Annotated in this window: 50 protein-coding genes and 1 tRNA gene (2 of these 51 running past the window's edge); 33 read left to right on the plus strand and 18 right to left on the minus strand. The window is 72.4% G+C overall.

Annotated features, from left to right (window positions below; all coding sequences use genetic code 11):
• The 4 genes in view from BMZ30_RS01535 to rarD are tightly spaced (at most 53 nt apart) and all read right to left on the minus strand, a layout consistent with a single transcriptional unit that may run on beyond the window.
• Positions 1 to 532 carry the 5' end (the start) of a hypothetical protein gene (locus BMZ30_RS01535; protein WP_093374424.1) on the minus strand. The gene continues 1331 nt to the left of window position 1, outside the view, so the window shows 532 of its 1863 coding nt (coding positions 1–532); its start codon is at positions 530 to 532; its stop codon lies beyond the left edge, outside the window.
• A gap of 53 nt (positions 533 to 585) precedes the next feature.
• Positions 586 to 1407: an HAD family hydrolase gene (locus tag BMZ30_RS01540; protein WP_093374426.1), complete on the minus strand. Its 822-nt coding sequence runs from the start codon at positions 1405 to 1407 to the stop codon at positions 586 to 588.
• A 1-nt stretch (position 1408) separates the two neighbouring features.
• A complete protein-coding gene (locus tag BMZ30_RS01545; protein WP_093374428.1) occupies positions 1409 to 1906 on the minus strand; it encodes a YajQ family cyclic di-GMP-binding protein in 498 nt (165 codons plus the stop codon).
• A gap of 42 nt (positions 1907 to 1948) precedes the next feature.
• Entirely contained in the window at positions 1949 to 2908 is a 960-nt protein-coding gene (gene rarD / locus BMZ30_RS01550) for an EamA family transporter RarD (RefSeq protein WP_229828328.1), read from the minus strand.
• Positions 2909 to 3064: 156 nt separating this feature from the next.
• Here rarD and BMZ30_RS01555 point away from each other — a divergent pair.
• The 17 genes from BMZ30_RS01555 (at position 3065) to narI (ending at position 20726) form a co-directional block, all read left to right on the plus strand.
• Positions 3065 to 3149: transfer RNA gene (locus tag BMZ30_RS01555), tRNA-Tyr, on the plus strand.
• A 408-nt stretch (positions 3150 to 3557) separates the two neighbouring features.
• Entirely contained in the window at positions 3558 to 4793 is a 1236-nt protein-coding gene (locus BMZ30_RS01560; protein ID WP_177191243.1) for a CAP domain-containing protein, read from the plus strand.
• 69 nt (positions 4794 to 4862) lie between these two features.
• The gene (locus BMZ30_RS01565; protein WP_093374434.1) at positions 4863 to 5819 is read left to right on the plus strand and encodes a PfkB family carbohydrate kinase; all 957 of its coding nucleotides are present in this window, start codon (positions 4863 to 4865) and stop codon (positions 5817 to 5819) included.
• A 64-nt stretch (positions 5820 to 5883) separates the two neighbouring features.
• Entirely contained in the window at positions 5884 to 6153 is a 270-nt protein-coding gene (locus BMZ30_RS01570; protein ID WP_093374436.1) for a GlsB/YeaQ/YmgE family stress response membrane protein, read from the plus strand.
• A gap of 81 nt (positions 6154 to 6234) precedes the next feature.
• Positions 6235 to 6915 (plus strand): DUF2238 domain-containing protein, encoded by a 681-nt coding sequence (locus BMZ30_RS13460; protein WP_143073100.1) that lies wholly within the window; start codon positions 6235 to 6237, stop codon positions 6913 to 6915.
• Positions 6797 to 7420 (plus strand): tryptophan-rich sensory protein, encoded by a 624-nt coding sequence (locus BMZ30_RS01575; RefSeq protein ID WP_093374438.1) that lies wholly within the window; start codon positions 6797 to 6799, stop codon positions 7418 to 7420. Before BMZ30_RS13460 ends, BMZ30_RS01575 begins: the two co-directional genes overlap by 119 nt.
• Before the next feature lie 76 nt (positions 7421 to 7496).
• A complete protein-coding gene (moaA, locus tag BMZ30_RS01580) occupies positions 7497 to 8612 on the plus strand; it encodes a GTP 3',8-cyclase MoaA (protein ID WP_093374440.1) in 1116 nt (371 codons plus the stop codon).
• Position 8613: 1 nt separating this feature from the next.
• Positions 8614 to 8907, plus strand: coding sequence for a MoaD/ThiS family protein (locus BMZ30_RS01585; protein WP_093374442.1), 294 nt, complete (start codon positions 8614 to 8616; stop codon positions 8905 to 8907).
• Position 8908: 1 nt separating this feature from the next.
• Positions 8909 to 10102 (plus strand): molybdopterin-synthase adenylyltransferase MoeB, encoded by a 1194-nt coding sequence (gene moeB, locus BMZ30_RS01590; protein WP_093374444.1) that lies wholly within the window; start codon positions 8909 to 8911, stop codon positions 10100 to 10102.
• Positions 10103 to 10139: 37 nt separating this feature from the next.
• Complete coding sequence (locus tag BMZ30_RS01595; protein WP_093374446.1) at positions 10140 to 11402, plus strand: molybdopterin molybdotransferase MoeA; 1263 nt, start codon at positions 10140 to 10142, stop codon at positions 11400 to 11402.
• Complete coding sequence (gene moaC / locus BMZ30_RS01600; RefSeq protein ID WP_219810164.1) at positions 11399 to 11899, plus strand: cyclic pyranopterin monophosphate synthase MoaC; 501 nt, start codon at positions 11399 to 11401, stop codon at positions 11897 to 11899. The genes BMZ30_RS01595 and moaC overlap by 4 nt, the downstream gene beginning before the upstream one ends.
• Positions 11896 to 12513, plus strand: coding sequence for a molybdenum cofactor guanylyltransferase (gene mobA / locus BMZ30_RS01605; protein WP_219810165.1), 618 nt, complete (start codon positions 11896 to 11898; stop codon positions 12511 to 12513). The genes moaC and mobA overlap by 4 nt, the downstream gene beginning before the upstream one ends.
• 132 nt (positions 12514 to 12645) lie before the next feature.
• A complete protein-coding gene (locus BMZ30_RS01610) occupies positions 12646 to 13884 on the plus strand; it encodes an MFS transporter (protein WP_229828326.1) in 1239 nt (412 codons plus the stop codon).
• Between the two features lie 53 nt (positions 13885 to 13937).
• A complete protein-coding gene (locus tag BMZ30_RS01615; RefSeq protein ID WP_093374452.1) occupies positions 13938 to 17666 on the plus strand; it encodes a nitrate reductase subunit alpha in 3729 nt (1242 codons plus the stop codon).
• Entirely contained in the window at positions 17666 to 19327 is a 1662-nt protein-coding gene (narH, locus tag BMZ30_RS01620; RefSeq protein ID WP_093374454.1) for a nitrate reductase subunit beta, read from the plus strand. Before BMZ30_RS01615 ends, narH begins: the two co-directional genes overlap by 1 nt.
• Complete coding sequence (gene narJ / locus BMZ30_RS01625) at positions 19324 to 19977, plus strand: nitrate reductase molybdenum cofactor assembly chaperone (RefSeq protein WP_229828325.1); 654 nt, start codon at positions 19324 to 19326, stop codon at positions 19975 to 19977. The genes narH and narJ overlap by 4 nt, the downstream gene beginning before the upstream one ends.
• Before the next feature lie 2 nt (positions 19978 to 19979).
• Complete coding sequence (gene narI / locus BMZ30_RS01630) at positions 19980 to 20726, plus strand: respiratory nitrate reductase subunit gamma (RefSeq protein WP_219810166.1); 747 nt, start codon at positions 19980 to 19982, stop codon at positions 20724 to 20726.
• A gap of 85 nt (positions 20727 to 20811) precedes the next feature.
• Here the strand turns inward: narI and BMZ30_RS01635 are convergent, their stop codons facing one another.
• From BMZ30_RS01635 to BMZ30_RS01650, 4 genes are read right to left on the minus strand one after another with little or no spacing between them, the layout of a single operon-like run.
• Positions 20812 to 21978 carry a putative sulfate/molybdate transporter gene (locus tag BMZ30_RS01635; RefSeq protein WP_093374458.1) on the minus strand — a complete coding sequence of 389 codons (1167 nt, stop codon included), beginning with the start codon at positions 21976 to 21978 and terminating at the stop codon, positions 20812 to 20814.
• Positions 21979 to 21981: 3 nt separating this feature from the next.
• Positions 21982 to 22404: a molybdenum cofactor biosynthesis protein MoaE gene (locus BMZ30_RS01640; RefSeq protein ID WP_093375638.1), complete on the minus strand. Its 423-nt coding sequence runs from the start codon at positions 22402 to 22404 to the stop codon at positions 21982 to 21984.
• A complete protein-coding gene (locus BMZ30_RS13645) occupies positions 22401 to 22700 on the minus strand; it encodes a DUF6457 domain-containing protein (protein ID WP_177191244.1) in 300 nt (99 codons plus the stop codon). Before BMZ30_RS13645 ends, BMZ30_RS01640 begins: the two co-directional genes overlap by 4 nt.
• 24 nt (positions 22701 to 22724) lie before the next feature.
• A complete protein-coding gene (locus tag BMZ30_RS01650) occupies positions 22725 to 23246 on the minus strand; it encodes a MogA/MoaB family molybdenum cofactor biosynthesis protein (protein ID WP_229828323.1) in 522 nt (173 codons plus the stop codon).
• Positions 23247 to 23389: 143 nt separating this feature from the next.
• Between BMZ30_RS01650 and BMZ30_RS01655 the strand changes: the two genes are divergently transcribed.
• Positions 23390 to 24610: a cytochrome P450 gene (locus BMZ30_RS01655; RefSeq protein ID WP_229828321.1), complete on the plus strand. Its 1221-nt coding sequence runs from the start codon at positions 23390 to 23392 to the stop codon at positions 24608 to 24610.
• 150 nt (positions 24611 to 24760) lie between these two features.
• On the opposite strand, the gene BMZ30_RS01660 is transcribed toward BMZ30_RS01655, so the two are convergent.
• Positions 24761 to 26290, minus strand: coding sequence for a SulP family inorganic anion transporter (locus BMZ30_RS01660; protein ID WP_373296833.1), 1530 nt, complete (start codon positions 26288 to 26290; stop codon positions 24761 to 24763).
• Positions 26291 to 26410: 120 nt separating this feature from the next.
• Here BMZ30_RS01660 and BMZ30_RS01665 point away from each other — a divergent pair, with 120 nt between their 5' ends.
• Positions 26411 to 27130 carry an SDR family oxidoreductase gene (locus tag BMZ30_RS01665; RefSeq protein WP_093374464.1) on the plus strand — a complete coding sequence of 240 codons (720 nt, stop codon included), beginning with the start codon at positions 26411 to 26413 and terminating at the stop codon, positions 27128 to 27130.
• A 6-nt stretch (positions 27131 to 27136) separates the two neighbouring features.
• Here the strand turns inward: BMZ30_RS01665 and BMZ30_RS01670 are convergent, their stop codons facing one another.
• A complete protein-coding gene (locus BMZ30_RS01670; RefSeq protein WP_143073101.1) occupies positions 27137 to 28789 on the minus strand; it encodes an outer membrane protein assembly factor BamB family protein in 1653 nt (550 codons plus the stop codon).
• A 102-nt stretch (positions 28790 to 28891) separates the two neighbouring features.
• Between BMZ30_RS01670 and recQ the strand changes: the two genes are divergently transcribed.
• Both recQ and BMZ30_RS01685 read left to right on the plus strand, forming a co-directional pair.
• Positions 28892 to 30907 (plus strand): DNA helicase RecQ, encoded by a 2016-nt coding sequence (gene recQ, locus BMZ30_RS01680; RefSeq protein WP_373296811.1) that lies wholly within the window; start codon positions 28892 to 28894, stop codon positions 30905 to 30907.
• A 51-nt stretch (positions 30908 to 30958) separates the two neighbouring features.
• Positions 30959 to 33196, plus strand: coding sequence for a SpoIIE family protein phosphatase (locus BMZ30_RS01685; protein ID WP_093374470.1), 2238 nt, complete (start codon positions 30959 to 30961; stop codon positions 33194 to 33196).
• A 10-nt stretch (positions 33197 to 33206) separates the two neighbouring features.
• On the opposite strand, the gene BMZ30_RS01690 is transcribed toward BMZ30_RS01685, so the two are convergent.
• Positions 33207 to 34865 (minus strand): FAD-binding dehydrogenase, encoded by a 1659-nt coding sequence (locus BMZ30_RS01690; protein WP_093374472.1) that lies wholly within the window; start codon positions 34863 to 34865, stop codon positions 33207 to 33209.
• A gap of 71 nt (positions 34866 to 34936) precedes the next feature.
• On the opposite strand from BMZ30_RS01690, the gene BMZ30_RS01695 reads away from it, so the two are divergent.
• The 6 genes from BMZ30_RS01695 (at position 34937) to BMZ30_RS01720 (ending at position 40557) form a co-directional block, all read left to right on the plus strand.
• Positions 34937 to 35413, plus strand: coding sequence for a MarR family winged helix-turn-helix transcriptional regulator (locus BMZ30_RS01695; RefSeq protein WP_219810168.1), 477 nt, complete (start codon positions 34937 to 34939; stop codon positions 35411 to 35413).
• The gene (locus tag BMZ30_RS01700; RefSeq protein WP_093374476.1) at positions 35410 to 35832 is read left to right on the plus strand and encodes an organic hydroperoxide resistance protein; all 423 of its coding nucleotides are present in this window, start codon (positions 35410 to 35412) and stop codon (positions 35830 to 35832) included. The genes BMZ30_RS01695 and BMZ30_RS01700 overlap by 4 nt, the downstream gene beginning before the upstream one ends.
• A 42-nt stretch (positions 35833 to 35874) precedes the next feature.
• A complete protein-coding gene (locus BMZ30_RS01705; protein WP_093374478.1) occupies positions 35875 to 36477 on the plus strand; it encodes a thymidine kinase in 603 nt (200 codons plus the stop codon).
• On the plus strand, positions 36474 to 38012 hold the full coding sequence (locus BMZ30_RS01710; RefSeq protein WP_093375645.1) for a gluconokinase: 1539 nt from the start codon (positions 36474 to 36476) through the stop codon (positions 38010 to 38012). Before BMZ30_RS01705 ends, BMZ30_RS01710 begins: the two co-directional genes overlap by 4 nt.
• Before the next feature lie 104 nt (positions 38013 to 38116).
• The gene (locus BMZ30_RS01715) at positions 38117 to 38782 is read left to right on the plus strand and encodes an ANTAR domain-containing protein (RefSeq protein WP_093374480.1); all 666 of its coding nucleotides are present in this window, start codon (positions 38117 to 38119) and stop codon (positions 38780 to 38782) included.
• An 89-nt stretch (positions 38783 to 38871) separates the two neighbouring features.
• Positions 38872 to 40557, plus strand: a complete 1686-nt coding sequence (locus BMZ30_RS01720) for an ABC-F family ATP-binding cassette domain-containing protein (RefSeq protein ID WP_093374482.1) — start codon at positions 38872 to 38874, stop codon at positions 40555 to 40557.
• 138 nt (positions 40558 to 40695) lie between these two features.
• Here BMZ30_RS01720 and BMZ30_RS13885 read toward each other — a convergent pair whose 3' ends face one another.
• The 6 genes from BMZ30_RS13885 to BMZ30_RS01750 all read right to left on the minus strand — a co-directional run bounded on the left by BMZ30_RS13885 (position 40696) and on the right by BMZ30_RS01750 (position 48284).
• Positions 40696 to 41061: a GntR family transcriptional regulator gene (locus BMZ30_RS13885; RefSeq protein ID WP_093374484.1), complete on the minus strand. Its 366-nt coding sequence runs from the start codon at positions 41059 to 41061 to the stop codon at positions 40696 to 40698.
• Entirely contained in the window at positions 41058 to 41993 is a 936-nt protein-coding gene (locus BMZ30_RS01730; RefSeq protein ID WP_093374486.1) for a hypothetical protein, read from the minus strand. Before BMZ30_RS01730 ends, BMZ30_RS13885 begins: the two co-directional genes overlap by 4 nt.
• Before the next feature lie 44 nt (positions 41994 to 42037).
• Positions 42038 to 43657, minus strand: a complete 1620-nt coding sequence (locus BMZ30_RS01735) for an SIR2 family NAD-dependent protein deacylase (protein ID WP_093374488.1) — start codon at positions 43655 to 43657, stop codon at positions 42038 to 42040.
• 117 nt (positions 43658 to 43774) lie between these two features.
• Entirely contained in the window at positions 43775 to 45964 is a 2190-nt protein-coding gene (locus tag BMZ30_RS01740; RefSeq protein WP_093374490.1) for an Hsp70 family protein, read from the minus strand.
• Between the two features lie 9 nt (positions 45965 to 45973).
• Positions 45974 to 46813, minus strand: coding sequence for a hypothetical protein (locus BMZ30_RS13465; RefSeq protein WP_143073102.1), 840 nt, complete (start codon positions 46811 to 46813; stop codon positions 45974 to 45976).
• Positions 46806 to 48284 carry a hypothetical protein gene (locus BMZ30_RS01750; RefSeq protein ID WP_143073103.1) on the minus strand — a complete coding sequence of 493 codons (1479 nt, stop codon included), beginning with the start codon at positions 48282 to 48284 and terminating at the stop codon, positions 46806 to 46808. The genes BMZ30_RS13465 and BMZ30_RS01750 overlap by 8 nt, the downstream gene beginning before the upstream one ends.
• 12 nt (positions 48285 to 48296) lie before the next feature.
• Between BMZ30_RS01750 and BMZ30_RS13650 the strand changes: the two genes are divergently transcribed.
• A complete protein-coding gene (locus BMZ30_RS13650; RefSeq protein WP_177191245.1) occupies positions 48297 to 48467 on the plus strand; it encodes a hypothetical protein in 171 nt (56 codons plus the stop codon).
• A 144-nt stretch (positions 48468 to 48611) separates the two neighbouring features.
• Here the strand turns inward: BMZ30_RS13650 and BMZ30_RS01760 are convergent, their stop codons facing one another.
• Positions 48612 to 49187 (minus strand): hypothetical protein, encoded by a 576-nt coding sequence (locus BMZ30_RS01760; RefSeq protein WP_143073104.1) that lies wholly within the window; start codon positions 49185 to 49187, stop codon positions 48612 to 48614.
• Positions 49188 to 49509: 322 nt separating this feature from the next.
• On the opposite strand from BMZ30_RS01760, the gene BMZ30_RS01765 reads away from it, so the two are divergent.
• The 5 genes from BMZ30_RS01765 to BMZ30_RS01785 form a co-directional block, all read left to right on the plus strand.
• Entirely contained in the window at positions 49510 to 51546 is a 2037-nt protein-coding gene (locus BMZ30_RS01765) for a hypothetical protein (RefSeq protein ID WP_143073105.1), read from the plus strand.
• Positions 51547 to 51548: 2 nt separating this feature from the next.
• Positions 51549 to 53174 carry a class I SAM-dependent DNA methyltransferase gene (locus BMZ30_RS01770; protein ID WP_093374502.1) on the plus strand — a complete coding sequence of 542 codons (1626 nt, stop codon included), beginning with the start codon at positions 51549 to 51551 and terminating at the stop codon, positions 53172 to 53174.
• Positions 53167 to 54318, plus strand: a complete 1152-nt coding sequence (locus BMZ30_RS01775; protein ID WP_093374504.1) for a restriction endonuclease subunit S — start codon at positions 53167 to 53169, stop codon at positions 54316 to 54318. The genes BMZ30_RS01770 and BMZ30_RS01775 overlap by 8 nt, the downstream gene beginning before the upstream one ends.
• Complete coding sequence (locus tag BMZ30_RS01780) at positions 54315 to 54857, plus strand: hypothetical protein (protein WP_093374506.1); 543 nt, start codon at positions 54315 to 54317, stop codon at positions 54855 to 54857. Before BMZ30_RS01775 ends, BMZ30_RS01780 begins: the two co-directional genes overlap by 4 nt.
• Before the next feature lie 183 nt (positions 54858 to 55040).
• Positions 55041 to 57516, plus strand: the 5' portion of a protein-coding gene (locus tag BMZ30_RS01785; RefSeq protein ID WP_093374508.1) for a type I restriction endonuclease subunit R. 713 nt of this gene lie beyond the right edge of the window; only the first 2476 of its 3189 coding nucleotides appear in the window; the start codon lies at positions 55041 to 55043; its stop codon lies off the right edge, out of view.

The raw sequence follows: 57516 nt of genomic DNA on the forward strand, positions 1-57516 counted from the left end.
GGAACTCGGAGACCTCCCGGACGTCGTGCGCCGTCCAGAGGAGCCCGAGGACGACGAGCGCCACGCCGCCCAGGCTCAGCGCGAGCATGCGGGCGTCGCGCCACGCCGAGGTCGGCAGCGCTGCCGCCACGTCCGCAGGCGGGCCGGTCACCGCCCGGCGAGGCCAGGTCGCGAGGGCCCGGCGTACGACGCTGGCCCGCAGCTGCAGGCACAGCGCTCCCGCCGCGCCGATCACGACCCCCGGCAGGACCCACGACGGCAGGTCGTACGGCAGCAGGGCGAAGCCGGCGACGACAGCCAACCAGGCGGCGGCTACGGGCGCCTGGGGCGCAAGGAGGACCGCGCCGACCTGGACGGCCAGCAGGACCGCGAACAGGACCGAGGAGAAGGTCATGACGGCCGGCGCGGGCCCGGGGACCGGCGCGACGAGCGTGCTCATCATGCCGCCCATGACCACGGTGGCGCCGACGCCCACGGGGACCACCCACCCCACGGCGCGCGGCAGGTGGCGAGGGAGGGAGCGTGGGGGCATGGCGAGGAGCGTAGCGTCCTGGAACGCCCGCCCGCCGGGACGCGCGGGACGCGTTAGAGCAGCTGCTCGAGGTGGCGCGCCACGCCGTCGTCGACGTTCGACGCCGTGCGGGCGTCCGCGGCCGCGAGCGCCTCGGGGTGGGCGTTCGCGACGGCGACGCCGTGCCCGGCCCACCGGAGCATGGGGACGTCGTTGGGCATGTCCCCGAACGCCCACACCTCGTGGGGTGCGACGCCGTGGGTCGCGCACCAGCGTTCGAGCCCGGCGGCCTTGGTCACGCCGGGCGCGGAGAGCTCGGCCAGGCCGTGGGCGCCGGAGAACGCGAGCAGCGCCCGCTCGCCCACAGCCTCGGCCACGCGGGCGTACAGGTCGTCGTGGCCTGCGCCGTCGAGCAGGGCCAGGAGCTTCCCGACGACGGCGCCCACGTCCCCGGGACGCTCGGGCGCGAGGGCGGTGGCGACGTCGACGCGACGCAGGTCGGCGGGGACGGGGTGCTCGCTCGCGAACGACGGGTCGTACACGGGGCCGTCGATGCGTTCCAGGGCCAGGGCGATGCCCGGCACCGCGGCGCGGAGGTCGGTGATGATCGCGGCGAGCTCGTCCGGGTCGAACCCGTGCACCTCGCTCAGCGCGCCGGTCGCGAACTCGTACACCGCCGCGCCGTTGAGCACCACGGCCGTCCCGTGCTGCCCGGCGAGGTCGGCGAGCATCGGCAGCCACCGCGGCGGACGCGCGGTGACGAACACGACGCGGACGCCGTCGTCGTCGAGCCGGCGCAGGACGTCCCGGGTGCGTGCCGAGACAGAACCGTCCGGGCGCAGCAGGGTGCCGTCGAGGTCGGTCGCGACGACGCGCGGGGCGCCCGGAGCCGGCACGTCAGCGGTAGTTGGTGAACTGCACCGCGAAGTCGAGGTCGGCGCCCTTGAGGAGCGCCTGGACCGCCTGGAGGTCGTCGCGGGACTTGCTGGTGGCGCGGACCTCGTCGCCGGTAATCTGCGTCTTGACGGCCTTGGGGCCCTCGTCGCGGATCAGCTTGGTGACCTTCTTGGCGTTCTCGCCCGCGAGGCCCTCCTTGAGGACGCCCTCGAGCCGGTACTCCTTGCCGGACAGCTGCGGCTCCTTGTCCTCGGTGTCGAAGGACTTCAGCGAGACGCCGCGCTTGATCAGCTTGGTCTGGAAGACGTCGAGGATCGCCATCACGCGGTCCTCCGAGTTGGCGATCATGACGATCTTCTCGGTGCCGCTCCAGGCGATCGAGGCGCCGACGTTCTTGAAGTCGTAGCGCTGGTTGATCTCCTTGACGGCCTGGTTGAGGGCGTTGTCGACCTCCTGGCGGTCGACCTTGCTGACGATGTCCATCGAGGCGTCGGCCATGGTGCACACTCCTGCGTCGTCGGGGGTGGGTCTCGTCCCAGCCTAGGCCGTGACCGGCGCCCGCAGCAGCGCGCGGCGCCGCAGGTTGCGCACGGCATCGACGCTCAGCACGCCGATCGCGATCCACACGAGGACGAACCCGGCCCAGCGGGCGGGCGCCATGTGCTCGCCGAACACCAGCACCCCGACGAGGAACTGCATGAGCGGGGTGATGTACTGCATCAGCCCGACGACGCTCAGCGGCAGGCTGCGGGCGGCCGCGGAGAACAGCAGGAGCGGCAGGGCGGTGACGACGCCCGTGGACACCAGCAGCGCCGCGTAGCCCGGTCCCGAGCCGAGCATCGTGCCGTCCGGGCCCAGCCACACGAGGTAGGCGATGCCGACGGGCGTGAGCACCATGGTCTCGACGGCCAGGCCGGGCAGGGCGCCGACGGTCCGGCCGACGCGGTTCTTGACGAGGCCGTACAGCCCGAACGACCCGGCGAGCCCGAGTGCGAGCCACGGCACGCCCCCGGCGGCGACGGTCAGGACCCCGACGGCGGCGCCGGCGATGGCGACGGCCATCCACTGCCCGCGGCTGAGGCGCTCGCGCAGGACGAGCACGGCGATGACGACGGTGACGATCGGGTTGATGAAGTACCCGAGCGACGCCTCGACGACGTGCCCGTTGGTCACGCCCCACACGAACAGCACCCAGTTCACCGCGACGAGCATCGCCGACAGCGCGAGGGCCCCGACGGCGCGGCGGTTGCGGAGCACGGTGAGCAGGCTCGGCAGCTGGCGCAGGGCGACCAGCAGCAGGAGGCAGAACAGCAGGCTCCACACGGCGCGGTGCGCGACGACCTCGATGGGGCTGCTGCGCTCGAGGAGCTTGAAGAACAGGGGGAGGGTGCCCCACATCAGGTAGCCGGAGAGCCCGAGGCCGAGGCCGCGAGGGTCGAGCGCCGCCGGCGCTGTCGTGACGGTCGTGGCCGACGGCGGAGCCTCGGACGTGATGATCACCCTCTTCAGGCGGTGGTGGCGATGGTCGCGGCGCGGTGGCGGCACCCGGGCGGGGCGGCCGATTTCCCCCCGCTGGTGGGAACTAGTATTGTGGCACCGCTCCTCCACGAGCCCGTGCGTCTCATCCGAGGCTCGGGGTCTGGACGTGCGAAGCCTGGCAGCTTGCCCGAGTGGCCAAAGGGAGCTGACTGTAAATCAGCCGCGTCATGCTACGGGGGTTCGAATCCCTCAGCTGCCACCAGCGTCACCACGAAGCGGCCCCACCCGATCCGGGTGGGGCCGCTTCGTCGTCGGGTGCGGGCGTCGTGCCTGGCCTCGGAAAACAGAATGCGCCCCGTCCGCGGGGGCAGGACGGGGCGCTTCGCAAGGGAGCGGAGCCTAGGGCACCGACAAGCCCCCACAGGCGGCACGGCAGAGGTGCACCCGGGGGGTGTCGCGCCATCTGCCATAGGTGCCGCTGGGGCATTCCTACCCGAAGTCGAATCGATACGCCAGCCCCCGACCTGCGAGTTCCGCTCAGCGGGCGGTCATTCACCCGGGCGCGGGATGAGGGCCGCGTGGCACGGCCGTGAGACCTCTCTCACCCTCGCCCACCACGTGGCGGTGTGGTCCTAGCGTGTGGGGCGTCACCGATCTGAAGGAGATGACGATGCACTCGAACGCGAAGAAGGCGGGATTCCTGCTGACCGGCGCGCTCGTGGCCGGCGGCCTCGCCGTGCCCGCGGTCCAGGCTGCGCCGACGACCGACCCCGATGCCTATGACCAGCAGATGCTCGATCTGCTCAACGCGGAGCGCGCCGCCGCGGGCGTCGCCCCGCTCACGTTCTCTGCCGGCCTCCAGGCTGGCGCCCGCACGTGGTCGCAGTCGATGCACGACGCCGGTGAGCTCGCACACGCGTCCGTCGGGACCGTGCAGGCCGACGCGAACGCGGCCGGCTGCTCGCCCACGGTCGCCGAGAACATCTTCACGAGCACCAGGAGCGAGGCGGACCCCGAGGCCGCTGTTGCCGCCTACATGGCCTCGGCCGGGCACCGCGCGAACATCCTCAACCCGGACTACACCTTCGCCGCGACGGGCACGGTGATCATCGACGACGTCGTGTACAACACCCAGCGCTTCAACGCGGACTGCGAGGAGACGTCGGAGCCGGCGCCGGAGCCCACGCAGGAGCCGACGGCCGAGCCGACCGAGGGGCCGACGATTGAGCCCACCGAGGAGCCCACGGCCGAGCCGGAGCCCTCGCAGGAGCCGACCGAGGAGCCCGCGCCCGAGCCCGAGGAGCCGACCCTCGCCGAGTCCGTGATCCGCGGCTGGCGGACCGAGCAGAAGGTCAAGGTCGGCAAGGCGACCCAGGACGCCGTCGTCGTCGCGGGCGGCGGACGTGAGCTGACGCTGCAGCGCAACGTCGACGGGACGTGGACCGACGTCGCGAGCTACACCTCGCGCGACCTGCCGGGCAAGCGCCTGGGGTGGAACAAGAAGGACCGCGGGGCGGCGGCTGCGGCGAAGTCCCTCGCGTCCGGCGCCACCTATGGCGCGGTCAAGATCGCGCTCCCGGCCCACGACGAGGCGGGCACGGTGCAGTACCGGGTGACGGTCGCCGCGACCGACACCCACGCGGCCGTGACGTCCGAGGTCAAGACGCTCGAGGTCGTCGAGCGCAAGGGGCGGACGTCGCACGAGCGCCCCGAGGCTCGCGGCAAGGCGCGCGGGCACCAGGACGGTCACGGCAAGGACCGCCGCGAGGCACGGGACCGCAAAGAGCCGGGCCACGAGGCCGCCCTCGAGCAGGCGCGCAAGGACGTGTTGCTCGACCGCGGGCACAGGGACGAGCGCGGCTCCGAGCGCGGCCAGGACTCACGCGCCAAGCACGGCGGGCGCTGACCCCCGCGCACGGCGCCGGCCCGGGCACACCGGGTCGGCGCCGTGCGCATGGACTGCTACAACAGTCCGATGACTGACTCTCCGCGCGTCCTTGCCGTCGGCCTGGCGACCCTCGACGTCGTCCAGGTGGTCGAGCGGCTCCCCGGGCCGGACGAGAAGCTCGTCGCCCGGTCCGTCGACGTCGATGCGGGCGGTCCCGCGCTCAACGCCGCGCGCACGGCCGCCCTGCTCGGCTGCGACGTCACACTGGTGACAGTGGTGGGCGCGGGCGCGATCGGCGAGGCCGTGCGCGCCGGGCTCGGCGCAGTCCGGCTGGACGACCGCGCGACCGGGGCTGCGGGCGCCGCCGTGTCGACGGTCCTCGTCACCGCGGGCACGGGGGAGCGCGCCGTCGTGTCCACCAACGCCACCGGCGTCGTCGTCCAGGCGGAGGCGCCAGATCTCACCGGTGTGTGCGCCGTGCTCGTCGACGGGCATCACCTGGACCTCGCTCTCGCGACGGCGGCCGAGGCCCGGCGCCTCGGCATCCCGGTCCTGCTCGACGGCGGCTCGTGGAAACCGGGGCTCGAGGCACTGCTGGCGCACGTCGACGTCGCGCTGCTCTCCGCGGACTTCCGCCTGCCCGCCGACCTCGCGCTCCCGGCAGCAGGAGCGGCCCTCTCCAGCGGGTCCCTGCTGGCCGACGTCGCCCGGCTGGGCCCGACCGTCGTCGCGCAGTCCCATGGCGCTGGCGCCATCGAGGTGCTCGCGCACAGCCGCGCCGCGACGGTCCCGGTACCGCGCGCGGGGCGCGTCGTCGACACGCTCGGCGCCGGGGACGTGCTGCACGGAGCGCTGCTCGCGTGCCTCGCGGCGGGACCGCGCGCCCTGGGTGCGGTCGTCGTCGACGCCCTCGCGGTGGCCGCCGAGGTGGCGAGCGCCTCGGTCGCGGCGCCGGGGGCACTGGGCTGGGCGCGCGACGGAGCGAATGCCGGGCAGCTGCGGTGTGACGCGGCCCGGTTCCGTTCAAAGTGCGAGGTCCCGTGATCGCTGCCATCGTTCAGACGTAAGCAGACGTAGCCGCACACGTGGCGCAAGTCAAGGAGGAATCATGGGCGAGCTCATCGGTCTCATCATCTTCGGCGCCGTGATCGGCGCCCTGGCCCGGCTGTTCATGAAGGGCGACCAGAACATCGGTGTCCTGTGGACGATCATCCTGGGCGCGCTGGGCGCCCTCGCGGGCTACTACGTGGCCGACCTCTTCGGTGTGAAGGACACGGACGGGATCGACTGGCTCCGCTGGATCATCTCGATCGTCATGGCCGTCATCTTCATTTCCATCTACATGGCGGTCCGCGGCAAGAGCGCCACCAAGCGTTGAGCCGAGGCTGACCGCAGGGGCGATCCCGTGCATGCAGCAAGAACCCGAGGGCCCGTCGCGACCGCGGCGGGCCCTCGCGGCATGCCCGGTCTGCTGGCGGTCCGCCTGGCGGCGCCCGCCAGCGTCGTCCTTGCCGCTGTCTTCGCCGACGCGGTCGGCGTCGCGATCATGGCGCTCGTGTGCCTCGGCACCGTGCTCGCGTGGCGTGCGCCCCTGGGTGCACGTGCGGAGGTCGCGACGAACGGGGTCTTGCTGCTCGCCGCGTGGAGCTCCGTCTGGCGGCTCTACGAGCGCTGGGGCGTGTGGGACCTCGTCGTGCACCTCCTGGCGACCGCCGTCCTCGCGCACCTCGCCGGCGTGCTGCTGACCCGCCGGCCGACCGTCCGGCTCGGACGCTGGCCCTACGTCGTCGTCGTCACCGCGCTCGGGACGAGCCTCGCCGTCGTCTGGGAGTACCTCGAGCTCGTGGGCAACGCGCTCGTCGACCCCACCGTGAACGTCGGGTACACCGACACCGTGAGCGACATCGCCGCGGGCAACGTGGGTGCGCTCCTGGCTGGGCTGCTGGGAGCCTCGGCAGCGGTGGCCGATCCCGCGCGCGCTCGTAGGGTGGACACGGACGACCCGACGAGAGGACTGCGCGATGAGCTTCGCCAAGAACCTGTTCACGACGAGCGCGCTGACGGGCGCGGCAGCGGCGGCGGGGTCCGCGGCGTCGTCCGGGGTGCGCAGCCGCTGGTACCGGAGCATCGAGAAGCCTGACATCCAGCCTCCCGCGCAGGTGTTCCCGATCGTGTGGACGGCGCTGTACGCGGCGATCGCCGGCGCCTCCGCGGGCGTGCTGACCCGCCAGGACGAGCAGGTCGAGGCCGCGTCGGTCCGCGCGTTCGCGCTCGGCCAGGGCGCTCTGCCGACCGCGTCGCGGCCGGTCGTGCTCACCCCGGACCACGTGGTCGTCCCGACGCCCGCGGCCGACCGCGAGGCCGCGGCCCGCCAGGAGAAGGCCGCCCGCCGCGAGCGCTCGGGCTACCGTCGCGCACTGCGCCTGAACCTGCTGCTCAACGCCGCGTGGACCTGGACGTTCTTCCAGGGCAAGAACCCACCTCTGGCGACCGCGAACGCCGCGGCCCTCGCGCTCAGCAGCGCGGGGCTGGCCCGCCGGGCCGGCAGGCAGCGTCGCCGGTACGGCTTCGCGCTGGCGCTCTACGCAGCCTGGTGCACGTTCGCGACCGTGCTGTCCTGGCGGATCTGGAAGCTCAACGACTGACCCGCGGCGCACCGGGGTCACCCGGACCGTGAGACGCCAGCAGCCGCGCGGCACCGGAGGTGGCTAGGGTGAAGCGATGCCCGTCGAGCTAGGAATGCCACGACCGCGTGCGGAACCCGCACCAGCGCCGGCCCCTGCCCCCGCGGCGGGCGCGGTCGCGGACCGGCCCGCGACGCCCGCGCTCGTGGATCGCTATGGCCGCGTGGCGCGAGACCTGCGGGTCTCCCTGACCGACCGGTGCAACCTGCGGTGCGAGTACTGCATGCCCCCCGAGGGCTTCGAGTGGCTGCCGGGCGCCGACGCGCTGAGCGACGACGAGGTCATCCGGCTCGTGCGGGTCGCGGTCGAGCGCCTCGGTATCCGCGAGATCCGCTTCACCGGCGGGGAGCCCCTGCTGCGCAAGGGCCTCGAGCGCATCATCGCCGCGACGTCGGCGTTGCGCACCGCCGACGGCGCAGCACCCGAGACCTCGCTGACGACGAACGGGCTGGGGCTCGAGCGGCGCGTCGACGGACTCGTCGCGGCAGGGCTCACCCGCATCAACGTGTCCCTGGACTCGCTCGACCGCGAGACCTACGCCGCCATGGCCCGGCGCGACCGGCTCGCCGACGTCCTCGTGGCCCTCGACGCCGCGCACGCGGCCGGGCTGCGCCCCGTGAAGATCAACGCCGTCCTGATGCGCGGCCGCAACGAGCACGAGGCCCCCGACCTCCTGGACTTCGCGCTGCGCAAGGGCTTCGAGCTGCGCTTCATCGAGCAGATGCCGCTCGGCCCGCCGGACTCCTGGGCGCGGGGCGGCATGGTCACCGCCGCCGAGATCCTCGCGTCGCTCACCGCGCGCTTCACGCTCGCCGAGACCGACGCGCGCGAGCGCGGCTCGGCGCCGGCCCAGCGGTGGGACGTGGCCGCGGACGGCGACCGGCCCGGTGGCTCGGTCGGCGTGATCGCGTCCGTGACCCAGCCCTTCTGCGGCGCGTGCGACCGGACGCGCCTGACGGCCGACGGGCAGGTCCGCACCTGCCTGTTCTCCCGCACCGAGACGGACCTGCGCGGGATGCTCCGCTCCGGCGCCGACGACGCGGCGGTCGCCGAGGCGTGGCGCACGGCCATGTGGGGCAAGCTGCCCGGTCACGGCATCGACGACCCCGGCTTCCTGCAGCCCGAGCGCCCCATGAGCGCGATCGGAGGATGACATGACATCGAGCTCGACGACGGCGCCGACCATCGGGGTGCAGGTCCGGTTCTTCGCGGCGGCGGCCGAGGCCGCCGGGACCTCGCACGAGCAGGTCGCCCTGCCCGACGGAGGCACGGGCGCCGACCTCGTCGCCGCGCTCGGCGCAGCCCACGGCGAGGCCCTGGCGCGGGTGCTCGCGATCTCGAGCCTGCTGGTCGAGGGCGTGGTCGCCGAGGACCTCGCGGCCCCGCTCGCCGCGCCGGGCACGGCGTCCCTGCGCGTCGACGTGCTGCCCCCGTTCGCCGGAGGCTGACGTGCCCCTGCCGCCGCGCGTCCAGCCCGGCCCCCCGCTCACCGCCGCGCAGAAGCAGCGCTACTCGCGCCACCTCCTGCTCGACGGGCTGGGGGAGGAGGGGCAGCGCCGTCTGCTCGCGTCCCGGGTGCTCGTCGTCGGTGCGGGCGGGCTCGGTTCGCCGGCCCTGCTGTACCTCGCCGCCGCGGGCGTCGGCACGATCGGGATCGTGGACGACGACGTCGTGGACGTCTCCAACCTGCAGCGCCAGGTGGTCCACGCGACGGCCGACGTCGGGCGTCCCAAGGTGGACTCCGCGGCCGAGCGCGTCCAGGCGCTCAACCCCGACGTCGTCGTCGAGCGGCACCGGGTGCGCCTGACGCAGGACAACGCCCGCGAGCTGCTGCGCGGCTATGACGTCGTGCTCGACGGCACGGACAACTTCCCCACGCGCTACCTGGTCGACGACACGTGCGCCGTGCTCGGCATGCCGTTGGTCTGGGGGTCGATCCTGCGGTTCGACGCCCAGGTGGCGGTCTTCTGGTCACGCCCGCCCGGGACGGTGCCCGGCGTGACGCTGCGCGACCTGTTCCCTGCGCCTCCGCCCCCGGGGACGACGCCGTCGTGCGGCGAGGCCGGCGTGCTGGGGGCGATGTGCGGACAGGTCGGGTCACTGATGGCCGCCGAGGCCGTCAAGCTCCTGACCGGGATGGGCGAGACGCTGCTCGGCCGCGTCGCGGTGCTCGACGTGCTCGGTGCCCGGTGGAGCGAGATCCCGCTCGCGCCGCGGCCGGCCGCGCGCGCCGCCGCCGCGGGGACCGGAGCCGCTGCGGTGCCCGCCCCGCAGCGGGACGTCAGCCCGGCCCCGGCGGCGCTGATCACCGCGGCCGGTCTCGCGCGGCGGCTCGCCGACCGGGAGGGGGGCCGGGACACGCTGGTCGTGCTCGACGTCCGGGAGGCTGCGGAACGGACGATCGTCACGATCCCCGGGACCGCGCACATCCCGCTCGGCGAGGTGCTGGCCGATCCTGAGGCCGCGCTGCGACGCGTGCGCGCCGGGGACGAGGCGTGCGACGTCGTCGTGCACTGCCGCAGCGGCCAGCGCTCGGCGCAGGCGGCGCACGCCCTCGCCGCGACGGGGGCGTCCGTCCTCGACCTCGACGGCGGGGTGCTGGCGTGGGTGCGTGACGTCGACCCGTCCCTGCCGACGTACTGATCCTGCCTGACCCCCCCCGACGAACGGAGCAGCCCTGGTGATCACCGTCGAGCAGCACCTCGCGCACGTGCTCGGTGCCCTCGCGCCGCTGCCCGCCCGGACCGTGCCGCTGGCGGACGCGTACGGCTGCGTGCTCGCGGAGGACGTCGTCGCGCGGCTCGCCGTGCCCCCCTTCGACAACTCGGCCATGGACGGGTACGCCGTGAGGTCCGACGACGTCGCTGCCGCCTCCGCCGAGCAACCGGTGCGGCTGCGCGTCGTCGGCGACGTGCCCGCCGGGTCGACCGCTCGACCGGTCGTCGAGCCGGGCGCCGCGGTGCGGATCATGACCGGCGCGCCGGTCCCGCCCGGGGCCGACGCCGTCGTCCCCGTCGAGGACACGGACCAGCCGCCCGGTCCGGGGGCCGGCAAGGCGCTGCCCGCCGTGGTGCTGATCGCGCGCGGCCCCGCTGCGGGGCGTCACGTCCGGCACGCCCAGGAGGACGTCGCCCCGGGTGACCTCGTGCTGGCCGGGGGCACGGTGCTCGGGGCGCGGCACCTGTCGGCGGCCGCGTCCGTGGGCTACGGCTCCCTGCGGGTACGCCCGCGCCCGCGCGTCGGCGTGCTCGCCACGGGCGCCGAGCTCGTGGCGCCGGGGGAGCCGCTGCGGCACGGGCAGATCCCCGACTCGAACTCGACGCTCATGCACGGCCTGGTGCAGGAGTCAGGGGTCGAGGCCGTGGACCTCGGCGCCGTGGACGACACCCCTGACGCGCTCCGCCGGGTCCTCGACCAGGCGCTCGGACGCGTGGACGCGATCGTGACGAGCGGCGGCGTGAGCGCGGGTGCCTACGACGTCATCAAGGAGGTGCTCGAGCCGCTCGGTGCCGTCCGGTTCGTCAAGGTCGCGATGCAGCCCGGCAAGCCGCAGGGCTTCGGGCTGCTCGAGGCGCCCGGTGCGGCGCCTGCCGTCCCGCTGTTCGCGCTGCCGGGCAACCCGGTGTCGGTGTTCGTCAGCTTCCACGTCCTCGTGCGCCCGGCGCTCGCGAAGATCCGTGGGGGCGGCTCGGCCGTCCCGCTGCGCGACGCCGTCGCCGCCGTCGGGTGGACCTCGCCCCCGGGCCGCCAGCAGTACGTGCCCGTGGTCCTCGACGCGGAGCCGGACGCGTCCGGGCGCGTTCGCGTCCGGCCCGCCACCTCCGGCGGCTCCGGCTCCCACCTGGTCGCTTCGCTCGCGCTCGCGGACGCGCTCGCGGTCGTGGAGCCGCAGACCGACCGGGTCGACGCGGGGGACGCCGTACGCGTCATGATGATCTCGTGAGCAACTCTGAGCCGTCCTTCACCCACCTCGACGCCGCAGGCCACGCCCGCATGGTCGACGTCACCGCCAAGACGCCCACCGTGCGCGAGGCCGTCGCCACCGGCGAGGTGCGCTGCAGCGCCGAGGTCCTGACGGCGCTGCGCGACGGCACCGTCCCCAAGGGCGACGTCCTGGCCGTCGCGCGCATCGCCGGCATCGCCGCGGCCAAGAAGACCCCCGACCTGCTGCCGCTCGCGCACGTGATCGGTGTGCACGGCGTCGTGCTCGACCTCGAGCTGCGCGAGGATCACGTGGCTATCCGCGCCGCCGTGCGCACGGCCGACCGGACGGGCGTCGAGATGGAGGCGCTCACCGCGGTGTCGGTGGCCGCGCTCGCCGTCGTCGACATGGTCAAGGGCGTCGACCGCTCGGCGGAGATCACGGCGGTGCGGGTGGTGGCGAAGTCCGGCGGGCGCTCGGGCGACTGGCACCGACCGGAGGCGGCCGGACCGCGGTGAGCGCGCCGACCTTCGACGCCGTCGTCCTGGCGGGAGGCACGGGGCGCCGCCTCGGTGGTGCCTCCAAGCCGGACGTCCAGCTCGAGGGTCGACGCCTGCTCGACCACGCGCTCGACGCGACCCGCGGAGCTGCGGCGGTCGTCGTCGTCGCGCCCGAGACCGTGGCGGTGCCGCCGGAGGTCCGGCGCACGCTCGAGTCTCCGCCCCTCGGCGGGCCGGCTGCCGGGATCGCCGCCGGCCTCGCGGCGCTGGGGGTGGCCCGCGAGCCAGCGCCCCTCGTCCTCGTCCTGGCCTGCGACGTGCCGCGCGCGGCGTCGGCGGTCCCGGCGCTGGTGACCGCGACGGTCGGCAGCATGGCGGACGGCGCCTGCCTCGTGGACCCCGCGGGGCGGCGCCAGTGGCTCGTCGGTGTCTACCGCCGTGCGGCGCTCGAGCGACGGTTCGCCGCCGCCCCCGACGGCGCGGGCGGCCTCGGCGTCGGGCGTCTTCTCGAGGGCCTGACCCTGCTCGCCGTCCCGGCCGTCGGCACGCAGGCGCTCGACGTCGACACGTGGGGCGACCTCGCGCGCCTCGGGGGCGAGGGGGCCGGCTCCGGTATCGACCCGGTGTCCTGACCTGTGGAGATGACACCTCTTGGTTGATCTGTCATCGACCGCCGCATTCGCTGGCCTTGCCCGGCGGACCCCGTTACGGTGACGTGAGACACGTTCCTCGGGACGTGGGTTCCCGATGACGGAGGTCAGACCGTGACGGACGCAGCATCGACGCAGCGACCAACGACCGCCCCGCCCGAGCGAGCCCCCGACGCGCCCGCAGGGCCGGCCACCTTGATGCTCGTCCTCGCGACCCTCGGCTTTCTCGTGAACTTCTGGGCGTGGGCCCTGATCGGCCCCCTGGGCAGCACGTACCGCGACGCCCTGGACCTCACCGCCTTCCAGGTCTCGCTCGCGGTCGCCGTGCCGGTCGTCGTCGGCTCGCTCGGACGCATCCCGGTCGGCGCGATGACCGACCGCTACGGAGCCCGGACCATGTTCCCGGCGGTGAGCATCCTGACCATCGTGCCGACGCTCTTCGTCGGGCTCCTGGCCGACAGCTTCGTGCTGCTGCTGATCGGCGGCTTCTTCCTCGGGCTCGGCGGCACGGCCTTCGCGATCGGTGTCCCGTTCGTCAACAGCTGGTACCCCCCCGAGCGGCGCGGTACCGCCCTCGGGCTCTTCGGCCTGGGCATGGGCGGCACGGCCATCGCGGCGTTCACGACCGTCGCGATCGCGGACCGGTTCGGCCGGCCCGCGCCGTTCATCCTCGTGAGCGTCGTCCTCGCCGTCTACGCCGTCGCGTCCCGGCTCCTGCTGCGCGACCCCGGCGCACGGCCGGTGCAGCAGGGCTCGGTGCTCGCCCGGACCTGGGCCACGTTCCAGCTGCGCGCCACGCGCCAGCTCTCGCTCATCTACGCCATCGGGTTCGGGGGGTTCGTGGCGTTCAGCGTCTACCTGCCGACGTACCTCGTGAACGCGTACGGCCTGACGACGTCCGACGCCGCGCTGCGCACCGCGGGCTTCGTGGTGCTCGCCGTGGTCGCCCGGCCCGTCGGCGGGATCCTCTCCGACCGCTGGCATGCCGTCCCCGTCCTGGTCGCCTGCTTCGTCGTGGCTGCCGCGATGGCGGCGCTCGCCGCCACGAAGGTCGAGCTCTTGCCTGCCGGCACCGTCGCCTTCCTCGGGCTCGCCGCCACGCTCGGGGCGGCATCGGGCGCATGCTTCGCGCTCGTGGCCGAGCTTGCCCCCGCAGGGACCGTCGGTGCGGTGACCGGCATCGTCGGCGCGGCCGGAGGTCTCGGTGGGTTCTTCCCGCCCCTGGTGATGGGCGCCGTCTACGGAGCGACCGAGGAGTACACGTGGGGCCTGGTGCTCCTCGCGCTGGCCGCGATCGGCGTCGCCGCGTTCACGTGGGGCCCGGTCCGCCGCGCGTCGCGAGGTGGCGGCTGAGGAGATCTCGTACGAGCGTCCGCACGACCCGCGTCCAGCGAAGGGACACCCGCATGACCGCCGACCCGGCCCAGAAGAAGCGACCGACCTCCGAGCGCCCGGAGGCGCCGTCGAGCACGGACGGGCCGGTGATCGACGCGCTCCTGCGCACCCGGCGCTTCCTCAAGCCGACTGAGGTCTCCGCAGACCTGCGCACGCTCTACCAGATCGGCAAGCGCGACGCGGACACCTTCTACCGTGACCGCTGGAGCCACGACAAGGTGGTGCGGTCGACGCACGGCGTCAACTGCACCGGCTCCTGCTCGTGGAAGGTGTACGTCAAGGACGGCATCATCACCTGGGAGTCCCAGCAGACCGACTACCCGAGCGTGGGCCCCGACCGCCCGGAGTACGAGCCGCGCGGCTGCCCGCGCGGGGCTGCCTTCTCCTGGTACACCTACTCGCCGACGCGCGTGCGCTACCCGTACGTCCGCGGCGTCCTGCTCGAGATGTACCGCGAGGCCAAGGCGCGCCTCGGTGACCCGGTGCTGGCGTGGGCGGACATCGTCTCCGACCCCGAGCGCTCCCGCCGTTACAAGGCGAACCGCGGCAAGGGCGGCCTGGTGCGCGCGACGTGGGACGAGGCGACCGAGATGGTCGCGGCGGCGCACGTGCACACGATCAAGGCGTACGGCCCCGACCGCGTCGCGGGGTTCTCGCCGATCCCGGCGATGTCGATGGTCTCCCACGCCGCCGGCTCGCGGTTCTACTCGCTGATCGGCGCCCCGATGCTGTCGTTCTACGACTGGTACGCGGACCTCCCGGTCGCCTCGCCCCAGGTGTTCGGCGACCAGACGGACGTCCCCGAGTCCGGCGACTGGTGGGACGCGGGCTACCTGATCATGTGGGGCTCCAACGTCCCGGTGACCCGCACCCCGGACGCGCACTGGATGGTCGAGGCCCGGTATCGCGGCCAGAAGGTCGTGGCGGTCTCGCCCGACTACGCGGACAACGTGAAGTTCGCGGACGAGTGGCTGGCCGCCCACCCCGGCACGGACGGCGCGCTGGCGATGGCCATGGGGCACGTGACGCTCAAGGAGTTCTTCGTCGACCGCCAGGTCCCGTACTTCGACGACTACGTCAAGAAGTTCACGGACCTGCCGTTCCTCATCCGCCTCGAGGAGTCCGGCGACGGCTACGTGCCCGGCAAGTTCCTCACCGCCGCGGACCTCGGTGAGGACAGCGAGCACGCCGAGTTCAAGACCGTCCTGGTGGACGCCGCGACGCAGGAGGCCGTCGTGCCGCCCGGCTCGCTGGGCTTCCGGTTCGGCAAGGAGGGCGAGGGCCGCTGGAACCTCGACCTCGGCGACACCGACCCCCAGCTCAGCCTCTACGGGACGCCGGGCGCGGAGCCCGTCGCGCTCGAGCTGCCCCGCTTCGACGCCCCCGACGGGCATGCCGAGGCCGCGCCGCGTGGCGTCCCCGCCCGGCGCGTCGGCGGGTACCTCGTCACCACGGTGTTCGACCTCCTCCTCGCGCAGTACAGCGTCGGACGCCCGGGCCTGCCCGGCCAGTGGCCCACGGGGTACGACGACGCGAGCCAGCCCGGCACGCCGGCGTGGCAGGAGACCATCACCGGCGTGCCCGCAGCCAAGGCCGAGCGGATCGGGCGCGAGTTCGCCGCGAACGCCGAGGAGTCCCGCGGGCGGTCGATGATCCTCATGGGCGCGGGCACCAACCACTGGTTCCACTCCGACACGATCTACCGGACGTTCCTCACGCTCACCACGCTCACGGGCTGCCAGGGCGTCAACGGCGGTGGGTGGGCGCACTACGTCGGGCAGGAGAAGGTCCGCCCGATCACCGGCTACAACCAGGTCGCGAACGCGCTCGACTGGTCCCGCCCGCCGCGCCACATGACGCAGACCGCGTACTGGTACCTGCACACCAACCAGTTCCGCTACGACGCGTTCGGGGCCGACGCGCTGTCCTCGGCCCAGAGCGCGGGCCGGTTCGCCGGGATGAGCACCGCCGACGTCCTGGCCCAGGCCTCCCGGATGGGCTGGACGCCGTCGTACCCGACCTTCGACCGCAACCCGCTCGACCTCGCGGACGAGGCGGAAGCCTCGGGGCAGAGCATCGGCGAGTACATCCCGGCACAGCTGAAGGCCGGGACGCTCGGGTTCGCCGGTGAGGACCCGGACGCCCCGGAGAACTTCCCGCGCGTGCTGACCGTCTGGCGTGCCAACCTCCTGGGCAGCTCCGGCAAGGGCAACGAGTACTTCCTCAAGCACCTGCTCGGCACCGACGCCTCGGTGCGGGCCACCGAGGCGCCCCCGGAAGCCCGACCGAAGGACGTCGTCTGGCGCGACGAGGCCCCGACGGGCAAGCTCGACCTGCTCCTCTCGCTGGACTTCCGCATGACGAGCACGACGATCTTCTCCGACGTCGTCCTCCCCGCAGCCACCTGGTACGAGAAGCACGACCTCAACACCACGGACATGCACCCGTTCGTGAACTCGTTCTCCCCGGCCATCTCCCCGCCGTGGCAGACGCGCACGGACTTCGACGCGTTCGCGACGATCGCGAAGAAGTTCAGCCAGCTCGCGGAGCAGCACCTCGGCACGCGACGCGACGTCGTGGCCTCGCCGCTCGCGCACGACACGCCCGACGAGATGGCGAACCCGAGCGGCCGGGTGCTGGACTGGAAGCGCGGGGAGTGCGAGCCGATCCCCGGCAAGACCATGCCCAAGCTGACCGTCGTCGAACGCGACTACGGCGCCGTCGCCGCGAAGATGGGCGCGCTCGGCCCGCTCGTCGACACCCTCGGCCTGACCACCAAGGGCGTGACCTTCGAGGTCGCGCGGGAGGTCAAGTACCTGGGTGACAAGAACGGCCGGGTGCGCGGCGGCGTCGGCGACGGACGCCCGTCGCTCGCGCGGGACGTCGACGTGTGCGAGACGATCCTCGCGCTGTCCGGCACGACCAACGGGCACCTGGCCACCCAGGGTTTCCGGACGCTCGAGAAGCGCACGGGAGTCAAGCTCGCGGACATGGCGGCCGAGCACGAGGGCAAGCAGGTCACCTTCAAGGACACCCAGGCGGCGCCGACGACGGTGATCACCTCGCCCGAGTGGTCCGGCTCGGAGTCCGGCGGGCGGCGCTACTCCCCGTTCACCATCAACGTCGAGCGGCTCAAGCCGTGGCACACGCTGACCGGCCGGCAGAGCTTCTACCTCGACCACGACTGGATGGTCGAGATCGGGGAGTCGCTGCCCGTGTTCCGGCCGCCGTTGAACATGCCCGCGCTGTTCAACGAGCCGGAGATCGGCAGCACGGGCGAGCTTGGGATCACGGTGCGCTACCTGACGCCGCACAACAAGTGGTCGATCCACTCCGAGTACCAGGACAACCTCCTGATGCTCAGCCTGTCCCGCGGTGGTCCGACGATCTGGATGAGCCAGGAGGACGCCGCGAAGGTCGGCATCAAGGACAACGAGTGGATCGAGGCGGTGAACCGCAACGGCGTCGTCGTCGCGCGTGCGATCGTCTCGCACCGCATGCCCGAGGGGACGGCGTACATGTACCACGCCCAAGATCGATTGATCGACGTGCCGCGGTCCGAGACCTCGGGGAAGCGCGGCGGCATCCACAACTCGCTTACCCGGCTCCTGATGAAACCGAGCCACCTGATCGGCGGGTACGCACAGCTGTCGTACGCGTTCAACTACATCGGCCCGACCGGTAACCAGCGCGACGAGGTCACCATGATCCGTCGCCGCTCGCAGGAGGTGCAGTACTGATGAGAGTCATGGCTCAGATGTCCATGGTGATGAACCTGGACAAGTGCATCGGCTGCCACACCTGCTCGGTCACGTGCAAGCAGGCCTGGACGAACCGCACCGGCGTCGAGTACGTCTGGTTCAACAACGTCGAGACCCGTCCCGGGCAGGGGTACCCCCGCACGTACGAGGACCAGGACAAGTGGCAGGGCGGCTGGGTCGTCAACAAGCGGGGCAAGCTCAAGCTCAAGCAGGGCGGGCGCCTGAAGAACCTCGCGACGATCTTCTCGAGCCCCAAGCTGCCGGCGCTCGACGAGTACTACGAGCCCTGGACGTACGACTACGAGAACCTGACGAACGCTCCCGTGCAGGAGCACACGCCGGTCGCCCGGCCGCGCTCGCTCATCACGGGTGAGGACACGAAGATCCGGTGGAGCGCGAACTGGGACGACGACCTCGCCGGGAGCCCGGAGCTCGTGCCCGAGGACCCGATCGTCAAGAAGATCTCCGACAAGGTCAAGCTGCAGCTCGAAGAGACCTTCATGTTCTACCTGCCGCGGATCTGCGAGCACTGCCTCAACCCCTCGTGCGCGGCGTCGTGCCCCTCGGGCGCGATCTACAAGCGCGAGGAGGACGGGATCGTCCTCGTGGACCAGGACGCGTGCCGGGGCTGGCGCAAGTGCGTGACGGGGTGCCCGTACAAGAAGATCTACTTCAACCACCGGACCGGCAAGGCCGAGAAGTGCACGTTCTGCTTCCCGCGCATCGAGGTCGGGCTGCCGACGATCTGCTCGGAGACCTGCGTCGGGCGGCTGCGCTACATCGGGCTCGTCCTCTACGACGCGGACCGGGTGCTGGAGGCCGCGAGCATCACCGACGAGCACGAGCTGCTCGCCGCCCAGCGCAGCGTGTTCCTCGACCCGCACGACCCGGTCGTGATGGCCGAGGCCGAGCGTGCGGGCATCCCGCGCGACTGGGTGGACGCTGCGCAGCGCTCACCGATCTGGCGGCTCATCAACGACTACGAGGTCGCGCTGCCGCTGCACCCGGAATACCGCACGATGCCGATGGTCTGGTACATCCCGCCGCTGTCGCCCGTGGTCGACGTCGTCGCGGAGACGGGGGAGGACGCGGAGGACAAGCACAACCTGTTCGCCGCGATCGACACCCTGCGCATCCCCGTGGAGTACCTGGCCGAGCTCTTCACGGCGGGGGACACCAAGCCCGTGACCGCGGTCCTGAAGCGTCTCGCGGCCATGCGCTCGTACATGCGGGACATCAATATGGGGCGCGACGGCGATCCGGCGATCGCGGAGGCCGTCGGCATGGACGGCGACTCCATGTACGAGATGTACCGGCTGCTCGCGATCGCCAAGTACGAGGAGCGGTACGTCATCCCGCCCGCGCACGCCGAGCAGGCGCACGGGCTGGAGGAGCTCGCGACCGAGTGCAGCCTCAACTACGAGGGCGGCCCCGGCATGGGCGGTTCCGGGCCGTTCGGCGAGGGCTCGGGAAGCAACTCTCCCCTGGCGGTGGAGAACTTCCAGATGCTCCGGGAACGCCAGACGACGGAGTTCCCCACGGACCCCGCGGACAAGGCCAGCCGCGTGAACCTGCTGAGCTGGGACGGCAAGGGGTCTCCGGTGCCGCCCAAGGCCTCAGAACCGGAGCCGAAGCCGTGAACCGCGTCGAGCGGGGGAGGGCGGCCAAGCGCCTCGCCACGGACGAGCACGCCGCGGTGCACCGAGTCGCGGCCCTGCTGCTCGACTACCCGGACGAGGAGCTCGTCGCGCAGCTCCCCGCGATCCACGAGGTCGTGAGCGGGATGTCGGCGCGGTTCCGAGACCCGCTGACGCGCCTCGTCAGCCACCTCGCGCGCGTCGACGTGCGCGAGGCCGCTGCGCACTACGTCGCGACGTTCGACCACCGCAAGCGCTGCTGCCTGTTCCTCACGTACTACGCGCACGGGGACACCCGGAACCGCGGCGTCGCGCTCGTGACGTTCAAGCAGGCGTACCGGGCTGCCGGCGTCGAGCTCGCGCAGGACGAGCTCCCCGACCACCTCTGCGTGGTGCTCGAGTTCGCCGCCACCACCGATCGCGTCGAGGGCATCCGCCTGCTGCTCGCGCACCGGGCCGGGCTCGAGCTCCTGCGCATCGCGCTGCTCGAGGCGAGATCGCCCTACGCCGACGCGCTCGTCGCGGTCTGCGGGACGCTGCCGCCCCTCGAGGGCGACGAGCTCGAGGCCGTGGCGCGCCTCGCTGCCGACGGCCCCCCGGAGGAAGAGGTTGGCCTCGACCCGTACTCGATCCCGCAGCACCAAGGAGCCTGACCGTGACGACGTCCGACTACATCCTCTGGCTGGTCATCCCGTACGTGACGCTCGCCTTCTTCATCCTGGGGCACATCTGGCGGTACCGGTACGACAAGTTCGGCTGGACCACGCGGTCGTCCCAGCTGTACGAGAGCCGGCTGCTGCGCTGGGCGAGCCCGCTGTTCCACTTCGGGATCCTCGCCGTCTTCCTCGGGCACGTCATGGGTCTCGTGATCCCCAAGAGCTGGACCGACGCCGTCGGGCTCTCGGAGGAGGCCTACCACGTGCTGGCCGTCGGCATCGGCGGGATCGCCGGCTTTGGCACGCTCGTGGGGGCGGCGCTGCTGATCTACCGCCGGCGGACCGTGGGTCCGGTGTTCCGAGCGACCACCAAGATGGACAAGGCCATGTGGTTCATGCTCGGCCTCGTGATCCTGCTGGGCCTGTGGAACACCGTGGCCGGCTCCGTGCTGAACCTCGGTGGGCACTACAACTACCGGACCGGCGTGTCCGAGTGGTGGCGCAGCGTCTTCTACTTCAACCCGAAGCCCGAGCTCATGGCCGAGGCGCCGCTGGGCTTCCAGCTGCACGCGCTCGCGGCCATGGCCCTGTTCGCTATGTGGCCGTTCACCCGACTCGTGCACGTCTTCAGCGCGCCGCTGTGGTACCTGTGGCGCCCGTACGTCGTCTACCGGCGCCGTACGGATCGGCTCGGTGCGCGCGCCACCCGCCCTGGCTGGGAGCGCAGCGGAGCGGGCCGCCGCTAGCCGCTGGACCGCGCGACCGCGGGACCGTGACTTCGTGACTCTGGCGCGACTTCGTGAGTTCTAGGTCGCGAAGTGGCGGTCGAAGTCACGAAGTCGCGAGGGTTGGCGGCGCGGGCCGCGTCGGACGCAGGAGGCGGGCGAGCAGCAGGCCGAGGACGACGGCGGCGGCGAGGTTCCACACCGCTCCCACCACCCCGACCCCGAGTGCGACCGCCCACGCGCGCCACCCGCGCAGGTCGCGCAGCAGCAGCACGTGCATCACCCCGGCGACCGCCAGCAGCGCGGCGGCGACGGCCACCGGGAACGCGGGCAGGACGCCGGCGAGCCCAGCCCCGGCGCCGACGGCCAGCACCAGCAGCGTCAGTCCCATGAGGAACGGCGCCCGCCACGTCCGCGCGCCGAACGCGTGGTGGGCGCTCATGCCCCCTGCGCCGTGGCACACCGGCATCCCGGAGACGGCGCCCGCCACGAGGTTGGCCGCGCCCAGGGACCGTGCCAGCCGCGCTGGCGTCACCCGACGCCCAGCGTCGCCGAAGTAGGTCCGCGCGGCGTCGGCCGGAGCCAGGCAGGAGTTCGCGAAGGTCAGCGGCAGTTGCGGCAGGACGAGGGCGACGGCGGCGGTGGTGAACGAGCTCCACGTCAGCGCAGGGAACGTCATTGGTGACGGGCCGAGCGTCAGCGCGTCCCCGCCCAGCACGACGGCCGTCGCGATCGCGCCGACGACGACGAGGAGGATGGCGCGCCCGCGCAAGACCAGCAGCACCAGGAGCAGGACAGCCGCCGCGACCTGGGTCGCGCCCCGGTCCGCCTGGTGCGTGAAGGTGGGCGGTGGAGCGGTGACCAGGCCCCAGGCGATCTTGGCGAACAGGAGACCGACCGAGAGCTGGATCCCGCGGATCACCGGGACGGGGAACACGCGTGCGACGCGGTTCAGCAGGTCGCCGCGCCCGAGCACCAGGAACGTCGCGCCCATGAGCAGGGCGCCGGCGGCGATCACGTCGGGGCCGAGGCCGGCGGCGATCGCGATGGCCCCGAACGCCTTGAGCGGCTGCACGGCGACCGGGAGCCGGTAGAGCGGCGCCACCGCCAGGTACAGCAGCGCGGCGGGCAGGAGGACGGCCGTCGGGCTGAGGCCGTTGGCCACGATCAGCGCCACCGCGATGGGGACGAGGACGCCCAGGTCAGCGACAGCGCCGGACGCCTCGCGCCACCACAGTCGCCCGGGAGCGAGAACGCTCTGCCCGGAGGTCATGGGCTACGCCGAGCCCGTCCACTCGTGGGTGCCGTCGGGGAAGACCTGCCGCTTCCACACGGGCAGCCGCCGCTTGACCTCCTCGACGAGCTCGCTCAGCGCCGCGAACGCTTCCGCGCGGTGGGACGCGGAGACTGCGGCGACGAGCGCCGCGTCGCCGACGACGAGGTCCCCGACCCGGTGCACCACCGCCACCGCATGGACGGCGTGCCGGGCCGCGACGTCGGCGGCCACCTCGGCGACGACGTCGGACGCGCTGGGGTGAGCGACGTACTCGATACCGGTCACCGCGCGGCCACCGTCGTGGTTGCGCACGACGCCCGCGAACGTCACGACCGCGCCAGCGGCCGCGTCGTCGACAGCGTCCTGCACGAGCGCGACGTCGAGCGGAGCATTGCTCACGCCCGCGAGCGGGACCCGCGTCATGCCGGGGCGCTCGACGCCGGCCACTCGCGCGCGAGGCGGGAGAGCGTCTCGATGCGGGCGCCGACGGCGGCGGCCTGGTCCTCGACGGATCGGGCTCCGTCGCGCGCGCTGGCGAGCCCGAGCAGGAACGCGGTGAGCGGCGCGGCGGGGCGGCTCGGACCGTGTGCGACGTCGCGGATGAGGGCGAGCAGCGGCCCGGTGGTCTGCGTCATGAGCTCGCGGTCGACGCCCAGCTCGGCGCAGACCTCGTCGAGCCACGCGTTCATCGCGGCCATCTTCTCGCGCTCGCCAGTCATGCGACCGACCCTAGCCGCCGACACTCATGCGTGCCGATGGTCGCCACCGTCGAGCTGGTCGAGGACGTGCCCGGCGAGCGGGAGCAGGACGTCGAGGCCTTCGTCGACCGCCCGCACCGACCCGGGCAGGTTGACGACGAGCGTGGACGCGCCCGCGATGCCGCAGACGCCCCGGCTGAGCACCGCCGTCGGAAGATTCCGGGCGCCGTGGGCGCGCAGCGCCTCGGCGATGCCCGGCAGCTCCTTGGCCAGCAGCGGGCGGGTGCCCTCGGGGGTCACGTCGCGCGGTCCGACGCCGGTCCCGCCCGTCGTGACCACCAGTCTGGCCCGCGCGTCGATCGCCTCAGTGAGGGCACTGCGGACGTGCTCCGCGCCGTCGGGCACGACGACGGGGGCGCCGACGCGGTAGCCGGCCGCGCGCAGGCGTTCGACCGCGCGCGGCCCCGACGCGTCCGCGCGCGTGCCGGCGGCGCTGCGGTCGGACACGGTGACGACGACGGCGAGCACAGCCTCGTCGTCGGCTGCCGGTGGTGGGGCTAGGTTCACGGCGTGCTCCCGTCGTCGTCGAGCCCTCCGTGCCGAAGGGCTGCGCCCATCATGCGCGACGGTGCGCCGGGTGCGCGAGGACGCGGGTTACGTTGGTGGTCTGAGACGCGCGCTCTCGTGTGCGCCACGAGCCGGAGGATTGCGTGACCGACCACATCCCGACCGACGTGCAGACCGACGCCCCCGCCGCGCGTCACGGCGCAGCGACGTCCGTCGACGCTGGCGCAGCGGACTGGAACGCGCGCGGCCGCACCGTGCGCCGCGACCCGTTGGCCGCGTATGACGAGATGCGTGGGCGCTGCCCGGTCGCGCGCGGCACGGACGGTTCCTGGACCGTGTTCACCCACGCCGACGTCATGGCCGTCGCGCTCGACCACCACACGTTCGCGAACGGCGTCTCCGCGCACCTCCAGGTGCCCAACGGGCTGGACGGCGCCGAGCACTCCGCCTTCCGGGCCGTGATCGACCGCTACTTCACGCGCGAGCGCGTGCGGGCGCTCGAGCCGCAGGTCCGCCAGGTGGCGGAGGACCTCGTCGCGAGCCTCGACGTGCCCGGTGCGGTGGACGCCGTGGCGCTCGGCTCCCGGTTCGCCGTCCGCGCGCAGAGTGCCTGGCTCGGCTGGCCGGCTGAGATCGAGGACGAGCTGCTGCAGTGGGTCCGGGACAACCACGACGCCACGCGCTCGGGTGACCGCGCGCGGACGGCCGAGGTGGCCGAGCGGTTCGACGCGATCATCCGCGCGCTCACCGCGGTGCGGCGCGAGCCGGACGCGCCCGACGACGTCACCACCGCGCTCGTGCGCGACCAGGTGGACGGGCGTCCGCTCACGGACGACGAGATCGTCTCGATCCTGCGCAACTGGACGGGCGGGGACCTGGGCTCGATGGCCTTGTGCGCCGGCGTCGTGCTGACGTACCTGGCCGACCACCCTGACTTGCAGGCCCGGCTCCGCGCGGGCGTCAGCGACCGCGAGCTCGACGCCATCTGCGACGAGATCCTGCGGATCGACGACCCGTTCGTCAGCAACCGGCGCGTGGCCACCGAGCCGGTGACGCTGGGCGGCCGGGAGATCGCCGCGGGGGACCGCGTGGTGCTGAGCTGGACCGCGGCGAACCGCGACCCGCGGATGTTCGGGGACGACCCCGAGGCTTTCGACCCCGCCGGCAACGCCCCGTACAACCTGGTGTGGGGAATCGGGAAGCACGTGTGCCCGGGGCGCCCGCTCGCGACGCTCGAGCTACGTGTCCTGGTCCGGGCGGTCGTCGCGGCGACGGAAGCGATCGACCCGGATCCAGACGGTGCCCGACGTCGGAGCCTCCCCCCGCTCGGCGGCTACGCCGAGGCACCGGTAATCCTCCGGTAGCTGGCCCCGGCGAACGCACGGGCGGGCCCCAGCCCTCCGCGAACCCGATAGTTCGGCCCCCGCTCCGATAGGAGGTGCTATCGGTCTCGGGACCGAACTATCGGACTCGGCGGAGTTGAGCGGTCTGAGCCGTTTGAGGGGGCGGGGGGGCTAGGGGGTTGCGCCTAGGTTGCCGGCCAGACGCTCGTGGCGGGCGGCGCTGTCGGGGTTCATGCCGACGATCCGCACGGTCTTGCCGCGCGCGCGGTACTTGGTCTCGATGGCGTCGAGCGTCGCCACGGTGGACGCGTCCCAGATGTGCGCCCGAGACATGTCGATGACGATGCTGCGCGGGTCGCCGGAGTAGTCGAACTGGTACACGAGGTCGTTCGAGGACGCGAAGAACAGCTCGCCCTCGACCGCGTACACGCGCTCGTCGTCGTCGTCCGAGGCATCGAGCCGGGTGACCGTGGTCAGGTGCGCGACGCGGCGGACGAACATCAGGGCCGCGACCACCACGCCGGTGAGCACCCCGTACGCCAGGTTGTGCGTGAACACGGTGACGAGCACGGTCGCGAGCATGACGGTGGTCTCCGACCACGGCATCCGACGCAGCGTCGCCGGGTGGATCGAGTGCCAGTCGAACGTGCCGACGGACACCATGATCATCACGGCCACCAGCGCGGCCATCGGGATGGCGCCGACGACGTCTCCCAGCCCGACGACGAGGATCAGCAGGAACACTCCGGCGAGGAACGTCGAGATGCGGGTGCGGGCGCCGGACGCCTTCACGTTGATCATCGTCTGGCCGATCATGGCGCACCCGCCCATGCCACCGAAGAACCCGGTGACGATGTTCGCGACGCCCTGCCCCCAGGCCTCGCGGGTCTTGTTCGAGTGCGTGTTGGTGACGTCGTCGACGAGCTTGGCGGTGAGCAGCGACTCGAGCAGGCCGACGAGCGCCATGGTGATCGCGTACGGCGCGACGATCTGCAGCGTCTCGAGGCTGAGCGGCACGCTCGGGATCAGCAGCTCCGGGAGCGACTCGGGCAGCTGGCCCTCGTCCTTGACGGTCGGCAGGGTCAGCGAGGCGGTGACGGTCACGAGGGTCAGCAGCACGATCGCGACCAGCGGCGCGGGCACCACCGTCATGACGCGCGGCAGGAACACCATGATCGCGATGCCGACGGCGACCATCGGGTAGACGAGCCACGGCACGTCCTGCAGGTGGGGCAGCTGGGCCATGAAGATGAGGATCGCGAGGGCGTTGACGAACCCGACCATCACCGACCGGGGGATGAACCGCATCATCTTCGCGACGCCGAGGAGGCCGAACGCGATCTGCACGAGCCCCCCGAGGATCACGGCGGCGATGAGGTAGTCGAGGCCGTGGTCGCGCACGAGCGGCGCGATCACGAGCGCGATCGCGCCCGTCGCGGCGGAGATCATGGCCGGGCGGCCGCCCACGAACGCGATGGTCACGGCCATGGTGAACGACGCGAAGAGCCCGACGCGCGGGTCGACGCCCGCGATGATCGAGAAGCTGATCGCCTCGGGGATCAGTGCGAGCGCGACGACCAGGCCCGCGAGGACCTCGGTGCGTAGGCGCCGCGGGGAGCGCAGCGCGGCACGCACCGAGTGCGCCTCGTCCGCCTCGGGCGCGGCGACGACCGGGACCGGGGCGGGCGCGGGGTCGGTCATCGCGAGGGCGTCGTCGTGCGCAGGCATAGGTGTCTCCGAGAAAGGTGGGGGGTGCCACGATGCTACGTGCCGGCTCTCCCGGAGCCGGGCGGGGCCGAGGCGCGGGCATAGTGTGGCGCCATGACTGAATCTCTGACCGGCAAGGTCGCCATCATCACCGGAGCGAGCAAGGGCATCGGTGCCAGCCTCGCTCGCCAGCTCCACGCGCAGGGCGTCAAGCTCGCGCTCGCGTCCCGCAGCGGGGACGACCTCGGGCTCGACGGCGTCGTCGCCCGGGCCGTGGACGTGCAGGACGCCGCGGCCGTCGCCGCGCTCGCGGACGAGGCCCGCGCGGAGCTCGGCCCGATCGACATCGCGGTCGCCAACGCGGGCGTGGGCCACTATGCGGACTTCCTCGACACCCCCGTGGACCGCATCGAGGAGATGCTCTCCACGAACGTCACCGGCACCATCAACCTCTACCGCGCGGTGCTCGGCCCGATGATCGAGGCGGGCCAGGGCGGCGACCTCATCACGGTCGCGAGCGAGGCGGGCCGCCGCGGCTTCCCCGGCGAGGCCGTGTACTGCGCGACCAAGTTCGCCCAGGTGGGCCTGACGCGCGCGCTCGACGGCGAGCTGCGTGAGCACGGGATCCGCGCGACGAACATCTGCCCCGGCGGCGTGCACACGGAGTTCGCGATCGACGGCGACCGCGGCCGCACCCACGAGGACCCGAACGTGCAGGCCATGATGGACCCCGAGGACGTCGCGGACCTGATTGTCTACACGCTCACGCGCCCGCGGAACATGCGCCTGCTCGAGGTCGCGCTGCGCCCGATGTCCGAGGCCTCCTGGGGCTGAGCCGCCCTAGAACGCCATCGAGGTGAGGTGGTCGGCGAACGAGCGCACGACGACGTCGCCGACCACCTGCACCTCGGCGGCCGTGAAGTTGGCCGACTGGGCTGTCGCCTCGAGCTCGTCGTTCCACAGCCACTCCCCGGTGACGGCGTCCTGGGCCGCGACGTTGCCGGTGCCGATGTTCATCTGGTCGACCCACAGGAGCACTCCGTCCACGGCCAGCGTGGGCGCGAGGGCGGAGCTCGCCAGGTCGACCCGCCACAGCTCGTCACCGGACTCCGGGCCGACGCCCACGGCCGAGATGTCGTACAGCCACGTGTCCAGACTGGTGGTGAAGGTCAGGCGGACGGCGACCTCCGGGCTCAGGTAGGTCTCGACGAGAGCGTCTGCTCCGGCTGTCGGGTCCCAGGTCCAGAGCTCACGCCCGGTGGCGTCGAAGGCCGTGTCGCCTACCCCGACCACCGGTGAGCGTTCCGTGCCGTCCAGCTGGGTCCACGGGCTTCCCTCCAGCTCGGTGCCGCCCGGCAGGGTCGTGACGGTGTTGTTGAACCCCACGCGGGTGGCGTGCGGCGCCAGCGGCGAGGTCGTGACCGGGCCGTCCGACGGGTGGAGATAGCCGCTCGCGTTCGGTGCGACGCCGCTGAAGCCGGTGAGCGCCGTGGTGGTCGACAGCACGACCGGTGGGGCCCAGAAGAGGACCGTGTCCTCGCGCACCGTGAGCTCGTGCTCGTAGACGCGGTAGCTGTCGAGCGGGTCCTTGCCGTCCTCGGGGGAGTAGGTGAGGCCCACCTCGGGGCCGGCAGCCCCGATGCCGCCGCGCGCCAAGCACGGGCTGTCGTCCGCGGTCCGTCCGGCGACGACCAGCTCCGCCGGGGTCCCCGACGCTCGTAGCGGGAGGCAGTCCAGCCCGGCCCAGCGGCCGAGCTCCTCGCCTGCGGTGACCGTGAGCACCACGGCGGTGTCGGGAGCCGGCGTCCCCAGGCCGCAGAACACGGCATGGCCACCGGAGATGTACTGGCACGCGCGGGCACCGGGCTCGGGCAGCCGCCACCGGACGTCACCCGTGCGGGCGTCGACGCCGACGACCATGGCGCGGTCGGTCGCGGCGCCGACGAGTGCGACGACGGTCGCCCCCGCGCTGGACGTGCCGTCGGCGGGCTGGAGGGCGAGGTCGACGCTGCCGGCGTACGGCTGGCCCTGCGCCGCGCTGGGCGCCCGGCCCACCTGGTCGGTGAGGTCGGCCGCGTCGAGGCTCCATCCCGGGCTCGGTTCGGTGCGGAGTGCGTCCGGCGGCAGAACCACCTCGTCGACGTCGAGCTCTGCGGGCGGCTGCTCGGTCTCGCCGGGTGCATCGTCGTCGGGTGGGTCCTCGGCGGGTGTCGTCGGCGCGGCCGGAGCGCTCGGTGCTGCGGGAGACGCGGTGGGCGTGGCAAGGGCGGTCGGTGGTGCCGGCGCGTCGTCGTCGTCCCCGAGCGCGTTGGCGACGATGCCACCCACGAGGAGCAGCCCGACCGCTCCGCCGGCGAACCACCAGCGGCGCGACGGGTGCCTCCCGGCGGCGCGATCCTCGCCCCCGTCAGCCCGGGGCGGTCCCTGGCCAGCGCCCAGGTCGATCTCGTAGGTCTGTGCGTCGTCGTCGGCGGTTCCCCCGTGTCCCGTCATGCTCAGGCATCCTGCCACGGCCAGCCGACACTGCCCAGGTCCCGCCTGTGGACAGCTCCGCGCTGCACGCCGCCTCTCGGGAGCGCCGCCTACAGTGGACGCGTGCCGACCGACCCCGCCGACCCGTACGCCGGGCTGCTCCCGCTCGCCGCCGACGACGAGCCCCCGTACGACCCGTACGACGAGCCGCCGCCGGGCGATGACGCGTGGGCACCCGCCCCAGGACCCGCGGCCGCACCGGCGCCGACCACCCGTGCGCTGCCCGACGACGCCCCGCGGCCTGAGCCGCTCGACGTGCTGCGCACGGTGTTCGGGTACGAGTCGTTCCGCGGCGAGCAGGCCGAGGTCATCCAGACCCTCGTCGACGGCGACGACGCCCTCGTCCTGATGCCCACCGGCGCGGGAAAGTCCCTGTGCTACCAGGTGCCTGCCCTCGTGCGGCCCGGGACCGGCGTCGTCGTGTCCCCGTTGATCGCCCTGATGCAGGACCAGGTCGACGCGCTGTCCGCCGCCGGGGTGCGCGCCGGCTTCCTCAACTCCACCCAGGCGCCGCACGAGCGTCGCGAGGTCGAGCGCGCGCTGCTCGCCGGCGAGCTGGACCTGCTCTACCTCGCGCCCGAGCGGCTGCGCGTCCCCGACACCCTCGCCCTGCTGGGCCGCGCGCGCCTCGCGCTGTTCGCGATCGACGAGGCCCACTGCGTGTCCCAGTGGGGGCACGACTTCAGGCCCGACTACCTCCAGCTCACGGTGCTGCACGAGCGCTGGCCGGACGTCCCGCGCATCGCGCTGACCGCGACGGCGACCGCCGCGACGCGCGAGGAGATCGCCGAACGCCTCGAGCTGACCGACGCGCGGCACTTCGTCGCGAGCTTCGACCGGCCCAACATCCAGTACCGCATCACGGACAAGGCGAGCCCGCGCCAGCAGCTCGTCGACTTCCTTCGGGCCGAGCACGACGGCGACGCCGGGATCGTCTACTGCCTCTCGCGCGCGTCGGTCGAGCAGACCGCCGAGCACCTGAGCGCCCACGGGATCCCCGCGCTGCCGTACCACGCGGGTCTCGACGCCCAGGTGCGGGCGCGGAACCAGGCGCGGTTCCTGCGCGAGGAGGGCCTCGTGATGGTCGCGACCATCGCGTTCGGCATGGGCATCGACAAGCCCGACGTGCGGTTCGTCGCCCACCTCGACCTGCCGAAGTCCGTCGAGGGCTACTACCAGGAGACCGGCCGCGCCGGCCGCGACGGACTGCCCGCGACGGCGTGGCTCACGTACGGGCTCCAGGACGTCGTGCAGCAGCGCCGCATGATCGAGAGCTCGGAGGGCGACGCCGCGCACCGGCGCCGGCTCGGCACGCACCTCGACGCGATGCTCGCCCTGTGCGAGACGGCGTCGTGCCGCCGCGTGCAGCTGCTCGCGTACTTCGGCCAGGCCAGCCAGCCGTGCGGCAACTGCGACACCTGCCTGGCGCCGCCCGAGACCTGGGACGGGACCGTCGCGGCGCAGAAGCTCCTGTCGACCATCGTGCGGGTCGAGCGGCACGGCCAGGACGCCGGACGCGGCCCGCGCCGGTTCGGCGCCGGGCACCTGGTCGACATCCTCCGGGGCAAGGCGACCCCGCGGGTGTCCGACCTCGGCCACGACGCGCTGACGACCTTCGGCGTCGGGGAGGACCTCAGCGAGGCGCAGTGGCGCGGGGTCGTGCGCCAGCTGCTCGCCCAGGGCCTCCTCGGCGTCGACGGTGACGGCTACGGAACGCTCGTGCTCACTCCGGCGAGCGCCGAGGTCCTCACGGGTGGGCGGAAGGTGCCGCTGCGGCGCGAGCGCGAGCGGCCCGTCCGCACGAGCGCCCGCGGGAGCCGCTCGCGGGCCGCGGCCCCGGAGGCGACGCTCGGGCCGGACGCCACGCGGCGGTTCGAGGCGCTCCGCGCCTGGCGCGCAGCTACGGCCAAGGAGGCCGGCGTGCCCGCGTACGTCGTCTTCCACGACGCGACGCTCCGGGAGATCGCCGAGCGCGTGCCCTCCTCGCTCGCCGAGCTCGGCACGGTCGGCGGCGTGGGCGCCACCAAGCTGGAGAGGTTCGGCGCGGGCGTGCTCGAGGCGCTCGCGGACGCAGGCTGAGGGGCGCCGGGTAGAGTCGCGACAACTCTGCCGGAAGGGCACCCCTGAGACATGAGCATGCTGAACGACCAGCCGGACGCCGCCGTCGCGGACGTGATCCCCTGCGAGGACGAGCCCATCCGCATCCCGGGCTCGGTGCAGCCCCACGGCGTCCTGCTGGCCGTCCGCGGCCACGACCTCACGATCCAGGCCGCGTCGGCGAGCGCGGCGCCGCACCTGGGCTGGACCCCGGAGGAGCTCCTCGGGCGACGTCTCGGTGACGTCCTCGGCGCGGCGGCCGTCGGTGACCTGCGCTGCAGCGACGAGGCCACGGACCCGCGGCGCATCGAGCCGACGCTCGCGGACAGCACGGCCGGGGCGTTCGACCTCCTCAGCCACCGCGTCGGCGACGTGACGATCGTCGAGCTCGAGGCCGCGCTGCCAGCGCCGGGGGAGGCGCCGTCCCGCATGCGAACCTCCCTGCGCGCGCTCCAGGCCGCCGGCACCATCGAGACCCTCACGGCGGTGCTCGCCACCGAGGTGCGCCGGGTCACCGGGTTCGACCGCGTCATGGTCTACCGCTTCGACGCGGACTGGAACGGCGAGGTCGTCGCGGAGGACGCGCGCGCCGACCTGGACCCGTTCCTCGGCCTGCACTACCCGGCGTCCGACATCCCCGCGCAGGCGCGGGCGCTGTACATGAGCCAGTGGATGCGGTCGATCCCCGACGCCCGGTACACGCCGAGCCCGCTCGTCCCGCCGGTGCTCGACGGCCAGCCGCTGGACCTGTCGGGCTCCGCGCTGCGCAGCGTCTCGCCGGTGCACCTGCAGTACCTGGACAACATGGGCGTCCGCGCCTCGATGTCGGTGTCGATCGTGGTCAACGGCCAGCTCTGGGGCCTCATCGCCTGCCACCACTACGCCGGTCCGCACTTCCCGAGCGCCACGGCGCGTGGCGTGGCCGAGTTCCTCGGTCGCACCGCGTCCGTCCTGGTCCAGGGCAAGCTCGAGGAGGCCCGGCACCTGGAGACGCTCGCGATCACCGCCGCGTCCGCGCAGATCACCCGCGCGCTCGCGGCCCAGACCCGTCAGCCCCTCGAGACCCTCACGCACGACGACGCGATGCTCGAGCTCTTCGGGGGCGTGACCGGTGGAGCCGTGCGCATCCACGGCGAGCTGCGGCTGCTGGGCGCGACGCCGACCATGGCGGACGTCACCGAGCTCTACCGCGTGGTCAGCGAACCGGGGCTCGGACCGTTCTCGTCGTCGTCCCTCGTCCGGGATCTCGCGGGCGCAGGCGACGACGTGATCGCGCTCGCCAAGCGGATCACGCCCACCGCGAGCGGCGTGCTGCTGGTGCCGCTCGGTCGGGGCGAGGACTTCCTCGCGTGGTTCCGCCCCGAGGTCCTGCGCGAGGTGCACTGGGCCGGAGACCCGGAGGCCAAGGGCCTCGAGGAGACCGACGCCGGCCTGCGGCTGACGCCGCGCGCGTCGTTCAGCGACTGGGTGGAGCGGGTGCGCGGAACCGCGCAGGCCTGGCAGCCGGCGGAGGTCGCCGCGGGACAGCGGCTCGCGCAGGACCTCGCGGGCGTGATCTCCCGTCGTGCGGCGGAGGGCAGCCGCATCGCCGCGGCCCTCCAGCGCATCGTGCTCACGGAGCACCCGCAGATCCCGGCGGGCTACACCCTGGCCAGCCGGTACCTGCCGAGCGGGCGGGACTACGTGGGCGGCGACTGGTACGACGTCACCGTCCTCGAGGACGGTCGCGTGGTCTTCATGGTCGGCGACGTCGCGGGGCACGGCATGAGCGTCGCGGCCATCACGGCGCAGCTGCGCCACGCCCTGCGGGCGCTGCTCGTGCGGGAGGACAGCGCCGCGGCGGCCCTGCGGCAGCTCGGTGCGCTGAGCGCGACGCTGATGCCGGGTGAGTTCGCGACCGTGAGCGCCGCCGAGCTCGATCCCGCGACCGGCCACGTCCGGGTCAGCAGCGCGGGCCACCTGCCGGCCCTGCGGGTGCGCGCCGACGGCACGGCGGCGTACCTGGACCGCGACCAGGGGCCGGCGCTGGGCCTCGGGATGACGGCCGAGTACGGCGAGGTGGCGCTCGAGCTCGAGCCGGGTGACGCTGTCGTGCTGTTCAGCGACGGGCTCGTGGAGGAGCGCGGCACCGCGATCATGGACTCCCTCGCGCAGCTGTGCGCACGCGCCGCAGAGATCGGCCCGGACCCGGAGGCCCTGTGCGAGGGCCTGATCGCCGCCGGTCCGGTGACCCCCGACGACGTCACGGTCCTGGCCTTCCGGCGCGACTAGCGGCGCCGGGTCAGGCGAGCGCGGCCGCGGCGGCGCGCGCGGTGAAGAGGCAGCCCGCGAGGAACGTGCCCTCGAGGGCCCGCTCGCCGTGGATCCCGCCGCCCCCGAAGCCCGCCGCCTCACCGACCGCGTAGAGGCCGGGGAGCACCGAGCCGTCGGGCCTCAGCACGCGGGCGTCGGTGTCCGTGTGGAGCCCGCCGAGGGTCTTGCGGGTCAGCACCCGCAGCCGCACGGCGAGCAGAGGTCCGTCGTCGGGCGTCGTCATCGGGCGGGGCGGGCTTACCCGGATGGCCCGGTCGACGAGGTACTCCCGCGCTCGCGCGGTCGCGACGACCTGAGGGTCCTTGCCCAGACCGCTGCTCACCTGGGCGTCGCGCAGCGCGACGAGCCGTTCCAGCGCGTCGGCGTCCACCCGGTCCTCGCCCGTGAGCGCGTTCATCCCGGCGGCGAGCGCGCGTGGAGTCGGGGCCCACACGAAGTCCGGGGACGTCTCGGCGAACCGGGCCACGGGCCCGACCGCCCGCGGCAGCACCCGGGACAGCAGGAGCCGGACGTCCTTGCCGGTGAGGTCGGGGTTCTGGTCGGAGCCGGACAGGGCGAACTCGGCCTCCATGATCGCGCGGTTGAGCACGAACCAGGAGTAGGAGTCGCCGCGACCGGTGATGTGCCGCAGCGCGCCGAGGGAGTCGAACCCGGGGAACAGCGGCGCGGGGAGGCGGCCGCCGTCGGCGTCGAGCCACAGGGAGCTCGGCCCCGGCAGGATGCGCACCCCGTGGTGCGACCACACCGGGTCGGCCATCGCGATGCCCTCGGGGTAGTGCCACATGCGGTCGCTGTGCACGAGGTCCGCGCCGGCCGCGACGGCCCGGGCGAGCAGCTCGCCGTCGGTCGAGTCGGGGACGCCGGACAGCATCGCGTCCGGAAGCTGCCCGGCGGTCGCGGGCCAGCACGCGCGGACCAGGTCGTGGTTCGCGCCGATCCCCCCGGAGGCGATGACGACGGCGTCGGCGGCCAGCTCGACCTCGCGCACGACGGCGCGGGACGACGGCGTCCCGCGCGGGGCGTCGTCGGGCGTGAGCACCTCGACGCGCACGCCCGTGACGGCGCCGTCGGTCGTGACGAGCCCGACGACGCGGTGGCGGAACAGCACCCGGAGCGTCCCGGCGCGGTTCGCCTCGTGCGCGGCGGCGACGAACGGCGTGAGGATCGCGGGCCCGGTGCCCCAGGTGATGTGGAATCGCGGCACGCTGTTCCCGTGGCCGCCGGCGAGGTGCCCGCCGCGCTCGGCCCACTGGACGAGCGGGAACCAGCGCACGCCCATGCCGTGCAGCCAGTCGCGCAGCGGCCCGGAGGCGAACTCGACGAACCGCTCCGCCCAGGCGTAGCCGTGCCGGTCGGGTCCTTCGCCGCGCTCGGCGCCCGGCGCGAACTGCGCGGAGCCGAGCCAGTCGGTGAGGGCGAGGTTGGCGTCGTCGTGCACGCCGAGGCGGCGCTGCTCGGGCGAGCCGACGAGGAACAGTCCGCCGAACGACCACCAGGCCTGCCCGCCGAGCGAAGCCTCGGGCTCGGTGTCGAGCAGGGTGACGCGACGCCCGCGGCGGGCGAGCTCGGTCGCGGTGGCGAGGCCGGACAGGCCTGCGCCGATGACGATGACGTCGGTGTCGGCCATGGTCGGACCCTAGCGGCGCTCCTGCTCAACATCTATTGTGCACAATCAAGTTGCACGCTACGGTGATGGAGATGGAAGCCCCGACCGACCCCCTCGCGCTGGACTCCCAGCTCTGCTTCGCCCTGTACAGCTCGCAGAAGACCCTCACCGCGGCCTACCGCGACCTGCTGGCCCCGCTCGGGCTGACCTACCCCCAGTACCTCGTCATGCTCGCGCTGTGGGAGCACGACGGCGTCACGGTCTCCCGCCTGGGCGAGCGTCTGGGGCTGGACAGCGGCACCCTCTCGCCGCTGCTCAAGCGCCTCGAGGCCGCCGGGCGCGTGGAGCGCCGGCGGGCGTCCGACGACGAGCGCCTCGTCCACGTGCACCTCACCGAGGCGGGGCGTGCGCTGCGCGCCGGCGCGCTCGGCATCCCCGCGTCGCTCGATGCGCGCATGGGGCTCGACCGCGACGAGGGCGCGACGCTGCACCGCCTGCTCACCAAGATCTGCTCGACCAACCCGGCCCGCCCGTCCGGGCAGCCTCGTCCCGAAGGAGAAACGCCATGAACCCGATCTACACCGCCGAGGCGCTCGCGACCGGAGGCGGCCGCAACGGCCACGTCACGACCACCGACGGTCGCGTCGACCTCGAGCTGGCGATCCCCAAGCCCATGGGCGGGTCCGGTGAGGGCTCCAACCCTGAGCAGCTCTTCGCCGCCGGCTACGCGGCCTGCTTCCACAGCGCGCTGCAGGCTGCGGCCCGTGAGCAGAAGGTGACGATCGAAGGCTCGAGCGTGGGCGCCCAGGTCCACATCGGCACGCTCGACGGCGGCGCGTTCGGCCTCGCGGTCACGCTCGAGGTCGTCCTGCCGGACGTCCCCGAGGACACCGCACGGACCCTCGCGGACCGCGCCCACCAGATCTGCCCCTACTCGAACGCGACCCGCGGCAACATCGAGGTCCAGGTCAACGTCGTCGAGGACTGACCGCCCCTCTCCTCCGCCCGCCCTTCCTGGTTGGATGGGGGGATGGGACGGACCAGGGTCGGGCGCGTCGAGGTGATCAGCGGGCCGATGTTCGCGGGCAAGACCGAAGAGCTGCTGCGCCGCGTGCGCCGCGCCCAGGTGGGGGGCCGCGAGGTCGAGGTGCTCAGTCACGTCCTCGACACCCGTCGGGGCACCGGCACCGTCAGCACCCACTCCGGGCTCAGCATCCCGTCGCGGACCGTCGCCGACGCCGAGGAGATCGAGCGAGTCGTCGCCGCGCGCCCCACCCTCGACCTCCTCGCGGTCGACGAGGGCCACTTCTACGGCCCTGACCTCCTCGGGACCGTCATGCGCGTGGCGGACCGCGGCCTCCTGGTCGTCGTCGCCGGCCTCGACGTCACGTTCGACGCCCGTCCGTTCGAGCCCATGGCGTCGATCGCGGCGCTCGCGGACTCCGCCGACCGCCTGACCGCAGTGTGCTCGCAGTGCGGCGCCGACGCCCCCTTCCACGAGCGCCTCTCCCGTCCCGCAGCGGACCCGCGTGTCACGACGGGCGAGCACGTCGGCGGCGCCGAGGCCTACCGCGCCGTGTGCCGCGACCACCTCACAGCCCCGTGGTGGCGCGCGACGGGGGCGGCCGCGTGAGCGCAGAGACCGCCTGGCCCCGCCCGGCCCAGGTCATCGTCGGGGTCGACGTCGGTACAACCGCCGCGAAGGTGGTCGGCTTCGGCGTCGGCTCCCCGTGGCGGCACGTGGCCGTGCGCGAGTACCCGCTGCTCGAGCCCGTGCCCGGCCACCGCGTCCAGGACCCGGAGACCGTCTGGGCCGCGACGGCGAGCGCGCTGTCCGACGTCGTCGCGGCAGCCTCGGGGGCCGACGTCCTCGCGCTGTCGGTGAGCACCGCGATGCACGGCCTGATCGGGCTCGACGCGACGATGCACCCCGTGACGCCGCTGGTGACCTGGGCCGACGCTCGCGCCACGGAGGTCTCGCGGCGGCTGCGGGCCGACGGCCTCGGCCCCGAGCTGCACCAGCGCAGCGGCACTCCCGTGCACCCGATGTCGCCGTTGACCAAGCTCGTGTGGTTCCGCGAGCACGAGCCCGACGTCTGGGCGCGCGCCCGCTGGTGGGTCGGGCTCAAGGACTACGTGCTGCTCCGCCTCACCGGGACCCTCGTCACGGAGCTGTCCTCGGCGTCGGGCACCGGACTGCTCGACATGCCCCGGCGCGAGTGGAGCGAGCCGTCGCTCGCCGTCGCCGGCGTCAGCCCGGACCAGCTCCCGGACATCCTGCCGACGACCGCGACCCTCGGCCTGTCCCGCGCCACGGCGTCGCGAGTCGGGCTGCCGGTGAACACCCCCGTTGTCGTCGGCGCTGCGGACGGCCCCCTCGGGAACCTCGGCACCGACGCGATGGCCCCCGGCGTCGTCGGCCTGTCGCTCGGCACGTCCGGGGCCGCGCGCATGATCGTCGACGCGCCCCCGGCCGTGCTCGACCCGTCGCTGTTCTGCTACGCGCTCACCGACACCGCGTGGGCGGTCGGCGGTGCCGTGAGCAACGGTGGGATCGTCGTGCGCTGGGCTGGCCAGGCGCTCGCGCCCGACCTGCGCTCCCTCCCGGACGGGCCGACGGCGGACGAGCGGCTCCTCGAGCTGGCCGCCACCGTGCCGCCGGGCGCCGACGGCCTGGTGATGCTGCCCTACCTGCTGTCCGAACGTGCGCCGCTGTGGGACCCGGACCTCACCGGCGCGTTCCTCGGGCTGCGGCGCAGCCACACCCGCGGGCACCTCGTGCGTGCCGCGGTCGAGGGCGTCGCGCTGCAGCTGACCGCGATCGTCGAGCACATCGACCAGATCCAGCCCGTCACGTCCGTCCGCGCGACGGGCGGCGCCTTCCGGGCCCCGCTGTGGCGGGAGATCATGGCGGCGACCACGGGCCGGCCGTTCCACGCCGTCGGTGCCGCGGAGGGGTCGGCCCTCGGGGCGGCCGCCCTCGGGCTGCACGCGCTCGGCCGGGCCCCGGTGCTCGCCGACGCGCCGGCCCTGCTGCGGGCACCCGGCGCTCCCGACGCGGAGGAGGTCGCCGTGACCCCGGAGCTCGTGGCCGCCTACGCCGCGAGTCGCCGGCTCCTGCCCGAGCGCATCGCGGCCCTCCAGGTGGTGGCGGGCCTGTTCGCTTGACGCGGAGCGCCCTGCTCGCGGTGCGGTGGCGTAGGTTCGCACGAGAGTGCGATTCTGTCCTGGCGCAACAGCGTCGAGGCGGCGCAGCGGAACGGAGGTCGGTCATGTCGGTCGCGGGATACTTGCACGAGTTCGCGGTCCGGTCCGTCGCCGTGTTGGGCGGGAACGTCGAGACCAGCATCCTGCTGCGCTACCGCGGGGTCAGCATGCGCGCGGCGAGCAGCAACGCGGCGGCGGCGCGGTGCGACCAGGTGGAGGCGCGCTCCGGGGAAGGGCTGTGCGTCGACGCGATGGACTCCGGAGACCTCCTGATCGTGCGTGACCTCGCGTCCGAGGTGCGGTGGCGGGACTGGCGCGAGGCTGCGGCGAAGGAGGGGTTCGTCACCGCAGCCGCCGTCCCCGCGGAGATCCTCGAGGGGATGAGCCTCGCGCTCAACGTCTACTCGCGAAGCCCCATCGACTGGACCGAGGAGGTCCAGCAGGTGATCGGTGCCTATGCGGAGCTGGCTGCGGCAGCGGTCCGGCTGCACCTCGAGCGGGAGCCCGCAGAGCTGGAGAGCGAATTGGCGAGCGAACCGAGCGGTGCCGATGACCCCGGCGTCGTGGAGCGAGCCGTCGGCGCGATCATGCACGCCAACGGCTGCCGGGCCGAGGAGGCCCGGGAGCTGATCGCGACGTCGGCGCAGAACGCGGAACTGAGCCAGCGCGCCGTCGCGCTGACGATCCTGCGCGCGCTCGTCCCGGGCGAGGGCGACCGCACGACGGTCTGATCGCGGTCGGCACCGGGCCGACGGGCCCGGTCGGCACCGGGCGTGAATCAGTTCGCCTGGAACGCCTGCGTGGCCCCACACTCGTCTGCGTGGGACACATCGAGATCAACGACGTCAGCTACACCCTCCCCGACGGGCGCCCGCTGCTCGGCGGCGTGACCCTCCGCGTGGCTGAGGGCGCGCGGGTGGCGCTCGTGGGACCCAACGGCGCGGGCAAGACGACGCTGTTCCGCATCGTCGCGGGCGACCTGGACGCGCACGGCGGGGCCGTCACGCGGACAGGGGGGCTCGGCGTCATGCCGCAGATGATCGGTCGGATCGATGACGACCGCACGCTCCGCGACGTGCTCGTGGACCTCGCACCGAAGGCGGTGCGCGACGCTGGTCGCGAGGTCGCGGCCGCCGAGCTCGCCATGATGACCGCGGACGACGAGCCCACGCAGATGCGCTACGCGCAGGCGCTCGCGGACTGGGCCGACGCCCGCGGGTACGAGGCCGAGAACGACTGGGACCGGGTGACCGACGAGGTCCTGTCGATCCCGTTCGAGCAGGCGCAGTGGCGCGAGATGCGCACCCTGTCGGGCGGGGAGCAGAAGCGCCTGGTCCTGGCGGCCCTGCTGCGCGGTCCGGAGGAGGTGCTCCTGCTCGACGAGCCGGACAACTACCTCGACGTGCCGACCAAGCGGTGGCTCGAGGGCGCGCTGGTCGACTCTCCCAAGACGGTCCTGTTCATCAGCCACGACCGCGAGCTGCTCGCGCGGACCGCGACGCACGTCGCGACCCTGGAGCCGGGCGCCGCCGGAGCGACCGCCTGGGTGCACGGCGGCGGCTTCGGGACGTACGCCGAGGCCCGGGCGGACCGCGTGGGCCGGCTCGAGGAGCGGCGTCGGCGCTGGGACGAGGAGCACGTCAAGCTGAAGGAGCTCGTGCGCTCGATGAAGGACAGGTCGGCGTTCAACGACGGCCTCGCCAGCCGGTACCAGGCGGCCCAGACCCGACTGCGCAAGTTCGAGGAGGTCGGCCCGCCCGAGGTCGTCGCGGCGGACCAGAACGTGCGGGTGCGTCTGACCGGTGGGCGCACCGCCAAGCGTGCGGTGGTCGCGGAGGACCTCGAGCTGACCGGGCTCATGAGGCCGTTCAGCACCGAGCTGTGGTTCGGGGACCGCGTCGCGGTGCTCGGGTCGAACGGCTCTGGCAAGTCGCACTTCATGCGGCTGCTCGCGGCGGGCGGGTCCGACGGCGGCGCGGAGCACGCGCTCGTGGGGGACGACGTCGTCATCGCGCCCGTCGCGCACACCGGCGTCGCCCGCCTGGGCTCGCGAGTACGCCCCGGGTGGTTCGCGCAGAACCACGCGCACCCGGAGCTCGACGGCCGCACGCTTCTGGAGATCCTGCACCGCGGGGACGGCACCCGGCAGGGTCTGGGGCGAGAGCCCGCGAGCAAGGTCCTCGACCGCTACGGGCTGGCCCGGGAGGTCGAGCAGCGGTTCGAGACGTTGTCCGGTGGGCAGCAGACGCGGTTCCAGATCCTGCTGCTCGAGCTGGCCGGGGCGACGCTGCTGCTGCTCGACGAGCCGACCGACAACCTGGACCTGCACTCGGCGGAGGCGCTCGAGGAAGGGCTCGCGGGCTTCGAGGGCACGGTCGTGGCCGTGACCCACGACCGCTGGTTCGCGCGCGGCTTCGACCGGTTCCTGGTGTTCGGCTCGGACGGCCAGGTCCGCGAGAGCGACACCCCGGTGTGGGAGGAAGGCCGGGTAGCCCGCCCCCGCTGACGATCAGCCGTCCCCACTGGCGCGCCCGCCCGCTGGCACGGCCCGCGAGATCGTGACTTTGCCCGCGAGATCGCTACTTCCACGTCACGAAGTGGCGGCAAAGTCACGAAGTCGCGCGCTGCGGTGGGGGATGGGGCATCAGCCCGGCGCGCCGCCCAGGGCCTCGTGGGCCAGCTCCAGGGCCCGGCCCGGCGAGAGGCCGAGCGCGCGCGTCCGGGCCGCGTACTCGCGGGCGGCGACGGCGCCCTCGCGCTCGGCGTCGGCGCCCCGCACGGCGATGAACGTGCCCGCGCGCCCCCGGGTCTCGATCACCCCGGACTGCTCGAGCTCGCGGTAAGCCCGGGCGACGGTGTTGACCGCGAGGCCGAGGTCCCCGGCCAGCCGCCGCACGGTCGGCAGCCGGTGCCCGGGCGGCAGGGCACCGGACGCCGCGAGCGCCGCCACCTGGGCGCGAACCTGCTCGAACGGCGGGACGTGCGAGGTGGGGTCGAGGGAGAGGATCACGGCTGCGGCTCCGCGTCCGGCTGTGCGCCGGCCACGGCGGGGGCGGCCTGCGGGGCGGTCGGCCAGAGCCGGCGGCGGAAGTGCCGCTCGGGCCGCCGGGCGAGCGCGAGGAGGGTGAGGAGCACGAGCACCAGGATGTAGGTGCCGAAGACCCCGGACACGACGCCGACCGCGGGGTTCGCGGGCCAGCCGCCCTCGAGGCCCGCGTCCACGACGCCGAGGTAGAACAGCGGCGCGTAGAGCGTCACGATCAGCGGGGCGGTGATGGAGTCGCGCAGGGTGCGAGCGCGCAGGGCGTCGTCCCACGCGAGCTCGTGCGGGGTGGCGGCGACCTGGGGCCGGGCGAGGACGAGGCGGGCGCCCAGGGCCTCGGCCACGTTCGCGACGACGGGGCAGACGACGGCGACGACGGCGGCGCCCACGGGGAACGGCCCGAAGGCGATCGCGTCGCTGAGGGCGTCCACGAGTGCGAGCCCGCCGATCAGGAGGGGGGCGAGGAAGGCTCCGATCCGGAGCCCGAGGCGTTCGACCGGGTCGATGTAGTCGGCGTGCGTCGGGGTGGTCGCGCGAGCGATGCGCGGGCCGGCGGGCACCGGACGCGTGGACTCGTACCAGCCGTAGAGCGCACTGCCGGCTGCGTAGCCGAGGAAGAAGGCCAGGGCCACGACGATCCCGCCGACGGTCTCGGCTGGTTCCGTCAGCGCGGCCCAGAGCCCGCCGAACGCGACCGCGACCAGGGCTCCCACGCCGCTGGCGCGATCGCGCGCAGCGAGGCGGTCCACCACGCGCGGTGCCACGTCGTCGGTGAGGGCCAGGTCGACGCGGCGGGCGAAGGCGTGCGCGGCGGTCCGCGCGGCGGCGGGCCCGGTCACGCGGGCGACGGCCGCGATGGCGACGCCGCCCAGGATCGCCGCGAGCAAGGTGGGGGACATGCGGAAGCTCCTCAGTTTTGTGCCACGTTTGTACCAATGTAGCACTACACATCGAGGTCGGGGGAGCGGGAGGCGCCACTCGCCTCGAGCGCCTCCCGGACCAGCCGCCAGCGGCCGCGCGCGTGGGGTGGGAGCCCGTCGATCGCCGCGAGGAGCCGACGGGCATCGTGGGCGGCGCGCACCTCGTCGTCGAGCAGCAGGCCCTCGTACCGCTCGTCCGCCGCATACCGGGGCGTGCTCGCGTGCAGCGCGACGCGGTCGAGGAAGAGGGCCAGGTCGCGCGCCTGGGCCGCCCGGCCCGTGTGCCCGGGCGACGGCACGTGCGTCGCGACGAACTCGAAGCGGCCCTGCCACAACCGGCGGCTGCCCGGGTTATCCGCGAGCGCGACCACGGTGCCCATCGGCCGCCGCTCGCGGGAGCGAGCGGTGTGCGTCTCCCGGAAGGACGCGACGTCGTGGGCGAGCCGCAGGAAGTTGTCGTCCGTCAGCGAGGCGCCGACGATCAGCAGGTGCCGGGTCAGCAGCAGCGACTGCACCATCGCCCCCACCGGCCCCGAGCCGGAGTCGAACCCGACGACGTCGCTGCGGGACAGCACGGGCCGCGAGCCCTCGCGCAGGTCGCCGTGCATCTTGAGCACCCAGGGCTCACCCGCCTGCGCGTCGTCGAACGGCAGCGTGGCCGGGCCGGCGCCGACGGCGTCGCCCAGGGCCTGTTCGTACAGCGTGTCGTAGTTCGTGGTGACGACCGGGTCGCACCCGAGCGACGCCAGCAGAGCGTGCGCCAGGGCATACCGGCGCACGCACCCGAGGATGTCGCGCAGGTGCCGGCGCAGGTCCTCGCCCAGCTCCTGCTGCAGCAGCTGGGCCTGGTCGAGCGGGCTCGACAGCGCCGCGAGGTCGGCCACCAGGTCCGGTGACCCGGCGCGCTCGGCGAGCGCCGCGAGGAGGTCGCGCCAGCCCTGGAGGCCGGCGCCCATGCTGACGCCTCCGCCGACGAACAGGGCCAGCTCGCCGCGCCGAGCCCGGTGGGCGAGGTCACGTGCCTGCGACTCGAGGTCGTCGGGCAGCGGGCTGTCGTCGAGCGCCTGCCGGGCGTCCTGGAACGCCGAGAAGTCGGAGGCGTGCCGGGCGACGATCACCACGTCGATCGCGTGTCGCCCCGTGAAGGCGGTGCAGGCCGCGACGAGCCGAGCGACGACGTCACCCCGGGCCCCGCCGAGGCTGCCCTTGCCGACCCCGAGGACCGGGAGCGCGACGAGCGGCAGCAGGCGCCCGGTCCGCGCGGCCAGCGCGTCGTCCGCCGCGACCGCCTCGAGCAGACGCAGGACTCGGTCGGCGAGCTCCGCCGCACCGTCGGTCCCGCCCGTCGCGCGCGTGGGCACGACGTCGATGAACCACACCCGCCGCCGCTCGTCGTCGTCCCCGTCCGCGACGTCCCCGTCCGCCGCGGTGAAGGCCTCGCCCGGCGCCGGCCCGTACCCGTCGGCCGGCCACTCCACAGGCCGCAGGCGAGCGGCGTCGTCGGCGCTCGGGTCGTCCCCGAGCCCGAGGGTCTCGTACCAGTACGGCTCGAGGTGGAAGCCGCGGTCGGTCGGCACGACGACGGCGTCGCTCGACAGGTGCGCGAGGTCGCCCGGCGCGACGAACACGTGACCGTGCGGCATGCGTCCTCCTCGGGTCGGTGCGGGCGTGACCTCTCCATGGTTGCCTCGGAATGACCCGGCCGCCACGGCGTTGCACCGCAACCTGCGGCGCGCCCTCCCGCCGCTCCTACATCATCCCTACTTACTGTCCAACGGTGACATGTAGTAGTTGTCGCTGACGGGCCCGAAGGTCACACCGACCTTGCGACTTGGCTTGGAGAAGTCCGTCTGCGCCGCCCAACCACTGGTCTTCCACGTCTCCGGCACGGCGGCAGGGCTGGTCTTGGCTGCTGGCGCCGCGCGCTTCGTGCTGTCGCTTCGCGGCGCGGGCGGAGTCCGCTTGAGGAAGATCCAGTTGGCGCCTGACCGTCGCGCGCCGATCAGACGGTCACCGGAACGGAGCCACGGGTACTCCTCTTGGAACTCGCGGTAGGAGTCGTTCGAGACGACCGTTGCCCCAACCTTGTCAGCGAGCTTGAGCAGCAAAGCGTCGCCGGCGCCTTGGGTCCCCGCCGGCGGCTGGATCAGCTTGTTGGTGCGCAGGGCCTCGTCCACAGCCGGACGTTCGTCGTCGCTCACGAGGTGACGGAAGTTGGCGTCGACGACGACTTTGATGTCGGCGGCCGGGAAGTCTTCCAAGAGCTCGTCCAGTGCGACGAACAGCGTCTGCACGCTGGGACGTGGTTCAGCTCCCCCTTGGTTCCCTTCCCACGCCAGGTTGGAACCGTCGACGACAAGGACGACTTGCGATGTTCGGGCAGCCGGCTTTCGCAGCGGAGAGATCAGGGTTCGGCTTGCACTTGGGCCGGGCTTGGGAGCGACGGGTGCCCGCGCGGGGCGAGGCGGCACCTCCGCGACGTCGTGCGGGAGCTCGACGAACTCTTGCGACTCGTCGTCTTCGAAGATGTCGATCGGTCCGTCGAACACGACACGATCAGAGCGTATGAGGATGACCTTGAGCGAAACGGTGCCCTCGTTGGAGTACGTGAACTCCATCGAGAAGACGGCCTCCTCAGCGGGCAGCCGCTCGCCAAGGGGGATCTCGAGCTGCTTCAACCGCTGATTGAAGGGATCCGACAGCGTACGGTCAGGATCGCCCTCCCACACGTCAACGCGAATCTTCGACATGAACTCGTGCTTGGGCTTGTAGAGCCGCGTGCCTCGAAAGGGGAGCGGTGAGTTGCGCGGGATGATCTCCGAGAAGGTCGCGCCGTGTTCGCCTTGGACGCGAGTGCCCAGTGCGTTCGCAGTGACGAATGAGGGTAGGTCGTCGGTCTGGTTGCGCAGTGCGGCTGCCGCGAAGGCTGCCCCTTCGGCGACGGCAGTAAGTGGGTTGATGAGGAGCGCGTCGACGGGCTCCTGCTCGCAGGCCTCGGCGAGAAGGCGCCGGGCAAGGGGGATTCTGCTGCTGCCCCCGACCATGATGACTGCGTCGAGACCCAGTGGGTCGAGCCCGAGGTCCTCGAGCACCTCTCGAACTGGCTCGAGGGTCTGGGCGACGAGAGGACGTACAAGGTCCTCGAATTCCGCGCGGTCCAGGGTCGCGGTCGAGTCGCCCCGTGGACTCATGAGAAGTACTTGCTCGTCGACCGACAGGGAGATTTTGGCGCGCTCGACATCGAGGGCGAAGGCGCGCCGCTCATGGGGTGCCCAATCCGAGGAGCCTCGGAGCCGGGAAGCGAGGCGCGCGCGTAGGATCTCGTCGATGTCGATGCCGCCCAGCGCTGCGCGCCCGCTCGCCGCGCGCTCTTCCAGGACGCCGTCGCGGTACTCCAGCACGGTGGCGTCGATCGTCCCGCCACCCCAGTCATAGACGAGGTATGTGCCCTCGGTGCGCACACGATCGACGTAGGCCATGGCTGCCGCCGTGGGCTCGTTGATGAGCGAGAGCGCCTTGATGCCAGCCCGATGGGCAGCTTCGCGAGTGCGGTACCGCGCTTGCCCGGTGGACTTGGCAGGGACGGTGACAACGGCTTCGGCCACATCGAGGCCAGCGGTACCCATGCCGGACTTGATCGCGCGGAACAGGAGGGTGGCGACGTGCGACGCCGGGTATGAGCGGGGGCCGATCTGCACTGTCTGGTGGCCGGCGAGGAGTCGCTTGACGGCCTCGACCTGGTGAACGGAGCGGAGCTTGGCATTCCATCCAAACATCGCTTGCTGGGACGTCGCATCGGTGCCGTACACGGACGGGAAGACAAGCTCGCTGCCGAAGCCGTACCAGTCGGCATCGACGTTTGCACTGTCGAACGGGATGACGCGCGTCGTATCGTCCTCCCAGAGCGCGACCGCGCAATTGGATGTGCCGAAGTCGATGCCAAAGTTCACGGTGGGGTCCTATTCCTTCGAGTCCGACGGCACGATGTCGGCAGTGAGTTCTGGGTCGGTGGTGGTCGTGGTGGGGCGTTCGACGGCTACGCCCGCTTGGATGAGACGACTGGTGGCGAGGTCGACGTACGCGGGAGCCATGACGTCATAGGAGGTGGGGTCGTCGACACCGGGAAACCACAGCGGGTCCTCGATGGTCTCGACGCGCCGGACTCTGACCTCCCTCAGCGCTTGATCGGTCATGGCGCGCACGACATCGACCGACGTGGCTCGCTGAGCCATCTGTGAGAGGCGAACTACCAGGGCTTGCTGCTGATGGACCATGGCAGCGATCGCGAGCTCGCGATCAAGCTCCTGGGTGGTCGGGCCTTCCTCGCTGTCGCGCGACGCCGTGAGCGACTCGACGGCGGCCGTGAGGGGGGTGATGGTCGCCTTCAGCGCAGCTAGCTCCTCAGCGAGAGCGCGCAGTTCGCGAGGGGGTTCCGTCGGCGCGGCAGGCGCCTGTGTCCGGGGTTTGCCGGTCGCGCCCCGCGTCGCCGATCCAGCGGCCGGTGCTGCGCTTCGCTCTGTTGCCGGACCATCGGTGGCGCTGTCCGTAGCCTTGTCCTCGACCGCCGCCCCACGGGACTGGTGCCTCGTCGGTGCTGTCGGCTTTCGGCTCTTGGGGCCAGCCGTGCGCCTCGGAGACTTCTTCGGTTCCTCGGTTGCAGCAGGCTCTCCCCGAGGAGCGGCCTGGCGCGGCTGACCAGAGTTCTTCTCTCTCGAGGCGCGGGGACTCGGTGCAGCGCTCTTGGCCGCTCGGGCCGTCTGTCCCGCGTCGGGCGCCTTCTTCGTGCCGGGGTCAGACATATGTATTCACTTTCGTGAGCAGGGCTGTGGGCCGTGCACTGGCGAGCGCAGCAGTGCTGAGGGCGGCGTTGGCTTGGGCGCGCCACGTCGCAACGTCTCGTGGCGTCAGACCTCGCGTCTCCCGCCGGTAGGGAACGGAGGACGGCATGAGCTTGCCCCGCAGCGGAGGGCGGTAGATCCCCGCGTGCAAGGGCAGCACGAAGTGGGTCGATCCGCGTTCGATGCGCTGCTTGGCCCAGTTGAGCTCTGCGGAGCGCTCTTCATCGGCGCGATGCTCAAGACGCAGTGCCTTCCACCGTGCCTTCCAGTGCGGGGCGGCATCGTCGACACCGAGGACGACGAACGGACTCTTGACGGCTTCGCGCGCGATCGGTGCCCCGCTGTCCTTCAGCCGGCGACAGGCTTCAGTGAGCAGCTCAGCATTGTGCGCGGCTCGCGGGTCGGTGATCTTGCGGACTCGCGAGAGCGCTGCGCGCCACGCGCTCGCCTCATTGCTGGTCATGACCTCGATGTACGCGGCAATCATCTCCACCTCGCCCTGGACTATCAGGCCCCCACCGACTGAGCGAGCGTGTCCGAGCAGCGCGCGCCCAGCGTGCGGCCCACGGGAGTGGAGCGCGCGCCTCAGCCGATGGAGCGCTTGCCATCGAATGAACTCTGTCGAAGCGCCAACGATCCCGCCTTCGACTCGGGCGTCGAGCAGGCGCCAGAACGACGGGTCGCTCGAGTAGTTGTGCAGCGCATCCTCCGGGGTAGCAAGGAACTGCTCGAGGACCGCCATGTGGCTGTCACGCTGCGTGATCGCTTCGGAGGCGGCTGTGAGGTCGCCGTTGAGCGCACGGTAGAGCCGGTCCATCTCGTCCGGTGCTGCGGTCGGGTCTACCCCCGTCGCGCGGGCCGGGTCGCTTCCCGCGAGGAGGGCGCGCCGCCGGGCTTCGTGGGTCCATCCGAGGAGCGAGACTTCGTCGTCCGACAGCTGACGAGGTTCAGATCGCGCGCGAAGGTAGGCGCGCTCCCGTGAGTTCCACGTGCTTGGGTCGAGGGTGCGGCTCGCCGTGGGGTGCCGGAGGAGCGCTTCCTCGGCGAGGACGGTGTCGCCTGAACCGACCATCGCAGCGGCGTCGGACCGCAGCAGCGCTTCCCCGCTCGCGACGCTCTCGAGGCCCCGCGCGATCTGCGCGGCGGGGGCCAGTTCGCCCGTGGACATCCGCAAGGGTAGGGAGAGGGCAACGACGTACGCGTCGTCGTCGGCGACATCGATGAACCGCGCTGCATCGAGTGCGCACAAGATCTCGCTAGCGACCTCGGGCGGTAACGCCTCAAGCGCGCTTTGCGTTCGCGGCCACGCTTGGCTGCGCCATGCCGCGATGCCCGACGCCGTCGGTGCGACCCGGGCGATCGTGTCGTCGACCAGGCGCGCGCTCCTTCGAAGGTCATCCTGGAGTTGGCGTCTGGCGGACAGGCGTCGCATCAGGTGCACCAGTTGTCGACGGAGCCTCGCCTGCTGACGGAGCTCTGCCTCTCCAAGCAGAGCGCTGGTCGCAGCGCGGTGCCGAGCGGCCCGGCGCGCCTCGAGAACTGCTCGACGCTCGAGCTCTCGCTGGACGAGGTGCTGGCGCTCGATCTGCGCGGGCGAGAGATCCGCGGCAGGTGAGGAGTGCGTCCGAGACATCGCGTCTCCTCTCAGGGGTGTGTGCTCCAGCGCTGCTGGTCGCTGTATCGGCACGGATCGCGCTCCCCATGAGTTCGGGGAGCGCGCCCGGCCGGTCTGAAGAGACCGTCGTCGGCCCTCGACGACCTAACTTCCCGCGACGAAGAACACCGGATCCGACCACCCGGCCGTGAGCGTCCACAGCCCCTCGGCGCCCTCCGGGACGACGACGCAGGTGTTGCCCTTCGCGACGCCGCCCTCGTACAGCTCACCGACGTCGTCCAGGTCGTCGGGGATCATACCGCAGCGGTCCTCGTAGGTGACGCCGTCGGCACCGACGAACTTCACGCGGAGGTCGAGCCAGGCGAACCCGGACTCGTCCCCGATGTAGGTCGCGGTGACGGGCACGAGGTAGAACTCGAAGCCGTCGGCGGGTGGGTCGTTGAACTGGTTCTCGGCCTTGACGCGTTTCCATGCCTCGGTGGGCTCGCCGAGCGTGACGGACCAGTCTTCGTTCCCGACGGTTTCGCCGATCGTGAAGGGGGCGCTCCGGCTGCCTTCGGCGGCAGCATCCGGGGTGGGCGTCGGCTCGTCGTCTGCGGGTTCGGTGGTCGGCTCGACCGCGGACGGGCTGGGAGTCGCCGGGTCCTCCGTCGTGGACGCAGTCGTGCTGGCTGCGGACGGGAGGGTCACGGCTGGCGTGTCGTCAGACTGGGTGCCCACGGAGCCAAGGATCAGACCCAGCACGAGCCCGCCCGCGCCCCACGAGGCGGCGATGAGCTTGGTGCGCGGCTTCCTCCGGGTGGGAGGCGGCGGGGGCGGGGTGAGTGGGTCGTAGGCAGGGCCAGGAGTTGGGGCGGCCGGGGGCGGTGTCATCTCGATCTCCTTTGCGTCGGTCGTGGTGGTGCCACTCTGTCTGCGGCCGGCCGATTTGCCCTAGCAATGCGCGCGATAATGGGGGTTATCAAGCAACAGGCTGTTGTGGGTCACGCCGCCGGTCTAGATTGACCACACGACATCAACGGACCCACCAGGGAGGTGCGGCATGACGATCACTTCGGCACCCGCACCACTCATGACCCTCGCGGACGTTGCCGCGCTCGCTCAGGTCCAGCGTCCGGTGGTCTCGATGTGGCGCCGGCGCAAGGCGGAGAGCGCTCAGCCGTTTCCGGCTCCCGCGGTGCTCGAAGAGGGCCGCGAGTACTTCGACCAGGCCTCCGTGGTCGAGTGGCTGCTCGCGACGGCGCTCGGTAACAACCCGGCTGTGGCGGAGGACGCCGCGATGTTCGTCGCACTGGACGCGCTTGGGTCCGCTGAGCGTCCGACGGCGCTGGCCGGGCTCACGTCCCTCCTCGCGGTCAAGGCGCTCACCGGTGAGGAGCTGTCCGCCCGCTCGGCCGCGGAGCTCCTTGAGCTGGCCGACGACGTCGATCCCGCCGACGCCTTCGTCTACAGCGAGATCGACGCGCTGGGGGAGAGCGCACCCGACTGGGCGGCACGCGCGGACGCCATGGCTGCGGCTGCCTATACGCCGTCGGCGGCGCTCGCGGCTCTCGACGCGATGCGCGTGCGCCTCGGGATGCACGTCGCGGGCGCGACAGCGCTCGACGCGCGGGCGGCCGACTTCGTCGCTCGAATCGTCGCGACGGTGCTCGGTGTCGAGGGGCCCGCGGCCATCGTCGCCGCCACGGGGGCGACCTCGACCCTGGGGCGTGCGCGCGCCCGGTTCCTGGAGGGTGCCGAACCCGAGGTCCTGCTCCCGCTCGCGCGCAGCGCCGCCGGACGGCATGCCCACCGACTGCTGGCTGGGGCGGGCTGGTCGACCCGCGTGGTCGGGGGTGACCTGCTGGAGCAGGTGCCGACGGGCAGCGTGCTCTACGCGCAGTTCCCGAGCCCGGAGCTCGTCGACGCGTCTGACGCGCAGGTGCTGGAAGCGGTCGAGGAGCTTGCGCTGTCGATGCGGGACGAGGATCGCGCCGTGGTCGTCGCCCCGGCGAGCGGGCTGGTGCAGGCGACGACGCCGGCGCTCGCGCAGGCGCGCGCTGCGGTGCTGCGCACGGGTCGGGTGCGCGCGGTCCTGCTCCTGCCCGCGGGGTGCTGGCCGGCCCACCCGCGACAGCGCCTGGCGATTTGGGTGCTCGGCTCCGCGCACCCGGGTGTTCCAGTCGAGCGGCGGTGGGTCACGGTCGCGGAGCCGGACAGTGCCGCCCTTGATGAGCCGAGAGTGGAGGACGTCGTCACGGATGTCCTCGCGGCCCTCGGCGATGAGCGAGCGGTCCGTGCTCACGCCTTCCGCTACGCGCGCGTCGTCGGCACGAGCGACCTCGTGGCCACGCGCGGCGACCTCGTCGGACCGCCCGACGTGACCCGGGCGCGCGCACAGATCGACTCGGTAGCTGCCGCGCTGCGCGTGGAGGAGGCCGCGGCCCGAGTCTCCGTTCCGGTCGTGCCGTTCGGCGTCGAGGTCGAGCATCACGAGCCCGGCCCGAGGCCGACGACGACGCTCGGAGCACTTGTCCGCGACAAGGCCGTGCGCCGCGTGGCGGGGAGCCGGATCGCCGCCGAGGACATCGAGGACGGGGGCAGTGGCGCGGTCGTCCTCGGGGTTGCCGAACTTATGGGCGACAGCCCGCGAGGGGCCAGGACAGTCGACCGCCTGACCCTCGCGGGCAGCTATCCGTCCTCGCGCTACACCCAGCCGGGGGACGTCGTGTTCTGCACGTCCCCGACGCCGCGTGCCTTTGTGGACACCGACGGAGTGTGCGTCGTCGCATCGCCCGCACGTGTCCTCCGCCTGACGGAATCCGCGCCGGCCGGCCTCCTCCCGGAGGTCCTCGCGCAGGCGATCCGCGCCGCCCCGCCGGGCGAGCCGTGGCGATCGTGGCGCGTGCCCCTGGTCCCCGACGCTCAGGCGCCGGTGCTGCAGGACGCGCTCGAGCGGTCGGCCCAGGTGCGGGCCGATCTGCAGGCCCGTCTCGCCGCCCTCGACGACGCCACCACCACCCTGACTGACGCCGTTGCGTGCGGCGCCCTCGCCCTCACGTCTGCGCGTGCCGACGTATCCACTGAGAAGGAAGGCTGACCATGCCCCCCAGGAAGCGTTCTGCGGATCCGTCCGCGCCCATGACGATGAAGGAGCTCAAGGACACGCTGTGGAAGGCAGCGGACAAGCTGCGCGGCTCGATGGATGCCTCGCAGTACAAGGACGTGATCCTCGGGCTCGTGTTCCTCAAGTACGTGTCGGACGCGTTCGACGAGCGCCGCCAGCAGATCAACGACGACCTCCTGGCGGAGGGCTACCGCGAGGATCAGGTGGCCGGGCTGCTGGACGACATCGACGAGTACACCGGTGCCGGCGTCTTCTGGGTGCCGACGACGGCGCGCTGGCGCTACCTCGCGGAGCACGCGAAGGGCCTGCCGGCGGCGATGGGCGAGCCCGCGCGGACGGTCGGCGAGCTGGTCGATGACGCGATGGCGCTCATCATGGGCGCGAACCCCTCGCTCGTGGGGACGCTGCCGCGCATCTTCAACCAGGACAACGTCGAGCAGCGCCGCCTGGGCGAGCTGATCGACCTGCTGAACGACACCCGGTTCACCGGTGGTGGCGCGAGCAAGGCGCGCGACCTGCTGGGGGAGGTGTACGAGTACTTCCTGGGCAAGTTCGCCGCCGCCGAGGGCAAGCGGGGTGGGGAGTTCTACACGCCCCCGGGTGTGGTGCGGGTGCTCGTCGAGGTGCTCGAGCCCTACCAGGGCCGGGTGTACGACCCGTGCTGCGGGTCGGGCGGCATGTTCGTGCAGACAGAGAAGTTCCTCGAGCGGCACGACGCCGACACTCAGGCCATCTCGATCTTCGGCCAGGAGCTCAATGAGCGCACGTGGCGCATGGCGAAGATGAACCTCGCGGTGCACGGCCTGAATGCGAACCTGGGCAGCAAGTGGCAGGACACGTTCGCGCGCGACATCCACCCGGACGTGGCGATGGATTATGTCCTGGCGAACCCGCCGTTCAACATCAAGGACTGGGCGCGTTCGGAGAGCGACCCGCGGTGGAAGTACGGCGTGCCGCCCGCGGGGAACGCGAACTACGCGTGGGTGCAGCACATCCTGTCGAAGCTCGCCCCGGGCGGGTCCGCGGGCGTCGTGATGGCGAACGGTTCCATGTCGACCAACTCCGGGGGAGAGGGCGACATCCGGGCGCGAATCGTCGAGGCGGACCTGGTGTCCTGCATGGTGGCGCTGCCCACTCAGCTGTTCCGGTCGACGGGCATCCCGGTGTGCGTGTGGTTCTTCGCCAAGGACAAGACGGCGGGCGACGGCGGGGCGGTCGACCGCACCGGCCAGGTGCTCTTCATCGATGCCCGCAACCTCGGACACATGGTCGACCGCGCGGAGCGCGCGCTGTCCGACGCCGACATCGCGCGCATCGCCAGCACGTTCCACGCCTGGCGCGGGACGCCGTCGGCGATCGAGGCCGGGCAGACGTACGACGACGTCGCGGGGTTCTGCAAGTCAGCGACTCTCGCCGAGATCAAGGCGGCGGACTACGCGCTCACGCCCGGGCGGTATGTCGGTGCGGCCGAGGTCGAGGAGGACGCCGAGCCGCTCGACGAGAAGATCGAGCGGTTGACGGGCGAGCTGTTCGCGCAGTTCGAAGAGTCCGCCCGGCTCGAGCAGGTCGTCCGCGAGCAGCTGGGGAGGATCCGTGGCTGACTTCTATCTCAGCGACGTCTGCGATCAAATCGTCGACTGTGAGCATAAGTCGGCGCCGATCGATTTGACCGGTGAGTGCTTTGCGGTCGGAACGCCTGCGATGCGCGGAAACATCATCAACTTCGATGAGGCTCGACGGATCTCACGCGAGACATACGATCTGTGGACGAAGCGGCTGTGCCCGCAGGAGGGGGACCTCTTGCTGGCGCGTGAAGCTCCAGTCGGGCCTGTCGTGCGCATTCCTCGAGGCGTTCGTGTCGCTCCGGGCCAGCGCACCGTTCTTTTGCGTCCTGCTCGAGATCGAGCGGATAGCCGATTCCTGTACTATTTGCTTACATCTCCAAAAAATCTGGCGCTGCTACAAGTCAAGGCCGCCGGCTCGACCGTCCCGCACTTGAACGTTGCGGACGTCCGGACGTTTCCGCTAACCGGTTTCCCCGCCCTCGACAAGCAGCGAGCGATCGCGGAGGTGCTGGGCGCGCTCGACGACAAGATCGCCGCCAACACGAAGATGATCGCGATCGGGGAAGGGCTCATAGACGCTCACTTTGAGCGCTCCATTGCCGGCGATTCGGAGACTGCGACCTTGGCGACAGTTGCCGAGTTTCACAATCGTCTCCGCGTTCCACTGTCGTCGCGGGAGCGTGAATCGCGGCCAGGGCCGATCCCTTACTATGGAGCCAGTGGTGTCTTTGGGTGGGTGGACGAAGCCCTCTTTGACGATCGCCTGGTTCTCGTCGGCGAGGATGGTTCTGTGATCACAGAACAGCGCCGGCCGGTGACGCAGTATATCTGGGGTCCTGCGTGGGTGAACAACCATGCACACGTGCTTTCAGGCCGCGGCGTCTCCACGGAAGTGCTCTATGTCGCGATTCGCCGTGCAGATGTCTCAACACTAGTCACAGGTGCCGTACAACCGAAGATCAGTATGGGCAATCTCAAGCGGCTGGAGATTCGCCTTCCGGTGGCGGACGCGCGGCAGGACCTCGAGCGGAGCGCCGCCGCCTGGTTCGCAACTCGTCGGAATCTCTACGCGGAGAACGCCACTCTCGCGGCCACCCGCGACGCCCTGCTCCCCGCTCTCATGTCGGGCACGCTCCGCGTGCGCGACGCCATCGACCTCGTTGAGGAGACCGCATCATGACTGACCAGTTCGCACCGCCGCCCGACCACCAGCCCCAGGTCACGACGCCACCCAACCCGCCGGTCCCTCCCAGCCCAGCGCCGTCGTCGTCGGCCGAGTGGCCCCCGCCTGCCCGGCGTCCGCGCCCGGCGTGGGTGCTCCCGGTGGCGACGGGAGTCGTGGGCCTGCTGCTCGGCGCGGGCGGCGTCGGCGTCGTCGTCGCGGTCATGAACAAGTCAGCGCAGGCGGCGACGCTCGAGGTGCTCTCGGACGCCGTCGACGCCTGTGACCTCGCCGGCGCCTCCGGAATCACGGTCGCCGACGAGGGCGCCTCCCTCATCTTCGACACCAAGGGTGAGGAGGACTTCATGGGCGCCGACTACCTCGACACGGCCTGCCTGTTCGCCGAGCTGGACATGCCGACGCACATCACCTCCCACATCAGCCAGACGACCTCGATGGACGGCCGGCAGACCGAGGAGTGGGACGACCTCTCAGTCTCCTGGTCGTACCACCCGGATCGCGGCCTCGATGGGGTCCTGACCGTGGGTGCCGACTGACGTTGGGGCCACGCCCCGCCACTCTTAAGACGACTCTCAAGGGACTTACAAGGTGAAGTCGCAGGTTAAGAGCAGAAGTCCGATGCCACGTCTTCGTGCGCACGCTTTGGCCGCCATGCCCGACTCCTGGGTGAGCCAAGAACGCCGCGACCACTGGACCAGACCCGCGTCGAAGGAGACATCATGAGTGCAGCTCTGAACGAGGACGCCTGGGAGCAGCTCGCCCTCGAGGTGCTGGCCGAGCCACTGATGTGGGAGCCCGTGCCCGGCGCTGCGATTGCCCCGGGGACCGGGGAGCGGGAGACGTGGGACGAGCTCGTCATCCCGTCCCGCCTGCGGGCAGCCATGCGCGCGCTCAATCCGGCCGTCCCGCGCGACTACCTCGACCAGGCCCTCGCCATGGTCCTCGCCCCGGCGTCGCAGGACGCCATCGCAGAGAACCAGCGGCTGCACGGCTTCCTCACCGAGGGTTTCCGTGGCCTGAGCTACATCGACGACGCCGGCCAGCAGCAGACCCCGACCATCCGGCTGGTCAGCGCGGAACCCAGCGAGAATTCCTGGCTCGCCGTCAACCAGGTCACCGTGATCCGCGGCGACTACGAGCGGCGCTTCGACGTCGTCCTCTACCTCAACGGGCTGCCCGTGGCGATCATCGAGCTCAAGCGCGCCGGCGCCGCGCGCGCCGACGTCACCGCCGCTCACGCCCAGCTGCAGACCTACGTGCGCGAGTTCCCCCTCGCGTTCCGGTTCGCCGTGCTCGTCCTCGCCTCCGACGGCATCTCCGCCAAGTACGGCACGCCCTTCACGCCGCTGCACCACTTCGCGCCGTGGAACGTGACCGACGAGGGCGAGGTCGCGACGTCGGCCACGATGGCCGAGGGCGAGACCGCCCTGGACCTCGCCCTGCACGGCCTGTTCAACCAGGAGCGGTTCCTGCAGATCCTGCGCGGCTTCGTGGCCTTCGACGAGGGCGAGGCCGGGCTCGCCAAGCGCATCGCCAAGCCCCACCAGTACTTCGCCGTCACCAAGGCCGTCGGCACCACGGTCCAGGCGGTCGAGACCAACGGCAAGGCCGGCGTCGTCTGGCACACCCAGGGCTCGGGCAAGTCCATGGAGATGGAGCTGTACGCCGCCCACGTCATGCGCCACCCCAAGCTCAAGAACCCGACCATCGTGGTCGTCACCGACCGCAACGAGCTCGACGGCCAGCTCTTCGAGACGTTCAGCCAGAGCCTGCTCATCCCCGAGGCCCCCCAGCGTGTGCGCCGCCGCGAGGAGCTGCGCAGCGAGCTCAGCGGCCGCGCGTCCGGTGGCCTGTACTTCACCACCCTGCAGAAGTTCGGGCGCAGCCAGGCCGAGCGGGAAGCCGGCGCCGACCACCCGCTGCTGTCGGAGCGGTCCAACATCATCGTGATCGTCGACGAGGCCCACCGCAGCCACTACGACGACCTCGACGGCTACGCGCGGCACCTGCGTGACGCCCTTCCGCACGCCACCCTGATCGCGTTCACCGGCACGCCCATCTCCTTCGCGGACCGCAACACGCGCGACGTGTTCGGGGACTACATCGACATCTACGACCTCACCCGCGCCGTCGAGGACGGGGCCACCGTTCCCGTCTACTTTGAGAGCCGGCTCGTCAAGGTGCAGATGGCCGCGGGCGTCAGCGAGGACGTCATCGACGCCGCTGCCGACGAGGTCACCGCCGGGCTCGACGACGTCGAGCGCGAACGCCTCGAGCAGTCCGTCGCGGTCATCAACGCCGTCTACGGCGCCCCGGAGCGCATCGCCATGCTCGCCGCGGACGTCGTCGAGCACTGGGAGTCCCGGCGGAGCGACATGGCGCGCGTGCTGGGCACCACCGAGCGACCGTCCGTGCCGGGAAAGGCGATGATCGTCGGCGCCACGCGAGAGATCTGCGCGCGGCTCTACGACGCGATCATCTCCCTGCGCCCCGACTGGCACTCCGACGAGCTGTCGGAGGGGCGCATCAAGGTCGTCTACTCCGGGACGGCCTCCGACGTGCCCCCGGTCTCCGCGCATGTGCGGCGCGACTCGGCCAACGCCACCGTCAAGGCCCGGCTCAAGGACCCCGACGACGAGCTCGAGATCGTGATCGTCAAGGACATGATGCTCACCGGGTTCGACGCGCCGCCCCTGCACACGATCTACCTGGACCGCCCTCTCAAGGGCGCGCTCCTCATGCAGACCCTCGCCCGGGTCAACCGCACGTTCCGCGGCAAGCAGGACGGCCTGCTCGTCGCCTATGCGCCGCTCGCCGACAACCTCGCGAACGCGCTCGCGGAGTACACCGCGACCGATCAGGAGACCAAGCCCATCGGGCGGTCCGTGGACGACGCGGTCGCGCTGACCGAGGAGCTCCTCGGGCGGGTGCGCGAGGTCCTGGCCGGGCACGACTGGCGGGCCCGGGCCGCGCGACCCGGCCCGCGCGCCTTCATCTCGGCCGTGAACTCGACGGTCAACTACCTGCGCGACCCCGCGACGCCGGGCAACAAGGTCACGGGCGACGACGAGACGCTCGGCGCTCAGTTCCGCCGTCTCGCGGGCCAGCTCGCGCGCGCCTGGGCCATTGCCGGGCGCGCAGACGAGCTCGCGCCGCTGCGCCCCGAGGTGCAGTTCTACGAAGAGGTGCGCGTGT

Origin of the sequence: Flavimobilis marinus (assembly GCF_900113055.1) — a bacterium.
GTDB classification, from domain to species: domain Bacteria; phylum Actinomycetota; class Actinomycetes; order Actinomycetales; family Cellulomonadaceae; genus Flavimobilis; species Flavimobilis marinus.

Bases quoted from the DNA above. Each gene is read 5' to 3' on its own strand.
- BMZ30_RS01715 (WP_093374480.1), top strand. From the start codon at position 38,117: ATGTCGGTCGCGGGATACTTGCACGAGTTCGCGGTCCGGTCCGTCGCC.
- BMZ30_RS13465 (WP_143073102.1), bottom strand. From the start codon at position 46,813: ATGTCTGACCCCGGCACGAAGAAGGCGCCCGACGCGGGACAGACGGCC.
- BMZ30_RS13645 (WP_177191244.1), bottom strand. From the start codon at position 22,700: ATGACTGGCGAGCGCGAGAAGATGGCCGCGATGAACGCGTGGCTCGAC.
- BMZ30_RS01665 (WP_093374464.1), top strand. From the start codon at position 26,411: ATGACTGAATCTCTGACCGGCAAGGTCGCCATCATCACCGGAGCGAGC.
- BMZ30_RS01695 (WP_219810168.1), top strand. From the start codon at position 34,937: ATGGAAGCCCCGACCGACCCCCTCGCGCTGGACTCCCAGCTCTGCTTC.
- BMZ30_RS01730 (WP_093374486.1), bottom strand. From the start codon at position 41,993: ATGTCCCCCACCTTGCTCGCGGCGATCCTGGGCGGCGTCGCCATCGCG.
- BMZ30_RS13460 (WP_143073100.1), top strand. From the start codon at position 6,235: ATGCCCGGTCTGCTGGCGGTCCGCCTGGCGGCGCCCGCCAGCGTCGTC.
- BMZ30_RS01670 (WP_143073101.1), bottom strand. From the start codon at position 28,789: ATGACGGGACACGGGGGAACCGCCGACGACGACGCACAGACCTACGAG.
- BMZ30_RS01545 (WP_093374428.1), bottom strand. From the start codon at position 1,906: ATGGCCGACGCCTCGATGGACATCGTCAGCAAGGTCGACCGCCAGGAG.
- BMZ30_RS01585 (WP_093374442.1), top strand. From the start codon at position 8,614: ATGACATCGAGCTCGACGACGGCGCCGACCATCGGGGTGCAGGTCCGG.
- BMZ30_RS01765 (WP_143073105.1), top strand. From the start codon at position 49,510: ATGACGATCACTTCGGCACCCGCACCACTCATGACCCTCGCGGACGTT.
- BMZ30_RS01700 (WP_093374476.1), top strand. From the start codon at position 35,410: ATGAACCCGATCTACACCGCCGAGGCGCTCGCGACCGGAGGCGGCCGC.
- BMZ30_RS01685 (WP_093374470.1), top strand. From the start codon at position 30,959: ATGAGCATGCTGAACGACCAGCCGGACGCCGCCGTCGCGGACGTGATC.
- BMZ30_RS01705 (WP_093374478.1), top strand. From the start codon at position 35,875: ATGGGACGGACCAGGGTCGGGCGCGTCGAGGTGATCAGCGGGCCGATG.
- BMZ30_RS01615 (WP_093374452.1), top strand. From the start codon at position 13,938: ATGACCGCCGACCCGGCCCAGAAGAAGCGACCGACCTCCGAGCGCCCG.
- BMZ30_RS01570 (WP_093374436.1), top strand. From the start codon at position 5,884: ATGGGCGAGCTCATCGGTCTCATCATCTTCGGCGCCGTGATCGGCGCC.
- BMZ30_RS01575 (WP_093374438.1), top strand. From the start codon at position 6,797: ATGAGCTTCGCCAAGAACCTGTTCACGACGAGCGCGCTGACGGGCGCG.
- BMZ30_RS01560 (WP_177191243.1), top strand. From the start codon at position 3,558: ATGCACTCGAACGCGAAGAAGGCGGGATTCCTGCTGACCGGCGCGCTC.
- moaA (WP_093374440.1), top strand. From the start codon at position 7,497: ATGCCCGTCGAGCTAGGAATGCCACGACCGCGTGCGGAACCCGCACCA.
- BMZ30_RS01780 (WP_093374506.1), top strand. From the start codon at position 54,315: ATGACTGACCAGTTCGCACCGCCGCCCGACCACCAGCCCCAGGTCACG.
- BMZ30_RS01635 (WP_093374458.1), bottom strand. From the start codon at position 21,978: ATGACCTCCGGGCAGAGCGTTCTCGCTCCCGGGCGACTGTGGTGGCGC.
- narH (WP_093374454.1), top strand. From the start codon at position 17,666: ATGAGAGTCATGGCTCAGATGTCCATGGTGATGAACCTGGACAAGTGC.
- BMZ30_RS01735 (WP_093374488.1), bottom strand. From the start codon at position 43,657: ATGCCGCACGGTCACGTGTTCGTCGCGCCGGGCGACCTCGCGCACCTG.
- BMZ30_RS01565 (WP_093374434.1), top strand. From the start codon at position 4,863: ATGACTGACTCTCCGCGCGTCCTTGCCGTCGGCCTGGCGACCCTCGAC.
- BMZ30_RS01640 (WP_093375638.1), bottom strand. From the start codon at position 22,404: ATGACGCGGGTCCCGCTCGCGGGCGTGAGCAATGCTCCGCTCGACGTC.
- BMZ30_RS01770 (WP_093374502.1), top strand. From the start codon at position 51,549: ATGCCCCCCAGGAAGCGTTCTGCGGATCCGTCCGCGCCCATGACGATG.
- BMZ30_RS01660 (WP_373296833.1), bottom strand. From the start codon at position 26,290: ATGACCGACCCCGCGCCCGCCCCGGTCCCGGTCGTCGCCGCGCCCGAG.
- BMZ30_RS01690 (WP_093374472.1), bottom strand. From the start codon at position 34,865: ATGGCCGACACCGACGTCATCGTCATCGGCGCAGGCCTGTCCGGCCTC.
- BMZ30_RS01750 (WP_143073103.1), bottom strand. From the start codon at position 48,284: ATGCGACGCCTGTCCGCCAGACGCCAACTCCAGGATGACCTTCGAAGG.